General features: G+C 69.9%; 57 protein-coding genes and 1 tRNA gene (1 of these 58 cut by a window edge). 42 read left to right on the top strand and 16 right to left on the bottom strand.

Annotation, left to right across the window (positions count from 1 at the left end; all coding sequences use genetic code 11):
* The first annotated feature begins 483 nt into the window (after positions 1-483).
* The 10 genes from AAFO60_RS13560 (at position 484) to xerD (ending at position 11,955) form a co-directional block, all read left to right on the top strand.
* Positions 484-2,268 (top strand): HAD-IIA family hydrolase, encoded by a 1,785-nt coding sequence (locus AAFO60_RS13560; protein ID WP_347956743.1) that lies wholly within the window; start codon positions 484-486, stop codon positions 2,266-2,268.
* A 12-nt stretch (positions 2,269-2,280) separates the two neighbouring features.
* Positions 2,281-2,541: a hypothetical protein gene (locus tag AAFO60_RS13565; protein ID WP_347956744.1), complete on the top strand. Its 261-nt coding sequence runs from the start codon at positions 2,281-2,283 to the stop codon at positions 2,539-2,541.
* A 63-nt stretch (positions 2,542-2,604) separates the two neighbouring features.
* Complete coding sequence (locus AAFO60_RS13570; protein ID WP_347956745.1) at positions 2,605-3,504, top strand: TlyA family RNA methyltransferase; 900 nt, start codon at positions 2,605-2,607, stop codon at positions 3,502-3,504.
* Positions 3,505-3,519: 15 nt separating this feature from the next.
* A complete protein-coding gene (locus AAFO60_RS13575) occupies positions 3,520-4,488 on the top strand; it encodes an NAD kinase (protein ID WP_347956746.1) in 969 nt (322 codons plus the stop codon).
* 7 nt (positions 4,489-4,495) lie between these two features.
* Positions 4,496-6,238: a DNA repair protein RecN gene (gene recN / locus AAFO60_RS13580; protein ID WP_347956747.1), complete on the top strand. Its 1,743-nt coding sequence runs from the start codon at positions 4,496-4,498 to the stop codon at positions 6,236-6,238.
* A gap of 85 nt (positions 6,239-6,323) precedes the next feature.
* Positions 6,324-7,517, top strand: a complete 1,194-nt coding sequence (gene steA, locus AAFO60_RS13585) for a putative cytokinetic ring protein SteA (RefSeq protein ID WP_347956748.1) — start codon at positions 6,324-6,326, stop codon at positions 7,515-7,517.
* Entirely contained in the window at positions 7,514-8,443 is a 930-nt protein-coding gene (locus AAFO60_RS13590; protein WP_347956749.1) for a copper transporter, read from the top strand. Before steA ends, AAFO60_RS13590 begins: the two co-directional genes overlap by 4 nt.
* A gap of 152 nt (positions 8,444-8,595) precedes the next feature.
* Positions 8,596-10,347, top strand: coding sequence for a CTP synthase (locus AAFO60_RS13595; RefSeq protein ID WP_347956750.1), 1,752 nt, complete (start codon positions 8,596-8,598; stop codon positions 10,345-10,347).
* Between the two features lie 43 nt (positions 10,348-10,390).
* Positions 10,391-11,017, top strand: coding sequence for an NUDIX hydrolase (locus AAFO60_RS13600; protein WP_347956751.1), 627 nt, complete (start codon positions 10,391-10,393; stop codon positions 11,015-11,017).
* A gap of 11 nt (positions 11,018-11,028) precedes the next feature.
* A complete protein-coding gene (gene xerD / locus AAFO60_RS13605) occupies positions 11,029-11,955 on the top strand; it encodes a site-specific tyrosine recombinase XerD (protein WP_347956752.1) in 927 nt (308 codons plus the stop codon).
* Between the two features lie 146 nt (positions 11,956-12,101).
* Here xerD and AAFO60_RS13610 read toward each other — a convergent pair whose 3' ends face one another.
* Entirely contained in the window at positions 12,102-12,992 is an 891-nt protein-coding gene (locus tag AAFO60_RS13610) for an LLM class flavin-dependent oxidoreductase (RefSeq protein ID WP_347956753.1), read from the bottom strand.
* A 170-nt stretch (positions 12,993-13,162) separates the two neighbouring features.
* Here AAFO60_RS13610 and AAFO60_RS13615 point away from each other — a divergent pair, with 170 nt between their 5' ends.
* The 11 genes from AAFO60_RS13615 (at position 13,163) to AAFO60_RS13665 (ending at position 24,082) form a co-directional block, all read left to right on the top strand.
* Complete coding sequence (locus tag AAFO60_RS13615) at positions 13,163-14,065, top strand: ParA family protein (RefSeq protein WP_347956754.1); 903 nt, start codon at positions 13,163-13,165, stop codon at positions 14,063-14,065.
* The gene (locus AAFO60_RS13620) at positions 14,062-14,856 is read left to right on the top strand and encodes a segregation and condensation protein A (protein ID WP_347956755.1); all 795 of its coding nucleotides are present in this window, start codon (positions 14,062-14,064) and stop codon (positions 14,854-14,856) included. Before AAFO60_RS13615 ends, AAFO60_RS13620 begins: the two co-directional genes overlap by 4 nt.
* A 74-nt stretch (positions 14,857-14,930) precedes the next feature.
* On the top strand, positions 14,931-15,638 hold the full coding sequence (scpB, locus tag AAFO60_RS13625; RefSeq protein WP_347956867.1) for an SMC-Scp complex subunit ScpB: 708 nt from the start codon (positions 14,931-14,933) through the stop codon (positions 15,636-15,638).
* Between the two features lie 52 nt (positions 15,639-15,690).
* Positions 15,691-16,788: a pseudouridine synthase gene (locus tag AAFO60_RS13630; protein WP_347956756.1), complete on the top strand. Its 1,098-nt coding sequence runs from the start codon at positions 15,691-15,693 to the stop codon at positions 16,786-16,788.
* Positions 16,785-17,489 (top strand): (d)CMP kinase, encoded by a 705-nt coding sequence (gene cmk, locus AAFO60_RS13635; RefSeq protein WP_347956757.1) that lies wholly within the window; start codon positions 16,785-16,787, stop codon positions 17,487-17,489. Before AAFO60_RS13630 ends, cmk begins: the two co-directional genes overlap by 4 nt.
* Positions 17,486-18,925 carry a ribosome biogenesis GTPase Der gene (gene der / locus AAFO60_RS13640; RefSeq protein ID WP_347956758.1) on the top strand — a complete coding sequence of 480 codons (1,440 nt, stop codon included), beginning with the start codon at positions 17,486-17,488 and terminating at the stop codon, positions 18,923-18,925. The genes cmk and der overlap by 4 nt, the downstream gene beginning before the upstream one ends.
* A gap of 74 nt (positions 18,926-18,999) precedes the next feature.
* Positions 19,000-19,263 (top strand): GlsB/YeaQ/YmgE family stress response membrane protein, encoded by a 264-nt coding sequence (locus AAFO60_RS13645; protein WP_347956759.1) that lies wholly within the window; start codon positions 19,000-19,002, stop codon positions 19,261-19,263.
* Between the two features lie 70 nt (positions 19,264-19,333).
* Positions 19,334-19,407: transfer RNA gene (locus AAFO60_RS13650), tRNA-Pro, on the top strand.
* 362 nt (positions 19,408-19,769) lie between these two features.
* Positions 19,770-21,977: an FUSC family protein gene (locus tag AAFO60_RS13655; protein WP_347956760.1), complete on the top strand. Its 2,208-nt coding sequence runs from the start codon at positions 19,770-19,772 to the stop codon at positions 21,975-21,977.
* 216 nt (positions 21,978-22,193) lie between these two features.
* Positions 22,194-23,348, top strand: a complete 1,155-nt coding sequence (locus AAFO60_RS13660) for an acyl-CoA dehydrogenase family protein (protein WP_347956761.1) — start codon at positions 22,194-22,196, stop codon at positions 23,346-23,348.
* The gene (locus AAFO60_RS13665; protein ID WP_347956762.1) at positions 23,345-24,082 is read left to right on the top strand and encodes a GntR family transcriptional regulator; all 738 of its coding nucleotides are present in this window, start codon (positions 23,345-23,347) and stop codon (positions 24,080-24,082) included. The genes AAFO60_RS13660 and AAFO60_RS13665 overlap by 4 nt, the downstream gene beginning before the upstream one ends.
* A 69-nt stretch (positions 24,083-24,151) precedes the next feature.
* Here AAFO60_RS13665 and AAFO60_RS13670 read toward each other — a convergent pair whose 3' ends face one another.
* Positions 24,152-25,186, bottom strand: a complete 1,035-nt coding sequence (locus tag AAFO60_RS13670) for an NAD-dependent epimerase/dehydratase family protein (protein WP_347956763.1) — start codon at positions 25,184-25,186, stop codon at positions 24,152-24,154.
* Between the two features lie 291 nt (positions 25,187-25,477).
* Here AAFO60_RS13670 and AAFO60_RS13675 point away from each other — a divergent pair, with 291 nt between their 5' ends.
* The 7 genes from AAFO60_RS13675 (at position 25,478) to AAFO60_RS13705 (ending at position 31,037) form a co-directional block, all read left to right on the top strand.
* On the top strand, positions 25,478-25,780 hold the full coding sequence (locus AAFO60_RS13675; protein WP_347956764.1) for an urease subunit gamma: 303 nt from the start codon (positions 25,478-25,480) through the stop codon (positions 25,778-25,780).
* A gap of 305 nt (positions 25,781-26,085) precedes the next feature.
* On the top strand, positions 26,086-26,397 hold the full coding sequence (locus tag AAFO60_RS21015; protein ID WP_424308235.1) for an urease subunit beta: 312 nt from the start codon (positions 26,086-26,088) through the stop codon (positions 26,395-26,397).
* On the top strand, positions 26,390-28,099 hold the full coding sequence (locus AAFO60_RS13685) for an urease subunit alpha (protein WP_347956766.1): 1,710 nt from the start codon (positions 26,390-26,392) through the stop codon (positions 28,097-28,099). Before AAFO60_RS21015 ends, AAFO60_RS13685 begins: the two co-directional genes overlap by 8 nt.
* Entirely contained in the window at positions 28,099-28,815 is a 717-nt protein-coding gene (locus AAFO60_RS13690; RefSeq protein ID WP_347956767.1) for an urease accessory protein UreF, read from the top strand. The genes AAFO60_RS13685 and AAFO60_RS13690 overlap by 1 nt, the downstream gene beginning before the upstream one ends.
* Complete coding sequence (locus tag AAFO60_RS13695; protein WP_347956768.1) at positions 28,805-29,671, top strand: urease accessory protein UreD; 867 nt, start codon at positions 28,805-28,807, stop codon at positions 29,669-29,671. The genes AAFO60_RS13690 and AAFO60_RS13695 overlap by 11 nt, the downstream gene beginning before the upstream one ends.
* A gap of 127 nt (positions 29,672-29,798) precedes the next feature.
* Positions 29,799-30,545 carry an urease accessory protein UreG gene (gene ureG, locus AAFO60_RS13700; protein WP_347956769.1) on the top strand — a complete coding sequence of 249 codons (747 nt, stop codon included), beginning with the start codon at positions 29,799-29,801 and terminating at the stop codon, positions 30,543-30,545.
* Between the two features lie 12 nt (positions 30,546-30,557).
* The gene (locus tag AAFO60_RS13705; RefSeq protein WP_347956770.1) at positions 30,558-31,037 is read left to right on the top strand and encodes a Fur family transcriptional regulator; all 480 of its coding nucleotides are present in this window, start codon (positions 30,558-30,560) and stop codon (positions 31,035-31,037) included.
* 33 nt (positions 31,038-31,070) lie between these two features.
* Here the strand turns inward: AAFO60_RS13705 and AAFO60_RS13710 are convergent, their stop codons facing one another.
* From AAFO60_RS13710 to AAFO60_RS13720, 3 genes are read right to left on the bottom strand one after another with little or no spacing between them, the layout of a single operon-like run.
* Positions 31,071-31,880, bottom strand: coding sequence for an ABC transporter ATP-binding protein (locus tag AAFO60_RS13710; protein WP_347956771.1), 810 nt, complete (start codon positions 31,878-31,880; stop codon positions 31,071-31,073).
* A 14-nt stretch (positions 31,881-31,894) separates the two neighbouring features.
* The gene (locus AAFO60_RS13715) at positions 31,895-32,884 is read right to left on the bottom strand and encodes an ABC transporter substrate-binding protein (RefSeq protein WP_347956772.1); all 990 of its coding nucleotides are present in this window, start codon (positions 32,882-32,884) and stop codon (positions 31,895-31,897) included.
* Between the two features lie 55 nt (positions 32,885-32,939).
* Positions 32,940-34,025: a FecCD family ABC transporter permease gene (locus AAFO60_RS13720; protein WP_347956773.1), complete on the bottom strand. Its 1,086-nt coding sequence runs from the start codon at positions 34,023-34,025 to the stop codon at positions 32,940-32,942.
* Between the two features lie 114 nt (positions 34,026-34,139).
* Between AAFO60_RS13720 and AAFO60_RS13725 the strand changes: the two genes are divergently transcribed.
* Positions 34,140-36,050 carry a potassium transporter Kup gene (locus AAFO60_RS13725; protein ID WP_347956774.1) on the top strand — a complete coding sequence of 637 codons (1,911 nt, stop codon included), beginning with the start codon at positions 34,140-34,142 and terminating at the stop codon, positions 36,048-36,050.
* A gap of 15 nt (positions 36,051-36,065) precedes the next feature.
* Here AAFO60_RS13725 and AAFO60_RS13730 read toward each other — a convergent pair whose 3' ends face one another.
* Entirely contained in the window at positions 36,066-36,668 is a 603-nt protein-coding gene (locus tag AAFO60_RS13730; RefSeq protein WP_347956775.1) for a hypothetical protein, read from the bottom strand.
* Positions 36,669-36,846: 178 nt separating this feature from the next.
* On the opposite strand from AAFO60_RS13730, the gene AAFO60_RS13735 reads away from it, so the two are divergent.
* A complete protein-coding gene (locus AAFO60_RS13735) occupies positions 36,847-37,305 on the top strand; it encodes a hypothetical protein (protein ID WP_347956776.1) in 459 nt (152 codons plus the stop codon).
* A 2-nt stretch (positions 37,306-37,307) separates the two neighbouring features.
* Here the strand turns inward: AAFO60_RS13735 and AAFO60_RS13740 are convergent, their stop codons facing one another.
* Positions 37,308-38,168, bottom strand: coding sequence for an EamA family transporter (locus AAFO60_RS13740; protein ID WP_347956777.1), 861 nt, complete (start codon positions 38,166-38,168; stop codon positions 37,308-37,310).
* A gap of 44 nt (positions 38,169-38,212) precedes the next feature.
* On the opposite strand from AAFO60_RS13740, the gene fdhD reads away from it, so the two are divergent.
* The gene (gene fdhD / locus AAFO60_RS13745) at positions 38,213-39,055 is read left to right on the top strand and encodes a formate dehydrogenase accessory sulfurtransferase FdhD (protein WP_347956778.1); all 843 of its coding nucleotides are present in this window, start codon (positions 38,213-38,215) and stop codon (positions 39,053-39,055) included.
* On the opposite strand, the gene AAFO60_RS13750 is transcribed toward fdhD, so the two are convergent.
* The 4 genes from AAFO60_RS13750 to AAFO60_RS13765 all read right to left on the bottom strand — a co-directional run bounded on the left by AAFO60_RS13750 (position 39,039) and on the right by AAFO60_RS13765 (position 42,159).
* Positions 39,039-39,791, bottom strand: coding sequence for an amino acid ABC transporter ATP-binding protein (locus AAFO60_RS13750; protein WP_347956779.1), 753 nt, complete (start codon positions 39,789-39,791; stop codon positions 39,039-39,041). The genes fdhD and AAFO60_RS13750 overlap by 17 nt on opposite strands.
* On the bottom strand, positions 39,788-41,272 hold the full coding sequence (locus tag AAFO60_RS13755) for an ABC transporter permease subunit (RefSeq protein ID WP_347956780.1): 1,485 nt from the start codon (positions 41,270-41,272) through the stop codon (positions 39,788-39,790). Before AAFO60_RS13755 ends, AAFO60_RS13750 begins: the two co-directional genes overlap by 4 nt.
* A complete protein-coding gene (locus AAFO60_RS13760; RefSeq protein ID WP_347956781.1) occupies positions 41,269-41,694 on the bottom strand; it encodes an NUDIX hydrolase in 426 nt (141 codons plus the stop codon). Before AAFO60_RS13760 ends, AAFO60_RS13755 begins: the two co-directional genes overlap by 4 nt.
* Before the next feature lie 90 nt (positions 41,695-41,784).
* Complete coding sequence (locus AAFO60_RS13765; protein ID WP_347956782.1) at positions 41,785-42,159, bottom strand: hypothetical protein; 375 nt, start codon at positions 42,157-42,159, stop codon at positions 41,785-41,787.
* Between the two features lie 178 nt (positions 42,160-42,337).
* On the opposite strand from AAFO60_RS13765, the gene AAFO60_RS13770 reads away from it, so the two are divergent.
* Entirely contained in the window at positions 42,338-42,772 is a 435-nt protein-coding gene (locus AAFO60_RS13770) for a DMT family transporter (protein WP_347956783.1), read from the top strand.
* Complete coding sequence (locus AAFO60_RS13775; protein WP_347956784.1) at positions 42,769-43,083, top strand: DMT family transporter; 315 nt, start codon at positions 42,769-42,771, stop codon at positions 43,081-43,083. Before AAFO60_RS13770 ends, AAFO60_RS13775 begins: the two co-directional genes overlap by 4 nt.
* Before the next feature lie 17 nt (positions 43,084-43,100).
* On the opposite strand, the gene AAFO60_RS13780 is transcribed toward AAFO60_RS13775, so the two are convergent.
* Positions 43,101-43,835 (bottom strand): uracil-DNA glycosylase, encoded by a 735-nt coding sequence (locus AAFO60_RS13780; RefSeq protein WP_347956785.1) that lies wholly within the window; start codon positions 43,833-43,835, stop codon positions 43,101-43,103.
* 124 nt (positions 43,836-43,959) lie between these two features.
* On the opposite strand from AAFO60_RS13780, the gene AAFO60_RS13785 reads away from it, so the two are divergent.
* Together AAFO60_RS13785 and helR are read left to right on the top strand one after the other, a co-directional pair.
* Positions 43,960-45,096, top strand: a complete 1,137-nt coding sequence (locus AAFO60_RS13785; protein ID WP_347956786.1) for an alkaline phosphatase family protein — start codon at positions 43,960-43,962, stop codon at positions 45,094-45,096.
* A 151-nt stretch (positions 45,097-45,247) separates the two neighbouring features.
* The gene (gene helR, locus AAFO60_RS13790) at positions 45,248-47,374 is read left to right on the top strand and encodes an RNA polymerase recycling motor ATPase HelR (protein WP_347956787.1); all 2,127 of its coding nucleotides are present in this window, start codon (positions 45,248-45,250) and stop codon (positions 47,372-47,374) included.
* Between the two features lie 70 nt (positions 47,375-47,444).
* Here helR and AAFO60_RS13795 read toward each other — a convergent pair whose 3' ends face one another.
* Entirely contained in the window at positions 47,445-47,948 is a 504-nt protein-coding gene (locus AAFO60_RS13795; RefSeq protein WP_347956788.1) for a hypothetical protein, read from the bottom strand.
* A gap of 362 nt (positions 47,949-48,310) precedes the next feature.
* On the opposite strand from AAFO60_RS13795, the gene AAFO60_RS13800 reads away from it, so the two are divergent.
* Both AAFO60_RS13800 and AAFO60_RS13805 read left to right on the top strand, forming a co-directional pair.
* Positions 48,311-48,895: a hypothetical protein gene (locus AAFO60_RS13800; protein WP_347956868.1), complete on the top strand. Its 585-nt coding sequence runs from the start codon at positions 48,311-48,313 to the stop codon at positions 48,893-48,895.
* A 34-nt stretch (positions 48,896-48,929) separates the two neighbouring features.
* Positions 48,930-49,952, top strand: a complete 1,023-nt coding sequence (locus AAFO60_RS13805; RefSeq protein WP_347956789.1) for a glutathione S-transferase family protein — start codon at positions 48,930-48,932, stop codon at positions 49,950-49,952.
* A 15-nt stretch (positions 49,953-49,967) separates the two neighbouring features.
* On the opposite strand, the gene AAFO60_RS13810 is transcribed toward AAFO60_RS13805, so the two are convergent.
* Positions 49,968-51,443: an MFS transporter gene (locus tag AAFO60_RS13810; protein WP_347956790.1), complete on the bottom strand. Its 1,476-nt coding sequence runs from the start codon at positions 51,441-51,443 to the stop codon at positions 49,968-49,970.
* A 143-nt stretch (positions 51,444-51,586) separates the two neighbouring features.
* Here AAFO60_RS13810 and AAFO60_RS13815 point away from each other — a divergent pair, with 143 nt between their 5' ends.
* The 3 genes from AAFO60_RS13815 (at position 51,587) to AAFO60_RS13825 (ending at position 53,710) form a co-directional block, all read left to right on the top strand.
* On the top strand, positions 51,587-52,093 hold the full coding sequence (locus AAFO60_RS13815) for a MarR family winged helix-turn-helix transcriptional regulator (RefSeq protein ID WP_347956791.1): 507 nt from the start codon (positions 51,587-51,589) through the stop codon (positions 52,091-52,093).
* A gap of 151 nt (positions 52,094-52,244) precedes the next feature.
* On the top strand, positions 52,245-52,916 hold the full coding sequence (locus AAFO60_RS13820) for a FadR/GntR family transcriptional regulator (protein ID WP_347956792.1): 672 nt from the start codon (positions 52,245-52,247) through the stop codon (positions 52,914-52,916).
* A complete protein-coding gene (locus AAFO60_RS13825; RefSeq protein ID WP_347956793.1) occupies positions 52,913-53,710 on the top strand; it encodes an ABC transporter ATP-binding protein in 798 nt (265 codons plus the stop codon). The genes AAFO60_RS13820 and AAFO60_RS13825 overlap by 4 nt, the downstream gene beginning before the upstream one ends.
* A 16-nt stretch (positions 53,711-53,726) precedes the next feature.
* Here AAFO60_RS13825 and AAFO60_RS13830 read toward each other — a convergent pair whose 3' ends face one another.
* A complete protein-coding gene (locus tag AAFO60_RS13830) occupies positions 53,727-54,746 on the bottom strand; it encodes a zinc-dependent alcohol dehydrogenase family protein (RefSeq protein ID WP_347956794.1) in 1,020 nt (339 codons plus the stop codon).
* Between the two features lie 100 nt (positions 54,747-54,846).
* Between AAFO60_RS13830 and AAFO60_RS13835 the strand changes: the two genes are divergently transcribed.
* A complete protein-coding gene (locus AAFO60_RS13835; RefSeq protein ID WP_347956795.1) occupies positions 54,847-56,172 on the top strand; it encodes an MFS transporter in 1,326 nt (441 codons plus the stop codon).
* 21 nt (positions 56,173-56,193) lie between these two features.
* On the opposite strand, the gene AAFO60_RS13840 is transcribed toward AAFO60_RS13835, so the two are convergent.
* On the bottom strand, positions 56,194-56,535 hold the full coding sequence (locus AAFO60_RS13840; RefSeq protein ID WP_347956796.1) for a hypothetical protein: 342 nt from the start codon (positions 56,533-56,535) through the stop codon (positions 56,194-56,196).
* 64 nt (positions 56,536-56,599) lie between these two features.
* Here AAFO60_RS13840 and AAFO60_RS13845 point away from each other — a divergent pair, with 64 nt between their 5' ends.
* Positions 56,600-56,770, top strand: the 5' end (the start) of a protein-coding gene (locus AAFO60_RS13845; protein ID WP_347956797.1) for a Tex family protein. 2,307 nt of this gene lie beyond the right edge of the window; the window shows 171 of its 2,478 coding nt (coding positions 1-171); it begins with the start codon at positions 56,600-56,602; its stop codon lies beyond the right edge, outside the window.

Raw genomic sequence — 56,770 nt, forward strand, 5'->3', positions numbered from 1 at the left:
CACTGCCGAACACATTTTTGTTGAGCCCCCAACCGGGAACGGTTGGGGGCTCAACCCATTTCCGGGCCCGGGGGTCTCGATACGCGGCCTGCGCTTCGCTCGGTCGCTACTCGACCACCCTAAAGGGAGCCGGCTCTGTCACAGGGCCGTGCGTGACGCGGGGTCTCGATACGCGGCCTCGCTGCGCTCGGTCGCTACTCGACCACCCTAAAGGGAGCCGGCTCTGTCACAGGGCCGTGCGTGACGCGCGGTCTCGATACGCGGCCTCGCTGCGCTCGGTCGCTACTCGACCACCCTAAAAGGGAGCCAGGTCGCGGGGTCTCGATACGCGGCCTCGCTCCGCTCGGTCGCTACTCGACCAACCTAAAAGGAGCGCTGTCTTCCCAGGGTGGTCGAGTAGCCCGCGAACGCAGTGAGCGAGCGTATCGAGACCTCAGGGGCGGATTGGTCAAATGCGCAGGTCGGATAATAGATTAGAGGGCTATGAGCAACAACGGTGGTCGGGGTTCGGCCGGCAACAGGAATGGTCGCCGTCGGCCGGCGGAGAGCCGGGATTCTTCGGGGCCGCGGATCGCCGATGACGTGTCGGCGGCAGATCTCGACCCGGAGGTGCGACGCGACCTGCAAGCCCTCGACAAGCAGACCGCCGACCGCGTCGCCCGGCATCTGGTGATGGCCTCCATCCTTCTCGAAGAGGATCCCGAACAGGCGCTCGAACACGCCCGAGCCGCCCGCGCGCGCGCCGCACGCGTCGCCGTCGTCCGGGAGACCGCCGGAATCGTCGCCTACTCGGTGGGCGAATGGCAGGAGGCGATCTCCGAACTGCGGGCCGCGCGCCGGATGAGTGGGAACGACGCGCTGCTGCCGTTGATCGCCGACAGCGAGCGGGGCCTCGGCCAGCCGCAACGGGCAGTCGACATCGCCGACAGCGACGAGGGACGGGCGCTGACCGGCGAAGCCGGAACGGAACTGAGCATGGTCAAGGCCGGTGCACTCATCGACCTCGGTGACCCGGAAGCAGCCGTGCAGACCCTGGCGCGCGAAGATCTGCGTCCCGGACAGGTCGGGACCGAGGCGGCCCGATTGTTCTATGCGTACGCCTCCGCGCTGGAGGCGGCCGGTCGCGGCGCAGAATCTGTTACCTGGTTCCAGAACGCCGCAGCCGCCGATATCGACGACGAGACGGACGCCGAGTTCCGACTGATGGAACTGCTGGAAGGCGGGGAGGGTGTCGGCGGCCAGATGCCGACCGACTCGGATCCGGACGCTCGACTGTCCGACCTCTACGACGTCCTCCTGGTCGATCTCGACGGCACCCTCTACACCGGCGCGGAAGTCCTCGAGAACGCGCGCGAAGCCGTCGCTGCCGCCGACGGGCGCGTCCTGTACGTCACCAACAACGCCAGTCGCAGCCCAGCGCAGGTCTGCGAACATCTGGCCTCCCTCGGCTTCGAGGCATCGCCGGACCAGGTCGTCACCAGTGCACAGGCGGGCGCGGACCTGGCCGCGCAGGAACTCGAAGACGGTTCCGCGGTGCTCGTGATCGGGTCGCAGGCTCTGCGCGACGAGGTCGGCTCCCGGGGACTGCGCGTCGTCGAATCGGCAGACGACGGCCCGGCTGCCGTCATCCACGGTCATTCCCCCGATACCGGGTGGGCACAGCTTTCGGAGGGCGCACTGGCCATTCGGCACGGCGCCGCCTACTACGCGACCAATGTCGACACGACTCTGCCGACCGAACGCGGACTCCTGGTGGGCAACGGTTCGATGGTCGCCGCGGTCGTCTCAGCGACCGGGACCCAGCCTGTCGTGGCGGGCAAGCCGGGGGCGACCATCATGCGCGGCGCGCTCGCTCGCACCGCGGGCAAGCGCCCGCTCATGATCGGCGACCGCCTCGACACCGACATCGAAGGTGCGAACGCCGTCGGCATCGACAGCCTGCTGGTCTTGACCGGCGTCTCGGGCGGTCCGGAACTGCTGGCCGCGCCGCCCGCCCAGCGGCCCACCTACGTGTCCGCCGATCTCGGAGCGCTGGGCGGTCCTGCCTCGGCGGTGCGGATCGGGCCGCACCAGGCCTGGCGGATCGAGATCAATCGTGAGCATGTCGAAGTGTCGGCCCGCGGCGACGGGACGGCCGCATCGTTGGCCGCGGCACTCGCGCATGCGGTGTGGACCGCCGACGTCGGCGCGTTCGAGCTGCGCATCGCAGCCGAGGACGATGCTTCGGCACAGGCCTTGGCCGAGTTGGGGTTGAGCGCGCTGCGCTAGCCTGGACGGGCTATGAGTGAATCGACATCGCCACGTTCGGGGCCGTCGCCGGCGTCCCTGGCCGCGGAGGCGGCGGCACGGGCTGCGGGGCCCGGTGATCCGGCCCGGCATCCGGGTGTCGTCGCCGCCGCGGAACTTCTCGATGAGGCCGACATGGTTCGGTCGTCCGCGGACGACGACCTCGACCTCGGCGCGCTGTCGCGGCAGGCGGAACTGCTCACCAAGGCTCACGACCACCTGGCCGCGGCGCTGGAAGACGCCGGCCGCGGATGACGCGGTCCGCGTCACCGTCGCATCGGCCGGCTCGGAGGCGATCACACGACGAAGGAGACGCTGATGGCAGCGCGCGCACGACTTGACGCCGAACTGGTCCGACGGGGGCTCGCACGATCACGCGAACAGGCGCGGGAGATGGTCGATGCCGGCCACGTCAAGGTCAACGGCTCACCCGCGAGCAAAGCCGCGACCAACGTCGCCAAGGACACCCCGATCGTGGTCACCGAACCGGACACCGACCACTGGGCCTCGCGAGGGGCCCACAAGCTGCTCGGCGCCCTGGCCGCCTTCGAACCGCTCGGCGTCTCGGTCGACGGCAAACGCTGCCTGGACGCGGGAGCGTCGACCGGGGGATTCACCGACGTCCTGCTCCGCCGAGGCGCCCGTGAAGTCGAAGCGGTCGACGTCGGGTACGGCCAACTCGTGTGGAAACTGCAGACCGATGACCGCGTCCACGTGCACGATCGAACAAACGTGCGCAATCTCACCGCGGAGATGATCGGCGGCGAGGTCGAGCTGATCGTGGGCGACCTCTCGTTCATCTCACTCAAACTCGTCCTGCCCGCGTTGGCCGCCTGTCTGCGGCCCGGCGGCGACGCGCTGCCGATGGTGAAACCGCAGTTCGAGGTGGGAAAGTCCCGGGTGGGCGCGGGCGGTGTCGTCCGCGATCCACACCTGCGGGCCGAGGCAGTCGAAGAGGTCGCGGCGACCGCCGCAGCGCTCGGACTGACGACACGGGCGGTCGTCGCCAGTCCGCTGCCGGGGCCGTCGGGGAACGTCGAATTCTTCCTCTGGCTGCACAAGCGTGCCGATTCGCCGGTGCCCGACGAGCGACTGTCGGTGGGCGAGGATACCGTTGACGCGGACGCCGGGACAGCCCCGGCAGGATGGGCGGACGATGCCGAGCGCGCACGCGTCCGCGCCTTGATCGACCAGGCCGTCGCCGACGGACCGCAGTAGGGAAGGGGGACGACGATGGCCGCATCCGGGAACGGAGACGACAGCCGCCGGACATTCCTGGTGGTCGCGCACACGGGTCGCGACGAGGTGACCTCGACACTGCTGACGATCGCCCGCCGCTGCGGCGAAGCGGGCATCGCACTGCGCGTCGTCGACCACGACACCCGTCGGCCCGCGCCGCCCTTCGTTCAGACCCATCCGGTCGATCCGGCGATGCTGCGAGACGCCGGCGCCGATGTCGAGGTGACGCACGCCGACTCCGCGTCGGCCCAGGGCTGCGAACTGGTGCTCGTTCTCGGCGGCGACGGCACCTTCCTGCGGGCGGCCGAACTGGCCTACCCCGCGGGTGTTCCGTTGATGGGGATCAACCTCGGGCACATCGGTTTCCTCGCCGAAGCCGAAGCCCACCGGATCGACGAGGTCCTCGACCGACTGATCGGCGGCGAGTACCGGGTGGTCGACCGCATGGTGCTCGACGTGTCCGTCATCGACCCGGGAAGCGATCGGCCGCGGGCACGTGACTGGGTGCTCAACGAGGTGGTGATTCAGAACTCGTCGCACAACGGTGTGCTCGAGCTTGTGATGGAGGTGGACGGCCGTCCGGTCGCGGCCTTCGGCGCCGACGGACTGCTGGTCGCCACCCCGACCGGATCGACGGCCTACGCGTTCTCTGCCGGCGGGCCGGTCATGTGGCCCGACCTCGAAGCGATCCTGGTGGTGCCGAGCAATGCGCACGCGCTGTTCGCGCGCCCGATGGTCACCAGCCCGCGGTCGCGGGTCGCCGTCGAGGTGCATCGGGAGGGCCGCGACGGCGTCGCACTGTGCGACGGTCGCCGCATCATCGACGTCCCCGCCGGGTCCCGCGTCGAGGTGGTCCGTGCGCAGCGGTCGCTGCGCTGGGTCCGCATCGACTCCGAACCCTTTGCCGACCGGCTCGTCACCAAGTTCTCGCTGCCGGTCACCGGCTGGCGCGGAAGGAGCTGAGCCGACGGTGCTCGAGGAACTCTCCATCCGCAGCCTCGGCGTCCTGGAATCGGCCAGCGCCCAGTTCCACCCCGGGTTCACCGTGCTGACCGGTGAGACCGGTGCGGGCAAGACGATGATCGTCACCAGTCTCCGGCTGCTGTCGGGGGCCCGAGCCGACGCCGGGCGGGTGCGGACCGGCGACGCCAAGGCGGTCGTCGAAGGTCGGTTCCGGCTTCCCGCGGACCGGGCCGCGGTCGCCGAACTGCTGGAAGACAGCGGCGCCGACCTGGACGACGACGACACCCTGATCGCCGCCCGGACGGTGAACGCCGACGGGCGTTCTCGCGCCCACCTGGGCGGCCGGTCGGTTCCGGTCGGCACGCTCGCGCAACTCACCGGGGAACTGTTGGCCATCCACGGCCAGAACGACCAGCTCCGCCTGATCCGGCCCGACCAGCAGCGCAATGCCCTCGACCGGTTCGCGGGCTCCGCAGCCGCGACGACGCTGAAGAAGTACCGCGCCGCCCGAGCCGAATGGGTGGCCCTGCTCGACGAACTCGACCGACGCCGTGCCGACTCGCGCGAGATCGCCCAGGAGGCCGACCGACTCAGGTTCGGGATCGGCGAGATCGACGCGGTCGGACCGAACCCCGGCGAAGACGCCGATCTGATCGCGACGATTCGCCGCATGACCGACCTCGAGGAGATCCGCTCGACGGCGGCCACCGCGCACGACATCGTCGCCGGCATCGACGGGAGCTCGGTGGTCGACGGACTCGGCACCGTCCGCTCCCTGCTGGAGACGGCCTCCGACGAGGCGCTGCGCGAGCTGTATCCGCGCGTCGCGGAGGCGCTGACCGTCGTCACCGATCTCGGGGCCGAACTCACCGCCTACCTCGGCGGCCTCCCCGAGGACGCCGGCGACCTCGGCGCCCTGCTCACCCGTCAGGCCGAACTCAAGACGCTGACGCGAAAGTACGCCGCCGACATCGACGGCGTGCTCGCCTGGCGCGACGAGGCGGCCGCGCGGCTGGCCCAGATCGACGACCCCGAAGGGGCGATCGACGAACTGGAGGCGAAGGCCGACGGCGCCCGGGCCCGGGTCGCCGAACTGGCGGGCAAGCTCCATCAACAGCGTGCCCGCGCGGCGAAGAGCCTGGCGACCAAGGTGTCGGCAGAGCTGACGGGCCTGGCGATGGGCGGCAGCCAACTCGCTGTCGAGGTGTCGCTGCTGAACGCAGACGACGATCGCCTCGCCGTCGAGATCGGCGGCCGGTCGGCGCACGCCGGCGGCGACGGCGCCGACCGCGTCGAATTCGGTCTGGTGTCACACCGGGGCGCGGCACCCCTGCCGATCGCGAAGTCGGCGTCCGGCGGTGAGCTCTCTCGCGTCATGCTGGCACTGGAAGTGGTTCTGGCAGAGCCCGATTCGGGTGGCGTGATGGTCTTCGACGAGGTCGATGCGGGTGTCGGCGGTGCGGCCGCGGTGCAGATCGGGGCGCGGCTGGCGCGGCTGGCGCGGCGCCACCAGGTGATCGTCGTGACGCACCTGCCGCAGGTCGCGGCCTTCGCCGACAATCACCTGGTCATCGGGAAGTCCGGCGGCGGCAGCAAGGGGCGCCAGACCTCGACGCTGACCACGCTCGGCCGCGACGAGCGGATCGCCGAACTGGCCCGGATGCTCGCCGGCCTCGGCGACTCGGAGACCGGTAAGGCGCACGCGGAGGAACTGCTGACGACGGCCGAGAGCGCTCGCGCCGAGGACTGATCGACGCCGCCGACATCCGGAAAAGTCGGGCGTGGTACGGCGCGCCTCCGTGTGACTGGTGATTCTGAAGGTCACTATGGGACACATGAGGATGCCAGCTCTGCTCTCGCGGAAGACCGAAGAACTCCCCGGACTCACCGGCATCGCCCGGATCGACAAGAACGTCAAACGACTCGTCGGCCGGGTCGACCACGGTGCGATCGTGATCCTCGACCAGGTCGACCTCGACCGGGTGACCGCGGACGCGCTCGTCGAGGCGGAGGTCGCCGCGGTCGTCAACGTCGCCGAATCGATCACCGGCCGCTATCCCAACCTCGGTCCCGAGGTCCTCGCCGCCTCCGGCATTCCGCTGCTCGACAACGTCGGCGCGGAGGTCTTCTCGCGAGTCAAGGACGGCACCAGGGTCCGGCTGCACGAGGGCAAGCTGTACATCGGCGAGCGCGTCGTCGCGCGCGGACAGGAACTCGGCGAACGCGAGATCGCCGATCTGATGCTCGACGCCAAGACCGGTCTGGTCGATCATCTCGAGGCGTTCTCGGGGAACACGATCGAGTTCATTCGCAGTGAGTCGCCGTTGCTGATCGACGGCGTCGGTGTGCCGAAGGTCGACACCTCGTTCGAAGGACGACACGTTGTCATCGTCGCCGAGGGGTCCGATCGCGCCGCCGACCTGAAGTCGCTCAAGCCGTTCATCAAGGAGTATCAGCCGATTCTCGTCGGTGTCGGAGCGGGTGCCGACACCCTGATGAAGGCCGGTTACCGGCCTGCGCTCATCGTCGGCGATCCCGACGACATCAAGACCGAGACGCTCAAGTGCGGTGCCGCGGTGGTCCTGCCCGCCGATCCCGACGGGCACGCACCCGGGTTGGAGCGCATTCAGGACCTGGGCATCGGCGCCACCACGTTCCCGGCGGCCGGAACCGCAGGCGATCTGGCGCTGCTGCTGGCCGACTTCCACGGCGCCGCCCTCATCGTGACCGCGGGCTTCAGCGGCTCCCTCAACGACTTCTTCGACCGCGACCTGCGCGAACAGATCCCGTCGCGGTTCCTGACGCGGCTGAAGGTCGGCGCCAAGATGGTCGATGCGAAGGCCGTCGCGACCCTGTACCGCAGCCGGGTCAGCGGCACCATGATGGCGATGCTCATCGTCGCCGCGCTCATCGCCATCATCGCGGCCGTGGTGATCGCGCAGGGCGGGGGCACCGTGGCCGTCGACTGGGTCGTCGACCAGTGGCATGCCCTGACCGCCTGGGTCAGCAGTATGTGGAACACCAAATGATCTCTCTGCGTCAGCATGCCGTCTCGCTGATCGCAGTCTTCCTCGCTCTGACGCTGGGGCTGTTCCTGGGTTCGGGCTTCATCGGCGACCGGATGAACGCGCTGACCGGGACCGATCGCGACAAGATCGGCAACCTGCAGGACGAACGCGATGCGCTCAGCACGCGAGTCGGGAACGACGACGCCTTCATCAAGGCGGTGTCCGGGCGGCTGACCGATCGCGTTCTGGTCGGGCGAACCGTCCTGGTGATCACCACCCCCGACGCCGCCGACACCGACGTCGAAGCGCTCAAGGGGCTGATCAACGACGCGGGCGGGACGGTCTCCGGGCAGATGGCGATGACGACCGCGCTGGTCCGTGACGAACAGGCCGCCAAGCTGAGGACCGTCGTCGACCAGGCGATCCCGACCGGTGCCCAACTGCGCGCCGAGTACACCGACTCCGGATCGCGCCTCGGCGATCTGTTGGGCGTGACCCTGCTGATGCGACAGGGCGGGAAACCGGCCTCGGACGGGGACCGCAGCACCGCGCTGCAGGCCCTGCGGGAAGGCGGGTTCCTCGACTTCGCCGCCGGCTCGGTCAAGCCCGCAGACCTGGTGCTGGTGGTCACCGGGGGACAGATGGCCGCGGACTCGGGTGCCCAAGGCCAGTTCGTGGGCCGGTTCGCTGCCGCGATGTCCGCGCGCGGCACCGGCGGAGCGCTCGTGGGCCGCGCAGGCTCGGCCGACGGCGGCTCGCCGATCGGCGTGGTGCGCTCGGACCCGTCGTTGAACAATGCGGTCAGCACCGTCGACGACGTGGACCAGCAGATCGGCCGGCTCACCACCGTGCTGGCTCTCGGTGAGGAGAGCGCCGGCCGGACCGGCGCCTACGGCACCGGGCCGGGTGCCACGGTCATCACAGTCGGGGCCGTTCCCGAGAAGTGATCACTCGTCGGGCGTGCCGAACTGGCGGTTCCAGACACGCCGACGCGTGATGTTCGGTGCCGTGTGCCGCGACGGCGCCGATTGCTGTTAGGCTGAAGTCCCGTAGGTATTCAGGATTCGCATCAGGCTTGAGTCGCCCGACGGGAGAAAAATTGCGATCATTGCGTGACCAGCGCGCCGGAGCAAAGCACATCTTCGTGACCGGCGGTGTCGCCTCGTCACTAGGCAAGGGTCTGACGGCGTCCAGCCTCGGACAGCTCCTCACCGCCCGCGGCATGCGGGTGACCATGCAGAAGGTCGACCCGTACCTCAACGTCGACCCGGGCACCATGAACCCGTTCCAGCACGGCGAGGTCTTCGTGACCGAGGACGGCGCCGAGACGGACCTCGACATCGGGCACTATGAGCGTTTCCTGGACCGGAATCTGTCCGGTTCGGCCAACGTCACGACCGGCCAGGTGTATTCGACGGTGATCGCCAAGGAGCGTCGCGGCGAGTACCTGGGCGACACGGTCCAGGTGATCCCGCACATCACCGACGAACTCAAGTCGCGGATGATGGCGATGCACGACCCCGACGAGGACGGTGAAGAGCCCGACGTCGTCATCACCGAGATCGGCGGCACCGTCGGCGACATCGAGTCGCAGCCCTTCATCGAGGCCGCGCGCCAGATCCGCCACGACCTCGGGCGCGGCAACGTCTTCTTCCTCCACGTCTCGCTGGTGCCGTACCTGGCGCCGTCGGGCGAGCTCAAGACCAAGCCGACCCAGCATTCGGTCGCCGCGCTGCGAAGCATCGGCATCCAGCCCGACGCGCTGATCCTGCGCTGCGACCGTCCGGTGCCGGAGGCGCTCAAGAAGAAGATCGCGCTCATGTGCGACGTCGACATCGACGGTTGCATCTCGACTCCCGACGCGCCGTCGATCTACGACATCCCCAAGGTCCTGCACTCCGAGCAGCTCGACGCGTACGTCGTCCGCCAGCTCGGGCTGCCCTTCCGCGATGTCGACTGGACCGTCTGGGGCGATCTGCTCGACCGCGTGCACTCCCCGCGGGAGACCGTCCGCGTGGCGCTGGTCGGCAAGTACATCGACCTTCCCGACGCCTACCTGTCGGTGACCGAGGCCATCCGAGCCGGCGGCTTCGCCCACCGCACCCGCACCGAGATCTCGTGGGTGCCGTCCGACGACTGCGAGACGCACGAGGGCGCGCACGCGGCGCTGCGCGACGTCGACGCCGTCCTGGTCCCGGGAGGCTTCGGCATCCGCGGGATCGAGGGCAAGCTCGGCGCCATCAAGTACGCGCGAGAGAACGGCATCCCGCTGCTCGGGCTGTGTCTGGGACTGCAGTGCGTGGTGATCGAGGCCGCACGCCAGGCCGGACTCGCCGACGCGAGCTCCACCGAGTTCGATCCGGACACCCCGTCCCCGGTGATCGCGACGATGGCCGACCAGGAGGCCGCCGTCGCCGGCGACGCCGACCTGGGCGGCACCATGCGCCTGGGCGCGTACCCGGCGACGCTGCTCCCGGGCTCGCAGGTCGCGCGCTCATACGGGGCCACCGAGGTCAGCGAACGGCATCGCCACCGGTTCGAGGTCAACAACGCCTACCGCGACAAGATCGCCGAATCCGGGCTGGTCTTCTCGGGCACCTCGCCGGACGGGAAGCTCGTCGAGTTCGTCGAGTACCCGAAGGACGTGCACCCGTTCTTCGTCGCCACACAGGCGCATCCGGAGCTCAAGAGCCGGCCGACGCGACCGCATCCGCTGTTCAAGTCGTTCATCGAGGCCGCGCTCAAGTACAAGACCGCGGTGCGGTTGCCGGTCGAGCTGGAGGGCTACGACGCCACCGATCTGGACGCCACCGACCTGGACGGCGACGCACTGCTCGACGGCGCCCAGTAGCGCGATGGATGCATGAGGGGGCGGCGATGAGGGGATGGCGGCGATGACGGGACCGGGCTCGCACGAGTTCGCCACCGTCTCCTCGCGCACCGAGTATGCGGGCGCGATCCTGGCGCTGCGCGTCGACGAGGTGACGATGCCGGGCGGGCGCACCGCGCGGCGCGAGGTGGTGGAGCACCACGGCGCGGTCGCGGTCGTCGCCCGGGACGACGACGGACGCATCGCGATGGTCCGCCAGTATCGGCATCCGCTCGGCCGACGGCTGCTGGAGTTGCCGGCCGGACTGCTCGACGGCGGCCCCGACGAGGATCCGCTGACCGCGGCGCAGCGAGAGCTGGCCGAGGAGGCGGATCTGGCGGCCGACCGGTGGCAGACCCTCGTCGATCTCGCCGTGTCGCCGGGCTTCACCGACGAGGCCCTGCGGGTGTACCTCGCCGAAGGGCTCCACCACCTCGACGCGGCGCCGCGCCACGACGAGGAGGCCGACCTCGTCGTCGAATGGATTCCGCTGGCCGAGGCCGTCGCACTGGCGCTGTCGGGACAGATCGTGAACGCCACGGCAGCGGCCGGCGTGCTCGCGCTCGCGGCCGCGGACGCGACCGGCACCGCTCTGCGCGGGACCGACGCCGCGTGGCCCGATCAGCCGACCGCGTTCGCGGCCCGCAGGTAGGGCCCGCAGCGATGGCCGCCGCGACAGTCGACAGTGCGATCTCCCGGTATCTGGACCACCTCGTCGTCGAACGGGGCTCGGCTGTCAACACCGTCGCGTCGTATCGCCGCGATCTGGCGCGATACCGGACGTTTCTGGCCGAGCGTGGCATCGACGAGATGGCGGGCGTCCAGGAGAACGACGTCCGCGACTTCCTGGTGGCCCTGCGCCGGGGTGATCCCGACCGCGGGGTCCCCGGGCTGGCGGACTCGTCGGTCGCGCGGACCCTCGTCGCGGCCCGCGGCTTTCACAAGTTCTGTGCCGCGGAGGGCCTCACCCCGACCGACGTCGCGCATTCGGTGCGGCCGCCGAAAGCCGCACGCAGGCTGCCGAAGTCGCTGCCGGTGGCCGACGTGCTGGCCATCCTCGACGCCGCGGGTGCCGGAACGGGCCCGCGCAGCCTGCGCGACGCCGCACTGGTGGAGCTGCTCTACAGCTGCGGGGCCCGGATCTCCGAGGTCACCTCACTCGACATCGACGACCTCGACCTGGAGCACCGTGCGGTGATCCTGCGCGGCAAGGGCGGCAAGGAGCGGCTGGTCCCCGTCGGCGGCCCGGCGATCGCCGCGATCGAGGCCTATCTGGTCCGCGGCCGTCCCGCCCTCGTCAAGAAGGCGACGCCCGCGGTCTTTCTCAACGCGCGAGGCGGCCGATTGTCGCGCCAGAGCGCGTGGCAGGTCCTCGTCGACGCCGCCGAGCGTGCGGGCGTCGACAAGGAGGTTTCGCCGCACACGCTGCGGCACAGCTTCGCCACCCACCTGCTCGACGGCGGCGCCGACGTCCGCGTCGTCCAGGAACTGCTCGGGCACTCGTCGGTCACGACCACCCAGGTCTACACGCTGGTGACGGTCAACACCATGCGCGAGGTGTACGCGACCGCGCACCCGCGGGCCCGGTAACCGCACCACTTCCCGCGGTATCGCACCGTTTCCGTTCTGCGCACCCGGTCGCGACCGAGTGCGCAGAACGAAAGTGGTGCGACACGGACGAAAGTGGTGCGACACGGACGAAAGCGGTGCGACACGGACGAAAGCGGTGCGAGACGTCAGCCCCGAGCGACCAGGTCCCGCGTCGCCGGCGCCACCCGGGTCCCGATGGTCTCGATCTCGTCGGCGTCGTCGGTGGCGAAGATGAAGCCGTTGATCCGGTAGTCGCGGGCCAGCGTCGCCAGATCGTGCGCCCAGGACTCCGGCGGTCCGGCCAGCAGGCCGGAGCGTGCGTCGGCGAAGGTCCCGCCGAGGTTCAGATTCCGGCGGATGCGCGCGGGGTCGCGGCCGACGCGGCGGGCCGCCTCGTCGATCGTCGCGTTCATCGCGGTCAGGTCGGACGGACCGTTCTTCAGGTAGCTGAGCGAGGGGACCCAGCCGTCGCACAGGCGACCCACCAGCTCGAGCATCCGCGGTCCGTACGCGCCGACGGTGATGCCGATGGGATGGGCGGGAGCGGGGCCGCGCTTGGCGCCGTCGATCGGATAGAAGTCGCCCGGCAGATGCACGCCGCCGCGTTCGGAGGTATCCCACAGGGCTCGCATCACCGTGACGGCCTCCTCGAGCGCGCGCCTGCTTTCCCCAGGGGTGCGGCGGGGTCCGCCCATCGCCGCGATCGCATCGACGAAACCGCCTGCGCCGAGAGCGATCTCGCAACGACCCCCGGACAGGAGGTCCAGACTGGCCGCGGCGCGGGCCAACATCGCCGGAGGTCTCAAGGGCAGGTTGAGGACGTTGCCGGACAGGACGACGCGTTCGGTGCGCGCGGCGATGAAGCTCAACAGCGTCCACGTGTCGAGGAAGGCCGGCTGGTACGGATGATCCTGGATCGTCACCATGTCCAGACCCGCGTCCTCGGCGATCAAGGCCAGGTCGACTGCCTGTTGCGGTGACGAACTCGACGGTGTCAGAAAGACTCCGAACTGAAGATCTGAGGCTGACGTCGGCATGGAAACCCCCTCGAAACGATGCGCTGGACCGGTCTGCGCCCTCCGCAGTCTACGAGGAAAACCGACGTCCGGGGCCGTCTGCGGAGCGCCTGACGTGCCGGTGACGACCGACCCACTAGGATCGGGGAGACCGAACTTCAGGTGCACGACCGGGGAGGAGCATCAAACAGGTGAGTGCATCCCAACCCCGTCCCACAGCAGCGCAGGGCGAACTCGACGTGCCCGCCGAGAAGCTCGGACCGACCGGCCGACCGTATCGGGACATCCCGGACCCGGCCCCGCGCGACAAGCACGGACCGGCCGTCATCATCGCGATGTGCAATCAGAAGGGCGGGGTCGGAAAGACCACGTCGACGATCAACCTCGGTGCCGCCCTCGCCGAGAACGGCCGACGCGTGCTGCTGGTGGACCTCGACCCCCAGGGCGCCCTGTCGGCGGGGCTCGGCGTCGCCCATCACGAGCTGGATCAGACGGTGCACAACCTGCTGGTCCCGCCGTACGCGTCGACCGACGACGTCCTGATCCGCACCCGCGTCGACGGCCTCGACCTGCTGCCGTCGAACATCGACCTGTCGGCGGCCGAGATCCAACTCGTCACCGAGGTCGGCCGCGAACAGGCGCTGGCGCGCGCGCTGCACCCGGTCGCCGACCGCTACGACTACATCCTCATCGACTGCCAGCCGTCGCTGGGCCTGCTGACGGTGAACGCGCTCGCCTGCGCCGACAACGTGGTGATTCCGATGGAGTGCGAGTACTTCAGCCTGCGCGGCCTCGCGCTGCTGACCGACACCATCGAGAAGGTGCGCGACCGGTTGAACCCGCGGCTGGAACTCGGCGGGATCCTCGTCACGATGTTCGATCAGCGCACGCTGCACTCGCGCGAGGTGATGTCGCGGGTGGTCGAGGTCTTCGGCGACGCGGTCTACGACACGGTGATCAACCGGACGGTGCGGTTCCCCGAGACCTCGGTCGCCGGCGAGCCGATCACGTCGTGGGCCCCGAAGTCGACCGGCGCCCTCGCCTACCGGAATGTGGCGCGCGAGGTGATCGCGCGCAACGAGAGCGATGCGTGACTGCTCCCGGCAAGTTCGAAGTCAAGCTGACCAACTTCTCCGGTCCGTTCGACCTGCTGCTGAATCTGATCAGCCAGCATCGCCTCGATGTGACCGAGGTGGCGCTGCACGTGGTGACCGACGACTTCATCGCCTACACCAAGAGCCTCGGTCCGGACTCCGATCTGGAGCAGACCACTGAGTTCCTGGTGATCGCTGCGACGCTTCTGGACTTGAAGGCGGCTCGGTTGCTGCCGTCCGGTGAGGTCGAGGATCCCGAGGATCTGGCGTTGCTCGAGGCGCGCGACCTGCTGTTCGCCCGACTGCTGCAGTACCGCGCGTACAAGCAGGTCGCCGTCCTGTTCGGAGAACTGGAAGCGGCAGCGCTGCAACGCTATCCGCGCGCGGTCTCGTTGGAGGAGAGGTTCGCCGGTCTGCTGCCCGAGGTCGATCTCGGCGTCACCGTCGAACGGTTCGCGGAGGTCGCTGCCGCGGCCTTCCTCCCCAAGCCGAAGCCCGAGGTCGGGCTCGACCATCTGCATGCGTCCCCGGTCTCGGTGCCCGAGCAGGCCAAGCGTCTGACCGAACTGCTCACCGCGGCACCCGGGCAGTGGCTGACGTTCGGCCGTCTCGTCGCCGAATGCGAGAACGGGCTGGAGGTGGTGGCGCGGTTCCTGGCGTTGCTGGAGCTGTACCGCGAACGCGCCGTGCTGTTCGAGCAACCCGAGGCGCTCGGTGAGCTGAAGGTCAGGTGGACCGGAGACCGCGAGGCGGCGGAGATCGACATCGAGAAGTCGGAGGACTACGGATGACCGAGCAGACGACGCCGGACCCGGCGGAATCGGACCAGGCGGAATCGGACCAGGCTGCGATGGACCGGGCCGAGATGGACCAGGCCGCCCCCGACGACGGCGTCCTCCTCGACGGCGATTCTCCCGACGGCGACTTTCTCGACGACGACGAGCTCAAAGCCGCCCTGGAGGCGGTGCTGCTGGTCGTGGACACGCCCGCGACGGCGGCGGAGCTCGCGAACGCGGTCGGACAGGAACCCGCACGCGTGCGCCGGACGCTGCGCGGCATGAGCGCCGAACTGACGGCGGCCGGCAGCGGAATCGATCTGCGGTTCGCCGGCGACGGCTGGCGCTTCTACACCCGCTCCGACTACGCACCGTACGTCGAACGCCTGCTCCATGACGGGACGCGCAACAAGCTGACCCGCGCGGCCCTGGAGACCCTCGCCGTCGTCGCCTACCGGCAGCCCGTCACCCGCTCGCGAGTCAGCGCCATCCGCGGCGTCAACGTTGACGGCGTCGTCCGAACGCTGCTCGCGCGCGGCCTCATCAGCGAGGCCGGCGCCGATCCCGCCACCAACGGCACCCTGTACGTGACCACCGAACTCTTCCTCGAACGGCTGGGCCTGGCCTCGCTCGGGGAGCTGCCCGACATCGCGCCGCTCCTGCCCGGCGTCGACGTGATCGAGGACCTCGGCGAGGAGTTGCTCGACGATCCGCGATTCGCCAAACTGGGCGGTGGCCGGGCACAATCGAATGTCGACGTTTCGGCACAGGTGCTCGCGGAAGCCGACGAGGCCTGACGCCGAGCCGAGCGTCGAGTCTAAGAAACCAATACAGCGCAAGGAATTCTCCATGGCATCCGCTAGCCGAGACGGCACACCGGGACGACGGGAGAGCGGCAAGGGCCGCTCCTCGAACCATCAGCCCTCACGGGGGAACAATCAGCCCTCACGGGGCGACCAGCAGTCGCGCGGCGGCAAGTCCGCAGCAGGCAAGGGCTCAGCAGGCAAGAACGCCGCGGGCGGCCGCAAGGGCGCTCCGGCAGGCAAGCGCGCGACCGGCCGCGGCGCCCCCGGACAGCACGCCCCGACCCGCAAACCGCACCGCAAGGGCAGCTCGCGCGTCGACGTCGCGTCGGGCAAGATCCGCCTCAACAACTCCAAGCCGGCCCGCCACCAGATCGCCGAGGTCGACGGCGACGGCGCCACGTACGTCGCCGACGGAATGCGTCTGCAGAAGGTCCTCGCGGCCGCAGGCGTCGCCTCGCGGCGCGGCGCCGAAGAGCTCATCGCGGCCGGCCGCGTCGAGGTCGACGGCGCGGTGGTCCACGAGCAGGGCCTGCGCATCGATCCCGACACCGCGATCATCAAGGTCGACGGCGCCCGCGTGGTGATCGACGAGACGAAGCAGTACCTGGCGCTCAACAAGCCGCGCGGCTGGCACTCCACCATGAGCGACGATCAGGGCCGCCCGTGCATCGGCGACCTGGTCGCCGAGCGGGTGATGGCCGGGCAGCGTCTGTTCCACGTCGGACGCCTCGACGCCGACACCGAGGGACTGCTGCTGCTCACCAACGACGGCGAGCTGGCCCACCGCCTGATGCATCCGTCGTTCGAGGTCCCCAAGACCTACCTCGCGACCGTTCGCGGCGAGGTGAACCGCGGCCTGGGACGGGAACTGCGTCAGGGCGTCGAACTCGAGGACGGGCCCGTCGCCGTCGACTCGTTCGCGCTCCTCGAGGTCCACCAGGGCGAGTCCCTGCTGCGGCTGACCCTGCACGAGGGCCGCAAGCGCGTGGTCCGCCGACTGCTGGCCGAGGTCGGCTTCCCGGTGATCCGCCTGGTCCGCACCGACATCGGGCCGATCGCGCTCGGCAAGCAGCGTCCCGGCAGCATGCGGGTGCTCGACAACAAGGAGATCGGCGCGCTGTACAAGGCGGTGGGGATGTGACGGCGAATACCGGGGCCGGCCGCGAGCCGGTGAAGGTCGTTGCGATCGACGGACCCGCCGGGACCGGCAAGTCGACGGTCGCCGGCCGTCTGGCAGCCGACATCGGCGCGCACATGCTCGACACCGGCGCCATGTACCGCGCGGCGACGCTCGCCGTCCTGCGGGCCGGCGCCGCACCCGACGGCGAGTCGGTCGGCGACATCGTCGAGGCCGCCGACATCCGCCTCACCGAACGCGACGGCGACACCGCGGTGTTCCTCGACGGCGACGACGTGACCCGCGAGATCCGCACCGACGAGGTCACCGCGGCGGTGTCGGCGGTGTCGGCGAACCCGCAGGTGCGTGCCAAGCTGGTCGACCTGCAACGCAGGCACGCCGACGGTGCCTTCCTGGTGGTCGAGGGCCGCGACATCGGCACCGTCGTCTTCCCGGACGCGGCGCTGAAGGTCTTCCTCACCGCGACGCCGGAGGCGCGCGCCGAACGCCGCCACCGCCAGAATCTGGCGGCCGGGCGCGAGAGCATTCTCGCCGAGGTCCTCGACAGCGTGAACCGCCGCGACCACCTCGACTCAACCCGGACCGTCTCCCCGCTGCGCGCCGCCGACGACGCGGTGCTGGTGGACACCAGCGACATGACACTCGAGCAAGTGATCGACCGGCTCACCGAGCTGGTCGCCGAACGGATCGGAGTCCGACCGTGACCGAAGACATCTCAACCGAATTCGCCGACCCCAACCTCGCGGGCGACGGCACCTGGTCCGACGAGGGCGACTGGGACCTGTCCGACTTCGTCACCGCCGACGCCGACGGCGGCGCCGCAGCGCTGCCCGTCGTCGCGATCGTCGGCCGCCCCAACGTGGGCAAGTCGACCCTGGTGAACCGGATCCTCGGTCGGCGCGAGGCCGTCGTCGAAGACGTTCCCGGCGTCACCCGCGACCGCGTCTCGTACAAGGCCGAGTGGACCGGACGGCAGTTCATGGTCACCGACACCGGCGGCTGGGAACCGGACGCCAAGGGCATGGGACTGGCCATCGCGGCCCAGGCCGAGTACGCGATGCGCACGGCCGACGCGATCGTCGTCGTCGTCGATGCGACGGTCGGTGCGACCGCCACCGATGAGGCCGTCGCGCGCGTGCTGCGACGGTCCAAGACGCCGGTGCTGCTGGCCGCCAACAAGGTCGACTCCGAGCGGATGGAATCGGAGGCCGCCGCACTGTGGTCGCTGGGCCTGGGGGAGCCGCACGCGATCTCCGCCGCGCACGGTCGCAGCACCGGCGATCTGCTCGACCGCATCCTCGAAGTGCTGCCCGAGACGCCGCGGGAACGGTTCGCCGTCGGCGGGCCGCGCCGGGTCGCGCTCGTCGGCAAGCCCAACGTCGGCAAGAGCTCGCTGCTGAACAAGCTGGCGGGCGAGGAGCGCGCCGTCGTCGACAACGTCGCGGGCACCACCGTCGACCCCGTCGACGAGATGATCGAGCTGGGCGGCAAGCCGTGGCAGTTCGTCGACACCGCCGGTCTGCGCCGCAAGGTCCGCAACGCGACCGGGCACGAGTACTACGCCTCGCTGCGCACCCGGGCCGCGCTCGACTCCGCCGAGGTCGCACTGCTCCTGATCGACGCCAGCCAGCACATCACCGAGCAGGACCTGCGGGTGCTGTCGATGATCATCGACAGCGGTCGTGCGCTCGTCGTCGTGTTCAACAAGTGGGACCTCGTCGACGAGGACCGCCGCTACGAGCTCGACAACGAGATCGACCGCGAGCTGTCGCGGGTGCCGTGGGCGCGCCGGGTCAACATCTCGGCGATGACCGGCCGCAGCGTCCAGAAGTTGGTGCCCGCGCTCGAAGGCGCACTCGAGTCCTGGGACAAGCGCGTCTCCACCGGCCCGCTCAACACCTGGCTGAAGGAGATCATCGCGGCCACCCCGCCGCCGGTGCGCGGCGGTCGTCAGCCCAAGGTCATGTTCGCCACGCAGGCCGCCACCCGGCCGCCGACCTTCGTCTTGTTCACCACCGGGTTCCTGGAGGCGGGCTACCGCCGCTTCCTGGAGCGCAAGCTGCGTGAGCGCTTCGGTTTCGACGGCTCGCCGGTCCGGATCAACGTCCGGGTGCGGGACAAGCGCGAACGCAAGCACTGACATCCTCACGACACGGGCGAACCCGGCACCCCTGAGCGGGTGCCGGGTTCGTTCGTCATGTGATACTTCTCGACATGTTGATCATCGGAATCATCCTCTGGGGCATGCTCATCGGTGCCGCCGCGCAGCTCATCCTCGGAACCGGTCGCAAAGGCCTCAACTGGGGCATGGCGCTCGCCTCGGGCCTGCTCGGCTCGTTCGTGGGCGGACTGCTCATCAGTCTGATCGCCGGCGACGGCGTCGAGTTCCGCCCCAGCGGCATCATCGGCTCTCTCGTCGGTGCGCTCATCGTCTCGGCGATCTGGATCGCCGTCGACCGCAAGCGAGCCGAAAACTAGCCTTACGCAGGCGATTAGCAGTCTCGGCGTCGGGTGAGTTAAAGTAAACTCGCTCCGCACGACGGGGCAACGGGCTGTGGCGCAGCTTGGTAGCGCACTTGACTGGGGGTCAAGTGGTCGCAGGTTCAAATCCTGTCAGCCCGACAATCGATATGACGGTGTCTCTTCCTGACTCGGGAAGAGGCACCGTCATTTCTTCGTTCCAGATTCGCTGATGGCTATGGGGAGTAGCTCAGAGTCAGGGTGCACACGCGGCCGCCGGCTGAATCCCGATCGGGCCCGTCGGCAAGTGTGACGGTGAAGGTGTGCTTCTCGGTGAGGTCGATTGCTTCAGGCCGACTGATCTCACGGACTGAAGGCGAATCGTCCCTGACAGACGATTCGGCGATAGCGGACAGGAATCGGCCGGCGCGGTACGGTCATCGTGTCGTCTCCATGCCCGAAATGAGCCCATTCGGGTGTGTCGCCGGATCGAAGGGAACGCTGCGTTGGGAACTCGAAGACCGGTGGGGACGGCCACCCGCGCCGCGATTGTGGTGACCGCGGTCGCCGTCCTCATGAACACGGTCATCGACCTCGGTTCCAGCGGGTTCTATGCCACCTTCGGCGTGTTCATCCTGCTGGTGCTCTCCGATTTCGGCGGTCCGTTGACGACCCGGTTCTACGCCTACGCGGCGACCGGAGCGGTGGGACTGGTGCTGATCGTGGTGGGCGCCGTGGCAGCCATGAGCCTGGCGGCCACCATCGCGGTCACCGTCGCCGTCGTCTTCGCACTGAGTTATGCGGTGGTCCTGCGTGGACACGTCAGCGCCGCATACCTGTCACTGCTGCTGCCGTACATCGTCGCGGTGACGACACCGCAGACGATGAGCACGCTTCCGGCGAGCCTCGCCGCGTACGCCGGTGGCGCACTGACGGCGGCGATCACCGCGGTCGCACTGTGGCCGAGTCGTCCCGTCTCGCAGATCCGGCAGGCGGCCGGCCGCGCAGTGACGGCTGCGGCCCGCGTCCTCGACGCTCGGCGGGAGCGGAGCGGGGCGGTCGATGAGGCCGATGCCGATGACATGCAGGGGCTGATCGGCGCCTACCGGGACCTGCACGCGGTGTACGACGGCAAGCTCAAACGGCCGGGGCATGCGACCGCGCAGGACCGCAGCCTGGTCCGACTGGTCGACGATGTGGGGCGTCTGCGATACGCCTTGGATCGAGACGGCGGCGAGCACGAGCCGATGACGACCGCCGATGCGCACCTGCTGCAGGCGACGACAGCGGCACTGGACGCGTGCGGCACGGCGATCAGCGCGAACGAACCGCTCGCCGGATCGGTCGTCGATGAGCTGTACGACGCTCGCGAACGGCATATGGATGCGCTTCCGAGGACTGCGGACCGGCTGATGGCCGAAGGCCGAACCGGTGACCTCGTGAGCGCCGCACATGCCGGGTTCCATGTCCGGATCCTCTCCTCACTCGCCGCCATGGTCGTACGGCACACATCCTCGGTTCTGCCCGGGCACGGCTCGGCGGCGCACCGGCGAGGCACCGCGGATCCACTCGCCGATGAGATCGAGAGGATCGACTCCGCCTCGGCGCCGTTGGATCTCTTGCGGGCGAACGCCACCATCGACTCCCCGTGGTTTCGGCGCGCACTGCAGCTCGCGGTGGCCGCGACGATCGCGGTCACCGTGATCTACGCGCTGCACCTGTCGACGGGGTTCTGGGTGATCCTCGGTGTCGTCTCGGCGCTGCAGCTCAGCGCCATCCACTCCCGCAGGTCTGCCCTCCAGGTCGCTGTCGGAACGGTCAGCGGATTCCTCGTCTGCGCGATCCTCGTCCGCTTCGTCGGGAGCGATACGGCGTTGCTCATCAGTCTCCTGCCGGTGGTGGCGTTCGTGACGGTCTGGTATCCGAGCGGGCGATTCGAGGTTCCGCTCAAGCAGGCCGGGTTCACCGTCTGGTTCGTGATGCTGGTGTCCCTGTCCCAGCACGGGATGTCGATGCGCATCGACGACGTCCGCATCGTCGACGTCGGCGTCGGACTCGCCACCAGTCTGCTCATCACGACGTTCCTCTGGCCGCGCGGCGTCGCCGCACGAGTCCAGCAAGTCCTCGAATCGTCCGTCCGCTCCACCGCGCACTACGTCGCCGCTGCGTACACCTATGTGTCGTCGGCGATGACCGCCGACGACGCGGCCGAGATCGACAGAGCCGCCCGTGCCGCGGCCGAGGGTCGGACCCGAGCAGTCGAGGCCTACGATGTGGCCCTCAGCCAGGGCGGGGACATCGGCCGGGGTGCCGGCGACTGGGCGACCGTGAACAATGCGGTCGACCATGCGTTCATCGTCGGGACCATGGTGCGCGGCCTGCATTCGTACGGGCTGGCACCGTTGCCGAATGCGGATGTCGCGGCGGAGCTGACGCGGTCCGCGCGACAGTCCGCGGAAGCGTTCGCGGCGATGATCGCCGGCAGCGACGGCTCCCTCGGTGGCCCCGCACCGACCGGTAGGCGAGCAGAGCACTCGGAATCGATCCGACTCGCCGTCGACAGTTGGGCCGGACAGGCAGACGCGGTGACCTTCACCATTGCGCCGGAGGTCTTCAGCATGTCACCGGGCCGGGCCGGCGTGTCCCTGCTGTGGGCGCAGGACTGGCTGCGGTACTTCCAATGGATGGCGGCGCACTCGAGCCCGGAGGGGTCGGTGACCGTCTCGGAGTGACGGTCGTGATGGACGGGAGGGTGCGTGTCGGTATCGCACCATCTCTGTTCTTCGCACTCGGTCGCGACCAGGTGCGCAGAACGAAAGCGGTGCGAATGCAACGGAACTGGTGCGATGACGGGCGCGGTGACGGAAGTGCGCGGTCGTTGACAGGGGACCGGCGGCGCTGCAATATGGCCGTACAAATGTTCCTGTTGTACGACCAAAGGGCGGCCTGTGGGCAACTGTCTGACCGATGAAGAGAACCTGCTGGTGCAGACGATCCGGCGGTTCGTCGACCGGGAGGTCAAGCCGAGCGTGCGCGAGGTCGAGCACGCGAACGAGTACCCCGAACGCTGGATCGAGCAGATGAAGCAACTCGGCGTCTTCGGTCTCGCGGTGCCCGAGGAGTACGGTGGCGTGCCGGTCTCGATGCCCTGCTACGTGCAGGTGACCGAAGAGCTGGCCCGCGGCTGGATGAGCCTGGCCGGCGCGATGGGCGGGCACACGGTGGTGGCGAAGCTGCTGACCGCGTTCGGCACCGACGCGCAGAAGGCGCAGTACCTGCCGAGGATGGCGACCGGCGAGATCCGGGCGACGATGGCGCTCACCGAACCGGGCGGCGGGTCCGACCTGCAGGCGCTCACCACCACGGCCCGGCGCGACGGCGACGACCTGGTGATCACCGGAGCCAAGACGTGGATCACCAACGCCCGCCGATCCGGCCTCATCGCGCTGCTGTGCAAGACCGACCCCGCCGCCACGCCGCGGCACGCCGGCATCTCGATCGTCCTGGTGGAGCACGGCCCGGGTCTCACCGTCTCCCGAGACCTGCCGAAACTCGGCTACAAGGGCGTCGAGAGCTGTGAGCTGTCCTTCGACGGCTACCGGGCACCGGCCTCGGCCGTCCTCGGCGGCGATCCGGGCAAGGGCTTCGCCCAGATGATGAAGGGTCTCGAAGTCGGGCGCATCCAAGTGGCCTCCCGTGCCCTCGGGGTGGCGGCCGCGGCCCTGGAGGACGCCCTCGCCTACGCCCAGCAGCGCGAGTCGTTCGGCAAGCCGATCTGGAAGCACCAGGCGGTGGGCGGTCATCTCGCGGACATGGCGACGAAGCTGACCGCGGCGCGGCAGCTGACCCGACATGCGGCGCAGCGGTACGACAGCGGGGACCGCTGCGACATGGAGGCGGGCATGGCGAAGCTGTTCGCCTCGGAGGCCGCGATGGAGATCGCCCTCGACGCGGTCCGCATCCACGGCGGGTACGGCTACTCCACCGAGTACGACGTGGAGCGCTACTTCCGGGACGCGCCCCTGATGATCGTCGGCGAGGGAACCAACGAGATCCAGCGCAACGTCATCGCCGGGCAACTGGTGGCCCGGGGCGGGTTGTGACCGAGCCGACCCTTCCCGCCTACCGGGCGGTGGCCGGCAGCCTGCGCGAGGCGGTCATGGCCGGTCGGTACCGCGACGGACGGAGACTGCCGACCGAGGCCGAACTGGCCGCCGAGCACGCGGTGAGCAGGCAGACGGTGCGGCGCGCCTTCCACGATCTGGTGGCCGAGGGGATTGTCTACCGGGTTCCGGGCCGCGGCACCTTCGCGGTCGAGGAACCGAAACGCTATCTGCGCCAGCTGGGTTCGATCGATGATCTGATGAATCTGGCGGCCGACACCACGATGGAGGTCATCGAGCCGCTGCGACGTCGGATCGACATCGACGTGGCCGGCCGGCTGCGGCAGGAGAGCGACGTCGTCCACACCGTCGTGTTCCGCCGACTGCACGACGGGGTGCCCTTCGTCCACACCGTGGTGCATCTGCCCGAGCACATCGCCCGACTGCTGTCCGACGCGGCCGAGGTGAGAGCCGGTGCGACGAGCTCGGCCACGATCATCGGACTGCTGGAACCGAGATCGTCGAGCCCGATCGTGGAGGCGGCCCAGTCGATCACGGCGGTCTCCGCCGCCGCGGAGACCGCTGCGGCATTGGGCTGCGATGAAGGGCACGCGATGCTGCGGACCGACCGGCTGTACTCCGACGAGAGCGGGCGGGCGGTGGAACTGGCGGTCAGCCACTTCCGTCCCGAGCACTACACCTACCGGGTCACCCTGCGACGGGCGGGCCGATGACGCAGTCGTCGTGACCGGCCGAGGCGGCCGGTCACGACGACTGTGGGAGGGAGCGTGTGGAATCGGGGGTCAGACGGCGGTCGTGGCACCCACCGGCTCGTAGTGCCTGCCGGACGTCGGTGCGGCGGAGCCGCACTGCTTGGAGTCGGCGAGGAAGGCGACCAGATCGGCGAGGGTGTCGTCGGACGAGCGCGGGGCATAGCCGAGCTCTTCGCGGGCCTTGGTGATGTCGACGGTCGGCTGAGCGACCAGCGCGGCGATCGAGGCGCGCGAGACCAGATCCGAGCCGAGCATGTTGCTGATCGGCTCGGCGATCGGGACGACCAGCTTGATCACGCTCAACGGGACGGCGAACAGTGGACGGAAGCGCCCGCAGAGGCCGGCGACGGTGCGCATCGCGTCGATCAGACGCACCTGCGAACCGCCGAGCAGGTAGTTCTCGCCGGTACGACCGTGCTCACCGGCCAGGATCAGCCCGCGCGCGACGTCGCGGACGTCGACCAGGTCGAAGTTGCCCTCGACGAACAGCGGCACCTTGCCCTGGGCGGCGTCGCGCAGCATGCCGTTGATCCGGGACAGGCCGTGGTCGACAGGGCCGTAGACGCCGGTCGGATTGCAGATGACGGCGTCGAGGCCGTCGGCGATCACCTTGCGCAACTCCTGCTCGCCGGCCCACTTCGAGCGGTCGTAGACCGGGATCGCCGGGTCCTCCGAGCGACGTGAGGTCTCGTCGACGATCCCGTTGTCGGCGTACTGGTCGAAGGAGTGGATGGAGCTGCAGTGCACGAACCGGCGCACGCCGGCGTCCAGTGCGGCGCGCGCGACGCCGGCCACGCCCTCGGTGTTGACCCGCCAGGCCACCTCGTCCTGCTGCTTGAGGGTGATCATCGCGACCAGGTGGTAGACGGTGTCGACGTCGGCGAACGCGGCGACCATCGCGTCGTGGTCGAAGATGTCGGCGGCGGTCCACGTCACCTGCGGGCTCGTGCTGCCGTGCGCGGGGGAGACCCGGTCGATGGCGACGACGTCGTGACCGTCTGCGACGAGCTGATTGACGAGATTGGTACCGACGAAGCCGGCTGCCCCGGTGACCGCGACCTTCATGTGGATCCTCAAAGTTCGGTGACGCTCCGGCCCTGGTGGGCGGGAGGGAAACTAGAACACGTTCTAGCTGTGTGTGGAGGCTAACACGAGAGACCGATGCAGCGACAGCCCACTTCGTCGCGTTCGTCACGGATACGGCGGGCGAGGTCGTGCGCCGACTGCATGACGCGCCGGCGTCCTCGGTAGGCCTTAGGAGGCTGCATCACCCAATCGGCTCGTCGTCCGGAGAAGTCCAATTGTGAGCCACTTCGAGCGAGGAGCCGTCCAAATTTCGAGCCTTGAGGAGTGAGTGTGTTTCTCAATCTTCACGAACAAGAGCGACTGATGATCTACCTGGCGAGCAAACTGGCATGGGAGCGTCGCGACCGCGGTCTGAAACTCAACCTGCCGGAGGCCACCGCGATCATCTCCTCCGCTCTCTACGAGGGGGCTCGCGACGGTCGGTCGGTGGCCGACCTGATGGAGTACGGCAGAGGCATTCTGACTCGCGACGACGTGATGGACGGCATCCCCGAGATGCTCGCCCAAGTTCAAATCGAGGCCACCTTTCCCGACGGGACCAAACTCGTCACCGTGACCGGGCCGATCCAGTGAGCGACGAGACGCCCGTCGCGGGCGAACCCGACGAGACCACGCCCGAGGTCCCCCTGGAGGGGACGATCGAAGGCGCGCCCCGACCGCCCGTCGAGGAGCGCGATCCCGACGAGCCCGAGCATCCCAGCGACTACCCCGGTCGCGAGTACCCCGGCGAGGGCAGCCCGGACCGCGGCAAGTTCACGAGCGCGGCCGACCGATCGCACTCGTCGGGGCTGAGCAACCCGAGCGAGCCGCGGCGCCCCGGCACCGGCGAACGGCAGGCGCCCCTGCGGTCGGCGCCCACGATCCCCGACACGACGCCGATCGTGCCGGGCGAGATCTTCCTGGCCGGCGGTCCGGTGATCATCAACGACGGACTGCCGGTCACCACCCTGCGCGTGGCGAACACCGCGGACCGACCGATCCAGGTCGGCTCGCACTTCCACTTCTACGAGGTGAACGCGGCCCTCGACTTCGAACGGGGCAAGGCGTGGGGGCAACGGCTGAACGTGCTGTCCGGCGGCGCGGTGCGCTTCGAGCCGGGCGCCGTCGTCGAAGTGGAGCTGGTACCCATCCGCGGTCGTCGGATCGTCCGCGGCCTGCGTGGACTGTGCAAAGGAGAGTTGGATGGCTGAGATCCCACGGGTCGAGTACGTCGCCTCGTACGGTCCCACCGTCGGCGACCGGATCCGGCTCGCCGACACCGACCTGGTGATCCAGATCGAGGAGGACCGCTCCGGCGGCGGCGACGAGTCGGTCTTCGGCGGCGGGAAGTCGATCCGCGAATCGATGGGGCAGTCGTGCGCCACCCGCGCCGAGGGAACCCCCGACCTGGTGATCACCGGAGCGGTGATCATCGATCACTGGGGCATCATCAAGGCCGACGTCGGCGTCCGCGACGGGCGGATCTGCGGGATCGGCAAATCCGGGAACCCCGACACCATGGACGGGGTCGACCCGGCGCTGGTGATCGGACCGTCGACCGAGGTGATGGCGGGCAACGGCCTGCTGCTGACCGCAGGCGCCGTCGACACGCACGTGCACTTCGTCGGCACCCAGATGTTCGAGCTGGCGCTGGCGACCGGAACCACGACGATGGTCGGCGGCGGCACCGGACCGTTCGAGGGCTCCAAGGCGACGCTGGCCACGCCGGGCTCCTGGTGGCTGGCCCGGATGTTCGAGAGCATGGAACCGCTGCCGGTCAACTACCTCATGCTCGGTCGCGGCAACACCATGTCCGAAGAGGCGATGTGGGAGCAGTTGCGCGCAGGCGCCGGCGGTTTCAAGGTCCATGAGGACTGGGGTGCCACACCGGCGGTGATCGACGCCGCCCTGCGGGTGGCCGACGAATCGGGGGTGCAGGTGGCGATCCACTCCGACACCCTCAACGAGGCCGGCTTCGTCGAAGACCTGCTGCGCGCGGTCGACGGCCGGACCTTCCACTCGTATCACACCGAGGGGGCGGGCGGCGGGCACGCGCCGGACATCATCCGAATCGCCGCGGAGTCGAATGTCCTTCCGGCGTCCACCAATCCGACCCGGCCCTACACGGTCAACACGGTCGACGAGCACCTCGACATGGTGATGGTGGCCCACCACCTGAACCCGCAGGTGCCCAACGACCTCGCCTTCGCCGAGAGTCGAGTCCGCCCCGGCACCATCGCCGCCGAGGACGTCCTGCAGGACATGGGCGCACTGTCGATCATGTCCTCGGACGCCCAGGCGATGGGGCGCATCGGCGAGGTCATCCTGCGCACCTGGCAGACGGCGCATCAGATGAAGCGGCTGCGCGGCTCACTGCCGGGCGACGGTCGCGCCGACAACAATCGGGTGCGACGCTACGTGGCCAAGTACACGATCTGCCCGGCGGTCGCGCACGGCATCGACCGGCACGTCGGTTCGGTCGAGATCGGCAAGATGGCCGACCTCGTGCTGTGGCAGCCCGCGATGTTCGGCGTCCGCCCGCACACCGTCATCAAGGGCGGAATGGCCGCGACGGCGGCGCTCGGCGACCCGAACGCGTCCATCCCCACCCCGCGACCGGTGCTCCTGCGTCCCGGTTTCAGCAGCTACAGCCCGTCCGCGTCGTCGACCAGCGTCGCCTTCGTGTCGCAGGCGGCCGTCGACGACGGGCTCGCGAGCCGGCTGCGAGTGGAGCGCGACCTGGTCGCGATCGACAGCGTCCGCAACCTCACCAAGGCCGACATGCCGCTCAACACGGCGATGCCGTCGATCCAGGTCGACCCCGACACGTACGGGGTGACCGTCGACGGCGAGCTCATCGAGCACCGGCCGACCTCGGAGGTCCCGATGGGGCAGAGGTACTTCCTGTTCTGATGACAGACACCGAGATCACCGCCCGCCCGAGTGCGCCGCCCGCGGGTGCGGGCATGCAGGCGCTGCTGCTGTTGGCCGACGGACGGTTGCCCGCCGGCGGCTACGCGCACTCGGGCGGCCTGGAGTCGGCGGTGAGGTTGGGCAAGGTGACCGACCTGACCGACCTCGCCCGCTTCCTGACCGGCCGGGCCTTCACCGGCGGCGCGGTCTCGGCGGCGTTCGCCGCGGCCGCGTGCCGGGCCTGTCTCGACGACGACGTCGCCCGCGTCGCACGACTGGACGCGGAGTATCGCGCCCGCACCCCGTCGCCCGCCCTGCGCGCGGTGTCGCAGTCCCTCGGGCGCCAGCTGATGCGTGCGCTCACCGCGATCGCGCCGCATCCGCTGCAGGCGCGGCTTCCGCAACGACTCGATCATCCGATCGCGTTCGGGGCGGCGGCGGCGATGCTCGGCATGCAACCGCTCGAGGCCGCCCGCGGCATCCTGCACGAGACGGTGACCGGACCGGCGATGGCGGTGGTGAAGCTGATGAGCGTGGACCCGTTCCACGCCCATCGCGTCCTGGCCGACCTGCTCGGACCGCTCGACGAGATCGCCGTCGCCGCCGCAGCCGAGGCCACCGCCGATCCCGCCGACCTGCCCGCCTACTCGGCGCCGCTGTCGGACGTCGTCGCCGAGCACCACGCGGCCCAGGGGGTGCGACTCTTTGCCTCGTGACCTCGCACCCGACCTCGCCCGTGCCTCCGATCTCGCCCGCGAGACGACGCCGGGACCGTCGTCGGCCTCGATGACCGCCCGTGCCGTCCTGCACTGCGAACGCCGCGACGGAGTGGACCGGCTGACCCGACTGCGGTCGGAGGGGCCGTACGTGCTCCGGCCCACGCACCCGAAAGCGCCCGAACCGTGGACGCGGGGCACCTCGGCGGCGGCCCGAGTCTCCGTCTCGGCCGGCACCGCCGGACCCTTGGGCGGCGATCGGCTGTCGCTGGAGGTCCGGGTGGGACCCGGCGCCGTCCTGGTCCTCAACGAGATCTCGGCGACGCTGGCCCTGCCCGGCACCGGCGGGCACGCCTCCGAAGCGGTCTTCAGCGTCCGCGTCGACGACGGCGCCACCCTCATCTGGATGCCCGAACCGGTGATCGCCGCGCGGGGATGCGATCACCGCCAGTCCATCACCGTCGCGCTGGCCGGGACGGCCCGCTTCTACCTGCGGGAGGAGCTGATCGTGGGCCGCCACCGGGAGGCTCCCGGCAACATCGCCCAGCGGGTCCGGGTGACGCGCGACGGCGTCCCGGTCTACGACCAGGATCTGCGGTCGGGGCCGCGCCACCCCGGCTGGGACAGCCCGTCGGTCAGCGCCGGAGCCAAGGCGGTGGGCACCATGGTGGTGGTCGATCCCGGCTCCGGCCTCGGCCGCGACCGCAGCGACCTCATCGACGCGAACACCGTCAGCGTCGGCGTCGACGACGACGTGGTGGTCGCCAGCGCCGTCGCCGCCGACAACCTGGCGCTTGCCGCCGCCCTCGACGAGGCGCTGCACCGACTGGGCCCCGCCTGGCGGCCGGGCCGCTGACCGCCACACACCCCGACCGACACGCCTCTGCCCGACACACCCCCGACCGCCGGCGCCCCGAACCGACGAGCCAACCCAACGATCAGGTGCACCCGATCGGGCGCACCAGAACAGACAGGAGTCGACCATGACCGACACGCAGCCCTCGACCCGCTCCACCGAACACGCGCCGACCCGGTCGCTCCGCATCGGCGTCGCCGGACCGGTCGGCACCGGCAAGAGCTCGACGATCGCGACCCTGTGCCGGGCGCTGTCGGACGAGTTCCGGATCGGTGTCATCACCAACGACATCTACACCGACGAGGACGCCCGCTTCCTGCGCTCGGAGGGCGTGCTGCCGCACGAGCGCATCCGCGCCGTCGAGACCGGCGCCTGCCCGCACACCGCGATCCGCGACGATGTGACGATGAACCTCCTGGCGGTGGAAGACCTCGAACGCGACTTCGCGCCCCTCGACATCGTCTTCGTCGAGAGCGGCGGCGACAACCTGACCGCCACCTTCTCGCCGTCGCTGATCGATGCGCAGCTGTTCGTGCTCGACGTCGCCGGCGGCGGGGATGTGGCCCGCAAGGGCGGTCCGGGCATCGGCCGAGCCGATCTGCTGGTCGTCAACAAGGTCGACCTCGGCCCCTACGTCGACGTCGACGTCGATCAGATGCTCGCCGATGCCCGCGCCGGTCGGGAGGGACGGCCGGTGCTCGGGCTCTCGCGCAAGCAGCCGGAGACGGTGGCGCTGCTGTGCGACTGGGTCCGTGATCTGCGGTCCCGCTTCCACGCAGGCGAGCACGTGCCGACCGACCCGGGGCCCATGGCGCCGCACTTCCACGCCGACGCCGACGCCGAGGGCGGCGGCTACTTCCACACCCACGAGTAGGGCGCGCCCCCGATGACTGCGCGTCACCACGAACACCACGCCGCGGATCGGGCGTCGGTGGTCGCGCAGGCGATCGCCGAACTGTCCCGGCGCGGTGAGCGCGTGACGCGGGCCCGGCGCGAGATGCTCGAGGTGCTCTCGCGGCAGCACGAGCATCTCACCGCCGATGAGGTCGCCGAACTCGTGCGTGAGGACGGCGTGCATCGAGCGACGGTGTACCGGGCGTTGGAGGCCTTCGCGGCCGCGGGGATCGTCTCGCACCGCCAGGACCCCGGCGGCGCGACCGCCTATCACCTGGTGACGCCCAGCCACCTGCACGTCCACTGCGGCCGATGCGGAACCGTCGGCGCACTGGCGGTCGACACGTTCGACGGCGCCTCGGCCGCGATCCTCGCGGCCACCGGGTTCGTCTTCGACCCGAACCGCAGCACGCTCGTCGGAGTCTGCGGCGCCTGCACGAGCGGTCGGGAGCAGCCGGGCGCACCGCGATGAGCCTGCGGCTCATCGGAAGGCGGTGACCGGCGGCTACACCGTGGTGTCGGCCGGCGCCACCCGCGCGGAGTCGAACAGGAGCTGCCCGGTGCCGTCGCCCGCGATGACGAACTCGGCGCCCACGCCGTAGACCGCCGACACGCGTTCGGGGGTCAACACGGCCGCCGGGGCACCGTGCGCGAGCACGCGCCCGTTCGCCAGCAGCACGATCCGGTCGCAGTAGCGGGCGGCCAGATTCAGATCGTGCAGCACCACGATCGTCGGCAGCCCGAGATCGCGGACGAGGGCCAACAGCTGGTGGGCGAAACCGACGTCGAGGTGATTGGTCGGCTCGTCCAGCAGCAGGCAGCGGGCCTGCTGAACCAGCGCGCGGGCCATCAGAACTCGCTGTCGCTCACCGCCGGACAGCTCCGTGAGGCCGCGGTCGGCCAGATGCAGCGCACCCACCCGGTCCAGCGCCTCGACCGCCAAGGCCTCGTCGGCGGCCGCCCCGCGGTCGAACAGACGGCGATGGGGCAGTCGGCCCATCAGCACGGTCTCGGCGACGGACAGCTCCAGGTCGCCGGGCGGCTCCTGGACCACCACCGCCACGTTGCGGGCCATCTCCCGCCGGGGCACGGCGGCCACCTCGCGCCCGGCGAACCGGACGCTGCCCGCGTCGGGCCGCAAGGCACCGTGCAGCAGGCGCAGGAGGGTCGTCTTGCCGCTTCCATTCGGTCCGACGAGTCCGAGCACCTCGTCGGGCCGGGTGGAGAAGGAGACGTCGTCGAGGACGGGCGTGCGGCCGTAGCGGAGGCTGACCGACTCGACCTCGAACAGGGCGGCAGCCGGTCTCGGATCCATCTGCGCCCGATCCATCAGCGCCCGTCCAGTTCGTCGGCCAGCATCTCCAGGCCGCGCACGGTGAGCGGCGACGCGGGTTCGGTGAAGTTGAACAGCTGAGTGATGACTCGCCCGCCGGTGATCGCCGCCATCGACTCCGCTCCCGGAAGCGAGGTCAGCGCCTGCCTCACCCCGCGGGGGGATCCCTGGTACAGCAGGATCACCACGTCCGGGTCGGCGTCGATCAACTCTTCCGGCTGGACTTCGAAGACCCGCTCGGGCACGTCGCCGAAGACATTGGTCAGTCCCAACGCGGTGAGCTGCGGCTGCGCCATGCTGCCCCGACCGTAGGCGTAGGTGGTGCCGCCGCCGACCGTGGGATACAGGACCGCGGCCGTGCGCTGGGGTGCGCCGGCCGAGCGTCGTTCGACGTCGGCGACGCGGGCACGCAGGTCGGCGACCAACCCCTCGGCCTGTGTCCGACGGTCGAACACCCGACCGTAACGGCCGATCTCGTCGTACAGGGTCTGAAACGATGCGGGGGCTGGGGCTCCGGGGCAGAACACCTGCTGGATCAGCGCGTTGGCGCCCGCATCGTGCAGGGCCTGGCGCGACACGCCCTCCGGGAGGGCGAGGACCAGATCGGGGCTCTGGGAGAGGACCTCCTCCTGCGAGATCATCAGGTGGCCCGACGAGTTCATCTTGTCGGTCAGCGCGGGCACCGCGTTCACCTTCGCGGCGACCTCGGCCGGGTAGTACTCGGCCGGAAACGACCCGGCGCGTGCGACGACGCGGTCGAAGACGCCGATTCCATCGAGGATCGTCACCGGCGCGCTCTCCAGCAGCAGCACGCGCTCGGGTGGCGTCTGGAAGGTGACGTCGACTCCGCAGTTCTCGACGCTGATCGGGAAGCCGGCCGGCGCCCGACCGGAGTCGACGGCCGTCGACGAGGCGCACCCGGCGACGCCGATCACGGCGCCGACGGCGAGGGCGAGCAGTTGAAGGGTTCTGGCGGCACTGTGCACGATGGCCTTTCTCTCGTGGGGACTCGCGGCGGCCGAAGCGCCGCGCGGGCGGCTCTCAGCGGGCGTGCGAGACGGTCATCCGGCGGATCAGGATGACCAGGAAGGGGGCGCCGACCATGGCGGTGATGATGCCGATGGGCAGTTCGCGCGGCTGCATCACGACGCGTCCGAGTGCGTCGGCCCAGATCAGCAGGACGGCTCCGAGCAGGGCGCACACGGGCACCAGGCGGGCGTGCGCGGCACCGACGATGCGGCGACCCAGGTGGGGGACGACCAGCCCGACGAAGCCGATCGCTCCTGCCGCCGCCACCGAGACGCCGGTGCACAGGGACACCACCAGCAGCAGTTGCAGTCGGACGGTGTCCGGTCGCACCCCGAGCGCGAACGCGGTCTCGTCGCCTGCGGTCAGCGCATCGAGCCGGGGTGCCCAGATCCTCGCCAGGAGCGTCGTCAGCGCGACCACGACGAGCACGGTCACCAGGATCGCGTCCCAGTGCGCGAGGGTGAGTGAGCCGAGCATCCAGAACATCACCGACCGGGAGCCCTCGGGATCGTCGGAGGCGAAGATCAGGAAGCTGGTAGCGGCAGACAGGGCGTAGCCGACGGCGATCCCCGACAGCAGCAGCCGGATCGACGTCACGCGGCCGTTGGCGCGGGCCAGCGCGAAGACCAGCAGTGACGCCGCCAGCGCGCCGACGAAGGCGCCGAACGGCAGTGCGTACTGGCCGGCGCCGGCCGCGTACCCGAACAGGATCGCGCCGGCGGCGCCGGTCGAGGCTCCCGAGGAGATGCCGAGCACGTAGGGGTCGGCGAGCACGTTCCGGACCATCGCCTGCAACGCGGCCCCGCACACCGCCAGGCCCGCGCCGACACCGACGGCCAGCAGCACCCGTGGCACCCGGAGCCGCCACACGATGGATTCTTGGGCGGGGGTCCAGTCGGGGTCCACCGACAGCCCGAGGTGATGGGCCAGGATCCGCAGCACGGTGGCGGGACTGATGTCGGCCGGGCCGATGCCGATGCTCATCACGACGCTGACGACGGCGACCGCGGTCAGGCCGACGATCCACAGTCGGCCGCGGCGCCGGGAGTGTGCAGTGAGCCGAGGGTTCGGCCGGGTGTCGGATCGGTCTGCGGTCACGATCCCGGCTGCCAAGGCACATCCCGTGTTTGCTGCGACATTGTTGCAGGAAGCCTAGCATCGGAATTCGAACGCTCAGCACATCCCAAGCCCGAACCGCGTAGCGTCGCAAGAATGTCTCAAGAGACCTCACGGGTCGTGTCGCCGCTGAAGGCGGCGATGGTGGTCGGTGCGCTGGGGGTGGTCTTCGGCGACCTGGGAACCAGCCCGATCTACACCGTCCAGACGGTGTTCGACCCCCACGATCCGCATCCGATCGCGCCGACGGTCAACAACGTGTACGGCGTCATCTCACTGATCTTCTGGTCGATCATGATCATCGTCACCGTCACCTACGTGTTGCTCGCGATGCGCGCCGACAACGACGGGGAGGGCGGCATCCTGGCGCTGATGACGCTGCTGAAGCGGTGGGCGGGGTCGATCCGACCGCACCTGTTCGTGTGGCTGTCCGCGCTCGGGATCCTCGGCGCGGCGCTGTTCCTCGGCGACAGCATCATCACGCCCGCGATCTCCGTGCTGTCCGCCGTCGAAGGCCTCAAGGTCGTCGATCCGCGTCTGCACTCCTGGGTCGTCCCGCTGACCGCGGTCATCGTCTTCGTGCTCTTTCTGCTCCAGCGGTTCGGCAGCGGCCGAGTCGGCAGGCTCTTCGGTCCGGTGATGGCGGTCTGGTTCGTCGTCATCGGCGTCCTCGGCGTCCGCGGCATCCTGGTGGAGCCCGGCATCCTGCGGGCCTTGTCGCCGACGTACGCGCTGGGCTTCGTCACCGGGCACTTCCACATCGCCTTCTTCGCCCTCGCAGCCGTGGTCCTGGCGGTGACGGGTGCCGAAGCGCTGTACGCCGACATGGGGCACTTCGGCCGCAAGCCGATCTCCACGGCGTGGATCGCGATCGTCGCTCCCGCCCTGACCCTCTGCTACCTCGGGCAGGGCGCCCTGATCCTTCACGACGTCCGGAACGTGAGTGCGCCGTTCTTCCTGCTCAGTCCGGGCTGGGGCCAGATCCCCCTGGTGATCTTGACGACGATGGCCACCGTGATCGCCGCGCAGGCGGTGATCTCCGGGGCCTTCTCCGTCGCCTCGCAGGCCGCACAGCTGGGGTACATGCCCCGACTGCGGCTGCTGCACACCTCCGACCGCGAGTACGGGCAGGTGTACGTGCCGTGGCTCAACTGGTTCCTGATGGTCTCGGTCATCACGCTGGTCTTCGCGTTCCGCAGCTCGTCGGCCCTCGCCTACGCCTACGGCATGGCGGTGACCGGGACGATCGCGATCACCACGATCCTGTTCTTCGTGGTGGCACGCCATCGCTGGCGGATCCCGTGGTGGGCGCTGCTGCCTGCGGCGGCATTCCTGCTGACCGTCGACGTCCTGTTCTTCGCCGCGAACATCACCAAGTTCGTCCACGGTGCGTGGCTGCCGCTGGTGATCGCGATCGCCGCATTCGTCATCATGACCACCTGGCGTCGAGGCCGGCTGCTGGTGGCGGCGCGGCGCAGCGCGCTGGAGGGCCCGGTCGACGAGTTCCTCGCCTCCCTTCGCGAAGGCCGTCGCGAAGCCACGGTGGTCGAGGGGACGGCGGTCTTCCTCAACCGCGACCCGGCGAGCGCCCCGCTCGCCTTCCGCGCCAACGTCGACCACAACCGGGTCCGGCACGAGCACGTGCTGATCGTGTCGGTGGAGGTGGCGACGACTCCCCGGGTCGACCCCGCCGAGCGGGTCCGGCGGATCGACCTCGGCATGGGGGCCGACGGTGTGCGCGGCATGATCATCCGCTTCGGATACGCCGATCCGCCGGACGTGCCCGCGACGCTGGCCGCACTCGACGACACCCCCGCCGACGTCGACCTGGCGAACGCGACGTACTTCCTGTCGACGGTGGAGATGCGCCTGAGCGACGAGCCCGGGCTCGCGAGCTGGCGCAAACGAGTCTTCCTCGCCAGCTCCCACGTCTCGTCCGACGCGAGCGATCACTTCCGGTTGCCGCGCCAGCAGGTGGTGGTGCTGGGGGCGCAGATTCCGGTGTGATCAGCACGCGGGGTGTCAGTGCAGGGCGATCACACCCCCGGTGGGCGTGTCGGTGCGGCCGGAGCCGCCGCCGATGTCGCGCGCGATCCAGACGCCCGGAGTCAGCTGTCGGTATTCGTGCAGGCTGATCTGCAGGCCGTTGAAGTCGCGGGAGAAGTCGGCCGCGTACACGGGGCCGCCGTCGACACGCGAGGTGCCTTCGACGACGGGGGCGCCCGCGTCGCGTCCCCACGCGTAGTTCTTGTACACCCACGGCTCGCCCTGCCGGGTGGTGAAGGTGAGGGCGTCGCCGAGCGTGCTCTGCGCCCGGGTAAAGGCCTTGGCGGCGTCGTAGGGGAGGTGGTCGCCGCGGAGCTGGAAGACCGGCAGCAACGACAACGTCTTCCGGCCCACCGGGCGGGTGCCGACCGGAGCCTTCGCGAACAGCGCGAGGATCTCCTCGGTGCTGCAGCCGTTCATCAGGGAGGCGACGGTTCTGGCATCGTTCGAGGCGTCGATGAGGCAGGAGGTCGGGGGAGTCGGCCTCGCCGAGGCCGGTGCCGCGCCGAGAGCCATCGAGGCGATCGATGCCGCCATGATCCCGGCGACCATGCGCCGTGTCGTCTGAACGAAGTACATCGCGACAGTAAACTGTACCGTTTGCGTAGATGCAACCGGCGGTGGCACGAGATTCACATCACCTCGGTACTTTGGGCCCTTGTCACGCGGCTTCGTCATGTCATTATCTGGGACGGATGCGGGGGGACTTCGATCTGCAGCAGTGTGCTCGAGACGACGTCCCGCGACGGGAGGACGGATGCTCACAGTGGCGGTGCGCTCGAATGAGGTCGACGGTGACGCGTCGGTCCGCGGCGCAGTGCGGACTCGCCAGGACGTCGTGGTGATCGCGCTGGTGCTCGTCTCGGCGGCCTCGGTCGTCGGGCACAGTTTCGTCGAACTGTCGATGAGTCCGGCCTCCGACTACGTGAAGTTCATCCCCGCCGTGGTCTATCTAGCTCTCGGCGTGTTCGGGTCCATGGTCCGGACCCGGACACCGACGGCCTGGGTGATGATCGTGTGGGCCTGGGTGATGATGGTGATCGCCCTGGTCACGATGCTACCGACGGTCGGCGCGCCCGAGCAGTCGGCGCCGGTCTACCACTATCTGTTCCACGTCTTCTTCGCCGTCGTCCAGGTCGTGTTGGTGGCGGTGTTGATCCGCCGGTTGAGCCGTGACGGAGCGGCGTCGGCCGGCCGGCGCGTCGGTCGACGCTGAGCTCACCGGCGTCGTGAGGTCATCACCACCCCCGCGCTGGCGACGACGACCAGGGCGATCGCCCCGATCTGCAAGGCGGTGAGGGACTGTCCGAGCACCGCGAGCCCGGCCACCGCGGCGACCGCGGGGCCTAGACTCGACAGGACGCCGAAGACGCGGGTCGGCATCCGCTTGAGCGCGGTGAACTCCAGGGCGTACGGAATCACCGAGGTGAGAACGGCGACGCCGGCGAAGGCGGCCACCAGGACCGGGTCGGCGGTCACCGCGGGCAGCGCCTGAAAGGCGCCGAGCGGAGCGATGACCATCGCCGCGACGACCATGGCCGCAGCCAGCCCGTCGACTCCCGACACGCGCGCGCCGAGCCGCGACGAGGCGACGATGTACAGCGCCCAACAGCTCGCGGCGACCGCGGCGAAGACGGCTCCGGCGGCGTCGAGCGCTCCGCCGCCCTGCACGCCGAGCATGACGATGCCCAGCACCGCGAGCAGCACCCAGCCGGCGTCGAGGAGACGGCGGCTGCCGACGGCGGCGACCGCGAGCGGACCCATCAGTTCGATGGTGACGGCCACGCCCAGCGGAATGCGGTCGATGGCCAGATAGATGAACAGGTTCATCCCGCCCAGGCCAAGGCCGAGCAGCAGCACGCCCAGCCACGTGTGCCGTGGCCATCCGCGCACCGCCGGGCGCACCAGGGCCAGGAGGATCAGGGCGCCGCAGCCGAGCCGGAGCGACGCCGCACCGAACGGACCGACACGGTCGAACAGCGAGCCGACGATCGCATTGCCGAACTGCACGCTGAAGACCGCGGCGACCACCAGGGCACCGGCCGGGATTCTGTCGACGGGAGTCTCTGGGGTGCGCACCATGGCGACTCTATCGGTCGTGCACTGCGGCTACCCTGGGGCCTGTGGGACGGATTACGGCCAGGTGGCCGGTGACGAAGCTGATTGTCGGGAGACCGCCGACCCAGCGTCCGGACCTGCTGGCGGTCGAGGAACCGCTCGAGATCCGGCTCGGGGGACGCGAGTACGTCGTCACCATGCGCACCCCGGGCAACGACGTGGAACTCGCCGCCGGATTCCTCGTCGCCGAAGGCGTCATCGCGACGCCCGCCCAGTTCGTGGCCGCGATCCACTGCGGCGGTCCGGGCAGCGGGGGCTCCGGCACCAACACCTACAACGTCCTCGACATCGCGCTGGGGGAGGGCGCCGTGGTGCCCGCACCCGACGACTCGCGCAACTTTTACGCCAGCAGTGCGTGCGGCATCTGCGGCACCACCAGCATCGACGCCGTGGAGAAGACGTCGACCTTCGACGTCGCCGCCGACCCCGCCTCGGTCGATGCGAGCGTGCTAGCCGAACTGCCCGAGCACCTGAGAGACGGGCAGCGGGCATTCGACAGCACCGGCGGACTGCACGCCGCGGCCCTGTTCGACCTGCGGACCGGGCACGTGCTCGTGGTGCGCGAGGACGTCGGCCGCCACAACGCCGTCGACAAGGTGATCGGTTGGGCGCTGCTCCAGGATCGGCTGCCGCTGGCGAACACCGTCCTGCAGGTGTCGGGTCGGGCGAGTTTCGAACTGGTGCAGAAGGCGGTGATGGCGGGCATCCCGATCCTGGCCGCGGTGTCGGCGCCCTCGTCGCTGGCCGCAGATCTGGCGCGGCGGGCGGGGCTGACCCTGGTCGGCTTCCTGCGCGGCGACTCGATGAACGTCTACACGCGCGCCGACCGGGTCAGAGCGGATCGGTGAGTCTGCGCAGGAACGCCGCGGTCCGCTCGTGCCCGGGACGGTCGATGACCGCCTCCGGCGCGCCGTGCTCGACGATCACGCCGCCGTCGATGAACAGGACCTGATCGGACACCTGACGGGCGAAGGCGATCTCGTGCGTCACCACGACCATCGTCCAGTCCTGCGCGGCCAGATCTCGGATCACCCGAAGCACCTCGCCGACCAGCTCCGGGTCGAGCGCCGAGGTCGGCTCGTCCAGGAGCAGCACCCGCGGGTTCAGCGCGACGGCGCGGACGATGCCGACCCGCTGCTGCTGACCGCCCGACAACTGGCTCGGATAGTCGTCGGCGCGGTCGGCGAGGCCGACGCTCTCGAGCAGGCGTCGCGCATCGGCGGTGGCCTCGGCGACCGGGCGCCGCTGCACGATGACCGGTCCCTCGATGATGTTCTGCAGCACCGTCTTGTGCGGGAACAGGTTGTGGTTCTGAAAGACGAACCCGCTCTGGCTGCGGTACCGGACCAGGTCGGCCCTGGTGTACGCGCCGCCGAAGTCGATCGTCGCGTCCGCGACTCGGAGCACGCCCGCGTCGGGGATGTCGAGGGCGTTGAGCGAACGCAGCAGCGTCGTCTTCCCCGATCCCGACGGGCCGATCACCGCGGTCACCGACCCCGGTTCGACGCCGAAGTCGATGCCGCGCAGGACGGTGTTGGCGCCGAACGACTTGGTCAGTCCGTCGACGCGGATCAGCTCGGTCATGGGGTGATGAACCTCCCGAGTCGGGTCTCCAGCCGGCCCTGCAGCATGGACAGGACCAGGCACACGAGCCAGTAGTAGACGGCCGCAGTCAGATAGAGGGCGAAGAACTCGAAGGTCGGCGCCGCGGCGATCTGGGCCACCCGCAGCAGTTCGGTGACCAGGATGGTCGAGGCCAACGAGGTGTCTTTGACGAGCGAGATCAGCGTGTTCGACAGTCCCGGCACGGCGATGCGGGCGGCCTGCGGCAGGATGATCCGGCGCATGGTCGTCGCATAGTTCATTCCGATCGTCTGTGCGGCCTCGCGCTGTCCGTCCGGGACCGAGATGATCGCGCTGCGGATGATCTCGGCCGCGTAGCCGCCGACGTTGAGTGAGAAGGCGATGGCCGCAGCGGGAAGCGGCGGCACTTTGAAGCCGAGCTCGGGCAGCGCGTAGAAGATGATGAACAACTGCACCAGCAGCGGGGTGCCGCGGATGATGGAGATGTAAGCGCGGGCCAGCCGCGACACGATCGGCTGGTCCGACAAGCGAGCCAACGCGACGACGAGTGCGATGACCAGGCCGATCGCGAAGCTCACCGCCGCCAGCGGGATGGTGGTGGTGATCGTCGCCTTGGCCATCGGCCACAGGTTGTGGCCGATCAGGGACCACGAACTGCGCTGCGGCGGGGTCGTCGGTGCGCTGCCGCTCGCGTCGGCCTTCAGATAGCGCTGCGAGATGGCCGCCAGCGTGCCGTCGGTGCGCAGCTTCTCGAGCGCGCCGTCGATCCGCGGGATCAGCGGGCTGCCCTTGACCGCCGCGAAGCCCTGCTCGCTCTTCTGCCCGGTGGTCGCGGCGATCTTGACCGACTTGTCGCCGGTCTCGGCGAGATAGGCGTACACGGCGATGCTGTCGTTGACGGTGGCGTCGACCCGCCCCTGCTGCAGCAGGGTGATGGCCTGGGTGAAGCCTTCGACCGTCTCGACCTTCGCGCCTGCGTCGCGAGCGACGCCCGTCCAGTTGCTGGTCGCGGTCTGCGCCGAGGTGCGCCCGCGCAGATCGGCGAGGGAGGTGATCGACGAGTCGTCGGCGCGCGTGACGATGACACCCTCGCCGACCGCGTACGGCGTCGACATCGCGTACAGTGCCTGCCGTTCGGGGGTGATCGTCACCTGGTTGGCGACCACGTCGAACCGGTCGGCGCTCAGCGCCGCGAACAGCGAATCCCACGGGGCCTCGACGAACTCGGCACGCATCCCCAACTCGGCGGCCACGGCCTTCGCCACGTCGACGTCGTAGCCGGTCAAGCGACCGGTCGCCGGGTCGTGGTAGCTGAACGGCGCGTACGTTCCCTCGGTGCCGATCCGGAGGACGCCGCCGTCACCGCCCTCGTCGCCCGACCCGCAGCCCGCCAGCAGTGCGGCGACGGCACACAGCAGCAGCACCGGCAACAGCATCAGGGTGCGCCGCCGGGTGCGGGCACCGCCGATCACGCGGCTCATCGTCGGACCTGCGCGACCGTCGGCTCCGCCGGCAGGATGCCCGCCGAGCGCAGACAGTCGGCCAGCGTCGCGACCAGCGGCACGGCCGCCAGTTGCGAGGCCGTCATCCACCGCGCTTCGTCGGCGTCGTCGCCGGGCATCAGCTCGCCGCCGATCACGGTCGCCGCGAAATCGTGGATCTCGAAGGTCTCGCCGTCGCCGTACGGGACGGTCACGCACCAGAGTTCGGCACCGACGCGCACCTGAAGTCCGGTCTCCTCGAAGACCTCGCGGACGGCGGCCTCGGCGATGGTCTCACCGGGCTCGACGTGTCCGCCCGGCACCGACCAGCGGCCCTTCTCCGGCGCGTGTCCGCGTTTGATCATCAAGACTCGGCCGTCGTCGTCGACGATGACCGCCCCTGCCGCGAGCACTGGTTCCACCCCTACACGGTAGGTGGTCACCGCGCAGCGCGGTGACCGACCTCCCGCGCCGGGGCCGACGAGACCTCGGCCGCAACGTCCGGCAGGCGGTCACGACTCCTGCGGGGGCACCGCGAACCGGATCGGATAGAGCACGGTCCGGCGGGTGACGCGGTCGCGTTCGGCCGCGAGCGAGCGTCGGCGCGGATCGCCGAGGAAGGCGTCGAGCGCCGCGCTGTCGGGCAGTCGGATGAACTGGGTCTCATGGGGTGTGTCGTCGGTTCCGGGACCCAGGGCCCGAGACAGCAACTCGCCGCCGTGGTCGGCGAGCAGCGCCAGGACGCGGTCCTCGTAGGCCGCCAGCGCCGCCTCCCGATCGGGACGCGCCCACAGCAGGCAGCACAGCTCGATCGGCGCCCGATCGTCTGCGTCGGGGGCGATGGGCGGGAGCGGTCGGTCGGGAACTCCGCGCGGAGTCACTTCCATAGGGCGCCTGTTCTCACGATCTCTGGGAATAGTGCAAGGTACTTGAAGCGTAGAACAATGCGGGCGGCCGCCGAACGGATTCGCCCCGTCCCAGCGGGGCGCCGGTGGGGCTGCCGAAAAGCCCTAGCGTGGAATGCGATTCATCATCGAAACGAGCAGAGGGTGTGGGAGGTCAGCGGTGCGGAAGTGGCTGTTCCTGACGGGCGCGATCGTCGCGGAGGTCACCGGCACCATGCTGCTCCGCGCGATGGTCGACCGGCCGATCTGGGTGATCGGCGTCGTCGTCGGGTACGCGGCCGCCTTCGTGTTGCTGGGGTTGACCCTGCGGACGGGGATGCCGGTCGGCATGGCGTACGGCGTGTGGGGCGCCGTCGGAGTCGCAGCGACAGCACTGCTCGGAGCGGTGATCTTCGGTGAGACGCTCAGTGCGACGGCCGTGATCGGCATCGCCGTCATCGTCGTCGGCGTCGCGGTGGTCCACAGCGGTGACGCGGACTCCCGAGTCGGCGGAGAGAGCGCAGTCGCGACGGGCGCAGATCACGCGGGCGCAGAGGAGACGGGCGCAGGGCAGACGGGCGAGATGGAGGCGGGCGAGATGGAGGCGGGGAAGTGAGATATCTGTGGTTGACGCTGGCCATCGCGACCGAACTGGCCGCCACCCTGAGCCTGCGCGCCAGCGACGGTTTCCGGAAGCGGATCTGGGGGATTCCGATCGTCATCGGCTATCTGGCGTCGTTCGGGTGTCTGGCGATGGCGCTCGCCGCCGGAATGCCGATCGGGGCCGCCTATGCGATCTGGTCGGCGGTCGGGATCGCGATGGTCGCCCTGCTCGCACGCGCCATCTGGCGCGACCCGCTGACCGCGCGCATGGTCGTCGGCATCGCGATCATCAGTCTCGGCGTGGTGCTGGTCGAACTCGGCTGAGCCCGGCCGCCCGGCGCTCACCCCGCGGACTTCGCCTCGACGAGGATCTCCTGCAGCATCTGCGGGGTCAGCCGCCCGGTGAACGTGTTCTGCTGACTGACGTGGAAGCAACCGAGGACGGTGAGGCTGCGGCCGTCCGGATGATCGACGACGACGCGGGCCCCGTGCGCGAACTTCGGGCGCGGGCGGGGCACCGCCCAGCCGCCTTCGTCGAGGGCGGACATCAGCGCCTGCCAGCCGAAGCCCCCCAGCACGACGGCGACGCGCAGGGTCGGTGCGAGCAACTCCAGTTCGCGATGGAGAAAGGGCGCGCAGCGGCGGCGCTCGTCGGGGGTCGGCTTGTTGGCCGGCGGCGCACAGTGCACCGGCGAGGTGATCCGGGTGTCGATCAGCCTCAGCCCGTCGTCGGCGGAGACGGCGTGCGACTGCGAGGCGAGGCCGACGGCGTGCATGGCGGCGAAGAGGAAGTCGCCGCTGCGGTCGCCGGTGAACATGCGTCCGGTGCGGTTGGCGCCGTGGGCGGCGGGTGCGAGCCCGACGATCAGGATGCGGGCGTCGTCGGGCCCGAATCCGGGGACGGCCCGACCCCAGTACGTCTCGTCGCGGAAGGAGGCGCGTTTGACGCGCGCGACCTCCTCTCGCCACGCCACCAGGCGCGGACACGCACGGCACTGGGTGACCAACTCGTCGAGTTCGGCGATCGAAGCGGTGCGGTGCGCGCGAGCGGGGGCTGATTCGGCGCGCGAGGTCATGGCCCCACGGTAGTCCAGCGATCGCGAAGCCTGCGTTTGCGAAGCCGGCGATCGGGAATCGGGCGATCGGGCCGGTGCCCGCGAGGTGCCGCGGGCGAGGTGGCGGCGGGGCATAGTGGACGCCATGCGCCACACTCTCGCCGACGTCCTGCCGTCCGTCGCCGTCGCCCTCGATCAGCCCGCGGGGGACCGGACCGACCTTCTGGACGTGACACCTGCGCGCGATGTTGTCGTGCTCCTGATCGACGGGCTCGGCGCCGAACTGCTGCGCCGGAACGCCGACGTCGCGCCCACGCTGGCGGCGCACCTGCGGCAAACGATCGACGCGGGCTTTCCGGCGACCACCGCGACGAGCCTGTCGAGTCTGGCGATCGGCGCGCCCTGCGCCACCCACGGAATCATCGGCTACAGCTTCGCCGTCCCGGGTGCGGACGGTCCGGAGAACTTCAACGCGCTGCGCTGGCGGACCGGCGACGCCGAGGGAGCCGACGCCCGCAGGAGCCACCCGCCCGAGGAGTTTCAGCAGGTCCCCAGCGCCGTCGAGCGCCTCGCCGCGGCGGGGATCGACGTCCACTACGTGGTTCCCGGGTACCAGATCAGATCAGGTCTGACGAGGGCGTCGTTCCGGGCCGCAGGCGAACTGCATGCGGCGGACTCCCTGGACACCGTCCGCGACGGGATCCTGGCCGTCGCCCGGCACGACGGTCCCACCCGCCGTTTCGCGTACGCCTACTTCCCCGATCTGGACATGAACGGGCATCTGTTCGGACCGGAGTCCGCCGAATGGCTCGCCGTGCTGGCCGCGGTGGACGGCGTGGTCGCCGACCTGTTCACCGACCTGCCCGAGACCTGCACGCTGGTGATCACCGGCGACCACGGCATGATCCGGGCCGGCACCGCGGTGGACCTGGACGCCGACCCGGAACTGCGCCGCGGCGTGCGGCTGATCGCGGGCGAAGCACGGGTGCGGCACGTGTACGCCGCGCCGGAGGCGGCCGCCGACGTCGCGGCCCGATGGTCGGCCCGGCTCGGCGCCCACGCACAGGTGGTGACCCGCGAGCAGGCGCTCGACGAACACTGGTTCGGCCGGACGCCGCCGACCCCGGTCATCAGACAGCGGATCGGCGACGTGATCGCCGTCGCGCAGGGCACGAGCGTACTGACCTGCCCGGCCCGGGAACCGATGGAGTCGAAACTGGTCGGGCACCACGGGGCATGGACCGACGACGAGCAGTCGGTGCCGCTGATCGCGAACCGCTGACGCCGCCGAACTCGAACCGCTGACGCCGCCGAACCCGCCGTCTCGTCGGCCGGGAGTTCCTGTTCCCCTTTCATCGTAACGCCGACGCCGGGCCTTGCGGCAAGGCCCGGGCACGGGTGCACAATGGTCGCCTCGTCGACCGGAGGCACCTGTGACCACTGACTTCTTCGCCCTGCCCCAACACTTGACCGACAAGGCCGACCCCGCCCTGATCGGGTTCGATCAACGACATCTCGCGCGGATCGCCGCACGTTTGAGCTCTCAGCTCGCGAACCTCACCGCGCGGCTCGACGTCGCCCGCCGGTCCACCGACGTCCGAGTCGGCTACGGTGTCGAGCGTGACCAGGAGATCCGCACCCTGAGCGCACAGATCCGCAGACTCTCGCGATTCGGGGCCGACCTCTGCCTGGGACGAACGGTGGCCGACGACGGCACCGTCACCTACATCGGGCGGATCGGACTGGCGGAGGCCGACGGCACCGCACTGCTCGTCGACTGGCGCGCCCCGGACGCCGGCCCGTTCTTCGCCGCGACCCTCGCCGACCCGATGGGACTGACCAGCCGCCGCCGATACCGATGGTCGCGCGAGATGATCATCGACTACTGGGACGAGTCGTTGACGATGGACCCCGACTCGGCGGCGACAGCGGCACTCGACAGTCAGTCGTCGTTCATCGCGGCCCTCGGCGCCCGCCGTTCGCCCACGATGACGTCGGTGCTCGGCACCATCGCGGCCGACCAGGACGCCGCGATCCGCGCCTCGTCGCGAGGACCGCTGGTGGTGGACGGCGGACCCGGCACCGGCAAGACGGTCGTCGCGCTGCATCGGGCCGCGTACCTGCTCTACGCCGATCCGCGGCTGCAGGGCAACCGCGGCCGGATCCTCGTCGTCGGACCGAACCGGACGTATCTGCGGTACATCGGTGACGTCCTGCCCGGGCTCGGGGAGGAAGGGGTGTCGACGTGCACGCTCGCCGATCTGGTGCCCGGCGGTGCGGCCGCCGCGCCGGAGACCGACTCGGCGGCCGCCCGCTTGAAGGAGACCGCGGCGATGGTCGCGGCCGTCGAACCGGCCGTCACCTTCTACGAGGAGCCACCGACCGAGACCGTTCTCGTCGAGACCGCGTGGTTCGACCTCGAGGTCGGGCCGGCGGACTGGGCGGAGGCCTTCGCCTGCATCGAACGCGGGTCGGCGCACAACGAGGTGCGCGACGAACTCTGGGAGGCATTGCTCGATGTCGTCGTCGCGAAGACCGAAGGCGCCGACGAGCGGGTGCGGGTCGCGCTCGAGCAGGCCCCGGAACTGCGGGCGGCACTTCGGCGCGCCTGGCCGATCCTCGATCCCGAGGACCTGATCTCCGACCTGTGGTCGGTCCCGGCCTACCTGCACCGGTGCGCCCCGTGGCTCACCGCCGCGCAGCGGCGCCGCCTCCGGCGCCCCGAGGGGTCGCCCGTCACCGCCGCCGACCTGCCGCTTCTCGATGCGGCCCGCCGGCGCCTCGGCGATCCGGAACGCGCGCGCCTGCGGCAGCGTTGTCACGCCGAGCTGCGTGCACAGCAGCGGGTGCGCGACGAGGTCGTCGACGAGCTGATGGCCGCCGACGACCGGGAGGGGCTGGTCTCGATGCTGCGCGCGGAGGACATCCAGTCGGTGATCGTCGACGAGGCGGGACTGCCGACACCGGAGGACGACCCGCTGGCAGGCCCGTTCGCGCACATCGTGGTCGACGAGGCGCAGGATCTGACCGACGCCCAGTGGCAGATGCTGCTGGCGCGGTGCCCGTCGCGGAGCTTCACGATCGTCGGCGACCGCGCCCAGGCGCGGGCGGGTTTCACCCAGACCTGGCAGGAGCGGATGCGACAGGTGGGGCTCGGCACCGTCCGGCGCACCACGCTGTCGGTGAACTACCGGACCCCGCAGGAGGTGATGGACGTGGCCGCACCGGCGATTCGCGCGGCGATCCCCGACGTCGACATCCCGACATCCATCCGAACCGGCGGGCTGCCGGTGATCCGGGACCGCCTGGCCGCCCGGGACGAGATCCTGCACCGGTGGCGGATCGAGCACGACGGCGGGACGGCGTGCGTCATCGGTGACCCCGGCTACTCCGGCGGCGACCGCACCCTCTCCCTGCAGCCGGTCGAGGCCAAGGGACTCGAGTTCGACCTGGTCGTCCTGATCGAACCGGCACGGTTCGGCGACGACGTCACCGGCGCGGTCGACCGGTACGTGTCGATGACGCGCACCACCGGCAGGCTGGTGATCCTGGCGGGATGATGCAGGCGGGATGAGGCTGGGGGGATGAGGCCGGCGGCCGCGTGCGAGGCCGCGGAGCGGCGACGGCGCGTCAGCCTAGGTAACGGTGCGACCAGGCGATCGCGCGGATCTCGCCGACCGGACCGGAGATGGTCGTGACGGACTGGTACCGCGGCGTCGGTGGTCGGCCCCGGGACTTGCGAGTCAACGGGACCACCAGGCCCTGGGGCGTCCCGTTGCGGCTCCAGTCTTCGCTGACCAGGAACGACTCGGGCAGTCGATCGCCGAGGAAGACGTACCGCGCGCTCCCGCGCTTGCCGTCGGTGGGGCGGTGCAGCCGGCGCATGATCATGGTCCGACTGTGGGCGTCGGGCTCCTTGATGAACATGACCCGCTCGTAGACCGGTGCGCCGAGGGCGAACAGGGCGCCGTAGGGGGCGCTCGCCACCTGATGCGGCGCGGGGGGACGCGCCGGAGCGGCCTCGGCGGTGCCCGCGAGCGCGGTGCACACGGCGACGGCGAGCGTCGTCGCCGCGAGGGATCGGCGCACTCCGGCGATGCGCTTGGCCCGGACGGTCTGCAGTGCGCCAGTCATCGCTCAACCGTGTCATCTGAGAACCCGCTGAGCAAGCACCGCCGCGCCCCGGATGCGAGGATGTCGGTGACGTCGAAATCCGGGCGGGACGGGGCGGGGAGTGGGGCCGCGGCGGTTCCGGGCTACGAACTTCACGCCCGATAGGGAAGGATGAGTGCGTGTCGGACAACAGCACCCCCGCCGATCAGACGGCCGAACCTGACCGCGAAGCCGAGACCGATCGGCCCGCATCCGAGTTGGAACTGGGCGATGACCAGGTGGCCGAGCTCGTCGAAGCGGTGGAGTCGATGGAGGCGGCGATCGACGGCGCCGCGTACGACGGCCGAGCGACCGACACCGGCGGCGACGTCCCCGATGCCGCTATCGATGCCGGTGCAGCGGACGGAGTCGAGCCGACTTATCTCTCGTACGAGGAGTTCGGGCGCCGCTTCTTCGAGATCGCCGTGACTGCCGAGCGGATCGGCAGCGCTTTCGCCTCCATCGCGGGCGAGGAGTTCGAGGTCGGACCGATCGGCTCCGGCCCGGCCGGCGTGGTCAAGGTCAAGGCGAAGGTGCGGGTCGCCGATCCGGAGATCACGCGCGAGGTCGGGCAGCTGATCACGTTCGTCGTCAAACTGCCCCTCCACATCGCGTTGACCATCGACCTGAAGGTCGATCGGATCCGGTACGACGTCGACGGACTGGTCACGTTGCCGTTGACCGTGCGGTGCGCGACCCCGCTGCAGCTGCGGATCGAGGTGGACCCCCCGCGTCCGCGCGACGTCTTCGTCGATGTGAACTCGCGCAACATGCGAGGCGAGATCATCCGCAATCTGGCGCAGGTCGACGACGAGATCCGCCGGGTGATCGCCAAGTTCGTCGAGACCGAGATCGACAAGCCGGAGATCCGCAAGGCGCGGATCATCGACGTCGACACCGAACTGGGCCGGGCATTCGAAGGGATGTAGTGCCGTGGCGCGCCGCCGGTGACATGGTGGAGTCATGACCGCGAACGAGCCGGAAGCCACCAGCCCCGAAGAGAACACGCCCGAAGAGAACACTTACGTCACGCCCGACCAGCCGTACGAACGCGACACCCGCTACATCGAGACGCGGATCACCCGCGACGGGGCCGACGGATATCCGGTCGAGGCCGGACGCTACCGACTGGTCGTCTCGTACGCCTGCCCGTGGGCCAACCGGACGATCATCGTGCGGCGTCTGCTGGGGCTGGAGGACGCGATCTCGATGGGCGTGTGCGGGCCGACGCACGACAAGCGTTCGTGGACCTTCGATCTGGACCCGGGCGGGGTCGACCCGGTCCTCGGCATCCCGCGACTGCAGGAGGCGTACTTCCGGCGGATCCCCGGGTACGAGAAGGGCATCACCGTGCCCGCGATCGTCGATGTGCCGACAGGCGCGGTCGTCACGAACGACTTCCCGCAGATCACCATCGATTTCGAACTCGAGTGGACCGACTTCCACCGGGAGGGCGCGCCGGAGCTGTACCCGGCCGACCTGCGCGCGGACATCGACGAGGTGAACGCCCTCGTCTACCGTGACGTCAACAACGGGGTGTACCGCTGCGGCTTCGCGGGCTCGCAGGAGTCGTACGACGCCGCCTACGACCAGCTCTTCGGGCGGTTGGACTGGTTGTCGGAGCGACTCGAGAACCAGCGTTACCTGGTCGGCGACACGATCACCGAAGCCGACGTCCGACTGTTCACCACCCTCGCCCGATTCGACCCGGTGTACCACGGCCACTTCAAGTGCAACCGCGAGAAGCTCTCGGAGATGCCGGTGCTGTGGGCGTACGCCCGCGACCTGTACCAGACGCCGGGGTTCGGCGACTGCACGAACTTCGATCACATCAAGCGGCACTACTACCAGGTGCACCGGGACATCAACCCGTCCGGCATCGTGCCGAAGGGGCCGGACCTCGCGAACTGGAACACCCCGCACGGGCGAGAAGCGCTGGGCGGCAGTCCCTTCGGTAACGGCACCCCGCCCGCCCCGCTGGGGTGAGCGGGGCGGGACCGATCAGGCGACGGGCTGCTCGGCCGGCCGCGACGCGCCGCGCGGGATCAGCAGGGTCAGGGCCACGCCGACGAAGGCCGCGAGCGCACCGATCAGGAAGCACCACCGGAACGCGGTGTGGGAGGGCACCTCGTGCCCGCCGAGGTTCAGGGTCGACGCGGCCAGGACCACGGCCATCACCGCCGATGACAGCGTGGTGCCCACCGAGCGCATCAAACCGTTGAATCCGACGGCCGCACCGGCCTCGGTGATCGGCACCGCGGCCATGATCAGGGTCGGCATGGCCGCATAGCCGATGCCCACGCCGGCGGAGGCGATGACCGAGGCGACGGCGAGCTGCCACGGCGCGCTCATCAGGAAGAACGCGCCCAGGTAGCCGACGCCGAGCACCGAGGCGCCGATCGCCAGTGTGGTCTTGGCGCCGAGGGAGTTGATGAGCATCCCGGAGATCGGCGCGAACAGCATCATCATCACCCCTCCCGGTGCCATCCACAGTCCCGCCTGCAGGATGCTCTGGCCGAAGCCGCCGGCGGCTTCGGGGACCTCGAGCATCATCGGAACGACGATCGCCTGAGCCATCATGCCGAAGCCGACGGCGACGGCGGCCAGGTTCGTCAGCAGCACCGCGGGCCGGGCCGAGGTGCGCAGGTCGACCAGCGGGTCGTCGTGGCGGAGTTCGTAGAAGCCCCACGCGACCAGGACCGCGGCGCCGACGGCGAAGCAGGCCAGCGTCGTCGCCGAGCCCCATCCCCAGTCCTTGCCCTTCGAGATCGCGATCAAGGTGGCGCACAGGCCGACCGCCAGGGTGAGCGCGCCGACGACGTCGAGCCGACCGCCCGCGGTGCCCGGGAGGTTCGGCACCATGACGAGCACCAGGACGGTGACGATCAGGGCCAGCCCGGCCGAAGCCCAGAACAGGGCGCGCCAATCCCAGGTCTGCGCGACCCATGCCGACAGCGGCAGGCCGATGGCTCCGCCGACGCCCAGCGTGGCGCTCATGGCCGAGACCGCCATCGAGGTCAGCCGCGGGGGAGTCACATCGCGCATCAGGCTGATGCCGACCGGGATGAATCCCATCGCCAGGCCCTGGACCGTGCGGCCGATCAGCATCGGGACCAGGCTGCCGCCGATCGCACAGATCAGCGAGCCGACGACCAGCAGGATCGCGCTGACCAGGAGCACCCGCTGTTTGCCGTACATGTCGCCGAGGCGACCGGCGATCGGCATGGCGACCGCACCGCCGAGCAGCGTCGCAGTGATGATCCACGAGGCGTTCGAGATCGACGTCCCCAACAGTCGCGGAAGCTCCGGCTGGACCGGGATGATCAACGTCTGCATCAACGAGGCGACGAGCCCGCCCAGGCACAGGACGCTGACGATGCCGAGTGCGCCCGGATGGCGGGAGTCGACGTCCGGTTCGGGGGCGAGCGTCTGCGGATCGACGGAGGCCTGCTCCGTGAGGTCGGGGGAGCGTGTCATACGGGGTCCTTCGGTTACGGACGAGAATCAATGAGAACAACCAGGTCGTGTACCCTACATATGTACGCTGCATATCCAAAATTCGGTAGTGGCGACACCGCATTCAGTAATGTTGATCCGTTGATGGGGCGAAAGGGGCCGGGGTGGTCGACGACGAATCGGTCTGGCCGTCGGACGTGCATCGCGACGTGGTGGAAGAGCTGCTGCGGATGCGGCGGCGCCGACGCGAGGTCGACCCGGACGCGGTCCTGGACATCTCGGCGTTCCACATCCTGTGGCTGCTGTCCGACGGTCGGGCCCGCACGCTGCGTGAGATGAGCTGCGATCTCGACTTGGAGCAGTCCACCGTCAACCGCCAGGTCAATGCCGCGTTGAAGCGCGGCTATCTGGAACGATTCCAGGTGCCCGGGCAGGTGAGCTGGATGCACCGCCCGACCGCCGAGGGGGAGGCCGCCTTCGACCACGACGGCCGCCGTCAGGCCGACCGGCTCAACCGAGTCTTCGCCGACCTCGCCCCCGGTGATCCAGAGATCCTGCTTGCCCAGCTGCGCGCCTTCAACGACGCCTTCGACCGGCAGCTCGACGTACCCGGACCGGATGGCGGATCGCAGTCCCCGGTGGCCGAGCGCCGGGAACCGCCGGCCCGCTGAGTGCCGACGCGCCGGTCGGCTTCAGGCTCCGAGGCCCCGGTTCCCGCACTTCAGTCGTGTGACCGCGCCGTGGGCCATTCGACGATGCTCGGGACGGGGTCGTATGGTTGGAATCTAACGCAATTCATCAGACAAGTTGAGGAGTCGACCGATGGCTGAGCAGGTGAGGCGGCGTCCGCTAGCAGATCAGGCGGCGGAACTGCTGCTGAACAGGATTCGCGGAGGGGAGTGGACGCTCGGCGAGAAGCTTCCCGGCGAGAACGTCTTGGCGCCGCAGCTGGGCATCGGCCGCTCGACCCTGCGCGAAGCGGTCGGGCAACTGGCCGGACGGGGAGTGCTCGTCTCCCGGCAGGGCTCGGGCGTGTACGTCGCCGCGCTCGACGCACCGGAGAACTGGGACGCCGTGCTCCGCCGCGCCGACATCACCACCGTCCTGGAAGCGCGGACCGCCATCGAGGTGGAGGCGGCGTCGCTGGCCGCGCGGAGGCGCACCCCCGCCCAGCTGCGAGCCATCCGCGGTGCACTCGCCGAGCGCGCCGAACAGACCGCAGACGCGCAGGCGCACGTCGACGCCGACATCGCCTTCCACCGCAGCATCGTCCTCGGATCCGGGAACCGGGTGCTGGTCGAGATCTTCGACGCCATGACCCCGCAGGTGCGGATCGCGATGGTCGACCTGCTCGGCATGGCCCGCGAGTTCGGCGACGACGCCGACCAGCGAGCCCATGCCGACATCGTCGAAGCGATCGCCGAGCGCCGACGCGAACAGGCGGCACACCACGCCCGCACCCATCTGGACGGACTGAAGGAGGCCCTCGCATGACACCGGACACCGAGGTCCTGCGACTGGCGGCGGTCACCTTCCGCCGCAACGGCAGACAGATCCTGCACGGCATCGACCTCACCGTGCGGGCCGGCGAGCACTGGGCGCTGCTGGGCCCGAACGGCGCGGGCAAGACGACGATCGTCGGCTTCTGCGCGGCGCAGACGCACCCGACCTCGGGCACCGTCGACGTGCTCGGCAAACGCCTGGGCCGGGTCGACACCGCGCAGCTGCGCAAGCACATCGGGCACGTCAATCCGCGGCACCGACTGCAGGCCCCGCTGACCGTCACCGAGGTGGTCCTCACCGGCATCACCGGCACCATCGACCTTCCCCTGCGCTGGAGTCCGTCCGAGGAGCAGCGGGACAGAGCGGCCGCACTGGTCGGCGACGTCGGCATGACGCGACGCGCCGACTCCGACTGGCACACCCTCTCGCAAGGTGAACGGGGTCGCGCGCTCATCGCCCGCGCCCTGATCGGCGACCCGGAACTGCTCCTGCTGGACGAGCCGACCACCGGCCTGGACGTCGCCGCCCGCGAACAGCTGCTGGAGACCGTCGACGCGCTGGCCCGGACCGCGCCCGAGGTGGCCTCGGTGCTGGTGACCCATCACCTCGAGGAACTGCCCGAATCGACCAGCCACGCCCTCGTCATCCGCGACGGCGCGGTGGTCGCCGCCGGGCCGGCGCCGACCACGGTCACCACGGAGGTGATCACCCGGGCCTTCGACCATCCGATCGCCGTCGACCATACCGAGGGTCGGTGGAGCGCCCGCGCCATCCGCGGTCGCTGAACACGACCGCGGGGCATCACACGGTGAGCATCACCTTGATCGCCTCGCGCCGGTCCATCGCTCCGTAACCGAGGGCCGCGTGCTCCAGCGGCAGCGTCAGGTCGAAGACGCGGCCCGGATCGAGCTTCCGCTCGGTGATCCGCTGCAACAGGTCGGGCAGGTAGCGGCGGACCGGGGCCGGGCCGCCGTGCAGGTGCACCGCCGAGTAGAAGAGCTTGTCGCCGGGCAGCTCCACCCCGTGCGAGACCCCGACGAAGCCCACGTGGCCGCCCGGACGGGTGGCCCGGATGGCCTGCATCATCGACTCCTGCGTGCCGACCGCCTCGATGACCGAGTGGGCGCCGAGGCCGCGGGTGAGCTCCTTGACCGCGGCCACCCCTTCGGAGCCGCGCTCGGCGACGATGTCGGTGGCACCGAACTCGCGGGCGAGAGCCTGCCGGTCGGCGTGCCTGCTCATCGCGATGATCCGCTCGGCGCCCATCTCGCGGGCGGCGAGGACGCCGAGCAGCCCGACGGCGCCGTCGCCGACGACCGCGACGGTCTTGCCGGGCTGCACCTGGGCGGCGTCGGCGGCGAACCATCCGGTGCCGAGGACGTCGGAGGCGGCCAGGTACGAGCGGAGCATCGCGTCGTCGGCCGGCGCCGGAGTGGTCACCAGCGTGCCGTCGGCCATCGGGATGCGCGCGTACTCCGCCTGCGTCCCGATGCCGCCCATGCCCTGCACGTTGACGCAGCGCGACTGGTAGCCGGCCGCGCAGATCTCGCAGGTGTTGTCCGACGCCATGAACGAGCCGACGACGAAGTCGCCCACCTTCACCTTCCGGACCGCCGGACCCACCTGCTCCACGTAGCCGACGTACTCGTGACCCATCGGGGCCTCGTTCACGTCGTTGGCTCCGCGGTAGGGCCACAGGTCCGAGCCGCAGATGCAGGTGGCGGCGATCCGAATGATCGCATCGGTGGGCTTCTCGATCCGCGGGTCGGGCCGGTCGACGACGCTGACCTTGCCCGGCGAATGCATGATGACTGCGCGCATGAGGTCCAGAGTAGTGACCCGCATGGTCCCGGGGGTCCAGGAATACCCGGGACGGTCGCCACGTTGTTCCTCCCAGACAGTGATCCAGGAGAGTGGTGCGGTGGCGGTCCGAGTCCCGACGACGTTCGCCTCCCTCTCCGTACCCAACTTCCGCATCTACGTCAGCGGCGCCCTCCTGTCGAACATCGGCACCTGGGTGCAGCGCGTCGCGCAGGACTGGCTGGTGCTGCAGCTGTCGGGCGGGTCCGCGATGGCGGTCGGCATCACCACCGCGCTCCAGTTCGCGCCCGCGCTGGTCCTGTCGCCGTGGGGCGGCCTGCTGGCCGACCGGTTCGACAAGCGCAAGATGCTGATGTTCACCCAGAGCTGGATGGCGATCAGCGCCATGATCCTCGGCGTCCTGGCCATCACCGGTGCCGCGACCACCGGGCACGTCTACGTGTTCGCGGTGCTCTTCGGAATCGGCTCGGCGCTCGACGCTCCCGCGAGGCAGGCCTTCGTCTCGGAGATGGTCGGCACCGAACGGCTCACCAATGCGATCGGGCTCAACAGTTCGGCGTTCAACGCCGCCCGGCTCATCGGACCGGGGGTCGCCGGACTGATCATCGCGGCCTTCGGCAGCGGCTGGGCGATCTTCACCAACGGCGTCAGCTACGGTGCCTTCCTGATCGCCCTGCTGATGCTGCGCGAGGCCGACCTGGTCCGCACCGAACCGCTGCCCCGCGCCAAAGGCCAGGTCCGCGAGGGAATCCGGTACGTGGTGCGGCGAGCCGACCTGCTGATCGCGCTCGGCATCGGATTCGCGGTCGGCACCTTCGGCCTCAACTTTCAGATGACGAATGCGCTGATGGTGCGCAACCTGTTCCACCTGGACGCGCAGATGTACGGTCTGCTCGGCACCGCGTCGGGCGTCGGCTCGCTGCTCGGCGCATTGCTCGCGGCACGACGCAAGAACGCCCCGGGACTGCAGTTCGTCGTGACGGCCGCGCTGATCTTCGCCGTCTTCAACGTCCTCTCGGGCATCGCCCCCACGCCGCTGCTGTACGGACTGACCCTGCCGCTGGTGGGACTGTCGGCGCTGATGTCGCTGACCGCGACCAACATGTACGTGCAGATGCACGTGGACCCGCAGGTCCGCGGGCGCGTGATGGCCCTCTACATGACCGTGCTGATGGGCGGCACCCCGATCGGCGCACCGCTGCTCGGCACGCTCGCCGAATGGTGGGGGCCGCGCGCAGCCCTCGTCGGCGGCGGCGTCATCCAGGTCGCGGTGATGGCCGCGGTGCTGGCGCTGGTGGTCGCGCGCGTGCAGCGCGGCCGTTCGGAGGGGATCGGTGGGATCGCGCCCGACAGCCGGTTCAGCATGTTCGCCGCCACCGCGTCGTCGACGACTCGTCCGACGAAGGCCGAACCGTCCGCTCCCTAGTGTCCTGCACCGGCGTCCTGCTCAGTCGGCTGCGCCGGGATCGTCCAGCGAGTGCGACTCGGCGCGCAACCGCTCGAACTCGGCGAGCTTGTCGGCGCCCGCGCGAGTGGTCCGATATCGCGACAACGCGCTCATCGCCGTCTGCGTGTTGCCCATCACCCACATCATCGTGTCGAAGTCGGCTTCCAGGTCCTCGCCTGCGGCGTGGCGCCGGCGCAGGTCGTCGAGTTGCGGCCGCATCCGTTCCATCCACGCCACGTCGCCGTCCTCGGCGCCGCGCGGTGAGGCCTCCGCCGCGCTGATCGCGGTGAACGCCGCCTCCCAGGTGAAGACGAGCTTGTCGAACGGGGTGGGTTCGGTCATGCCAGCCACGATAGGCGACGGTCGGTGCACCCCCGCGCCGTCGGTCTTCGGTAGCCTGCATCCGGTGACCAACTTCGTGCCCCTCGAGTCCGTCAACGCCCGCATCGCCAAGGAGCTCTCGGTCGGCGAAGGCCAGGTGGCCGCGACCGTGAAGCTGCTCGACGAAGGGTCGAGCGTGCCGTTCATCGCGCGCTACCGCAAGGAGGTCACCGGCAGCCTCGACGACGCTCAACTG

The organism is Gordonia aichiensis (assembly GCF_039946255.1).
GTDB lineage: Bacteria > Actinomycetota > Actinomycetes > Mycobacteriales > Mycobacteriaceae > Gordonia > Gordonia aichiensis_A.

What these genes read in the sequence shown, in the direction of transcription:
- AAFO60_RS13560 (WP_347956743.1), top strand. Translation starts at nt 484, where the DNA reads ATGAGCAACAACGGTGGTCGGGGTTCGGCCGGCAACAGGAATGGTCGC.
- AAFO60_RS13565 (WP_347956744.1), top strand. Translation starts at nt 2,281, where the DNA reads ATGAGTGAATCGACATCGCCACGTTCGGGGCCGTCGCCGGCGTCCCTG.
- AAFO60_RS13570 (WP_347956745.1), top strand. Translation starts at nt 2,605, where the DNA reads ATGGCAGCGCGCGCACGACTTGACGCCGAACTGGTCCGACGGGGGCTC.
- AAFO60_RS13575 (WP_347956746.1), top strand. Translation starts at nt 3,520, where the DNA reads ATGGCCGCATCCGGGAACGGAGACGACAGCCGCCGGACATTCCTGGTG.
- steA (WP_347956748.1), top strand. Translation starts at nt 6,324, where the DNA reads ATGAGGATGCCAGCTCTGCTCTCGCGGAAGACCGAAGAACTCCCCGGA.
- AAFO60_RS13590 (WP_347956749.1), top strand. Translation starts at nt 7,514, where the DNA reads ATGATCTCTCTGCGTCAGCATGCCGTCTCGCTGATCGCAGTCTTCCTC.
- AAFO60_RS13600 (WP_347956751.1), top strand. Translation starts at nt 10,391, where the DNA reads ATGACGGGACCGGGCTCGCACGAGTTCGCCACCGTCTCCTCGCGCACC.
- xerD (WP_347956752.1), top strand. Translation starts at nt 11,029, where the DNA reads ATGGCCGCCGCGACAGTCGACAGTGCGATCTCCCGGTATCTGGACCAC.
- AAFO60_RS13610 (WP_347956753.1), bottom strand. Translation starts at nt 12,992, where the DNA reads ATGCCGACGTCAGCCTCAGATCTTCAGTTCGGAGTCTTTCTGACACCG.
- scpB (WP_347956867.1), top strand. Translation starts at nt 14,931, where the DNA reads ATGGACCAGGCCGCCCCCGACGACGGCGTCCTCCTCGACGGCGATTCT.
- AAFO60_RS13630 (WP_347956756.1), top strand. Translation starts at nt 15,691, where the DNA reads ATGGCATCCGCTAGCCGAGACGGCACACCGGGACGACGGGAGAGCGGC.
- AAFO60_RS13645 (WP_347956759.1), top strand. Translation starts at nt 19,000, where the DNA reads ATGTTGATCATCGGAATCATCCTCTGGGGCATGCTCATCGGTGCCGCC.
- AAFO60_RS13670 (WP_347956763.1), bottom strand. Translation starts at nt 25,186, where the DNA reads ATGAAGGTCGCGGTCACCGGGGCAGCCGGCTTCGTCGGTACCAATCTC.
- AAFO60_RS13685 (WP_347956766.1), top strand. Translation starts at nt 26,390, where the DNA reads ATGGCTGAGATCCCACGGGTCGAGTACGTCGCCTCGTACGGTCCCACC.
- AAFO60_RS13690 (WP_347956767.1), top strand. Translation starts at nt 28,099, where the DNA reads ATGACAGACACCGAGATCACCGCCCGCCCGAGTGCGCCGCCCGCGGGT.
- ureG (WP_347956769.1), top strand. Translation starts at nt 29,799, where the DNA reads ATGACCGACACGCAGCCCTCGACCCGCTCCACCGAACACGCGCCGACC.
- AAFO60_RS13705 (WP_347956770.1), top strand. Translation starts at nt 30,558, where the DNA reads ATGACTGCGCGTCACCACGAACACCACGCCGCGGATCGGGCGTCGGTG.
- AAFO60_RS13710 (WP_347956771.1), bottom strand. Translation starts at nt 31,880, where the DNA reads ATGGATCCGAGACCGGCTGCCGCCCTGTTCGAGGTCGAGTCGGTCAGC.
- AAFO60_RS13725 (WP_347956774.1), top strand. Translation starts at nt 34,140, where the DNA reads ATGTCTCAAGAGACCTCACGGGTCGTGTCGCCGCTGAAGGCGGCGATG.
- AAFO60_RS13730 (WP_347956775.1), bottom strand. Translation starts at nt 36,668, where the DNA reads ATGTACTTCGTTCAGACGACACGGCGCATGGTCGCCGGGATCATGGCG.
- AAFO60_RS13735 (WP_347956776.1), top strand. Translation starts at nt 36,847, where the DNA reads ATGCTCACAGTGGCGGTGCGCTCGAATGAGGTCGACGGTGACGCGTCG.
- AAFO60_RS13750 (WP_347956779.1), bottom strand. Translation starts at nt 39,791, where the DNA reads ATGACCGAGCTGATCCGCGTCGACGGACTGACCAAGTCGTTCGGCGCC.
- AAFO60_RS13755 (WP_347956780.1), bottom strand. Translation starts at nt 41,272, where the DNA reads ATGAGCCGCGTGATCGGCGGTGCCCGCACCCGGCGGCGCACCCTGATG.
- AAFO60_RS13765 (WP_347956782.1), bottom strand. Translation starts at nt 42,159, where the DNA reads ATGGAAGTGACTCCGCGCGGAGTTCCCGACCGACCGCTCCCGCCCATC.
- AAFO60_RS13780 (WP_347956785.1), bottom strand. Translation starts at nt 43,835, where the DNA reads ATGACCTCGCGCGCCGAATCAGCCCCCGCTCGCGCGCACCGCACCGCT.
- AAFO60_RS13785 (WP_347956786.1), top strand. Translation starts at nt 43,960, where the DNA reads ATGCGCCACACTCTCGCCGACGTCCTGCCGTCCGTCGCCGTCGCCCTC.
- AAFO60_RS13795 (WP_347956788.1), bottom strand. Translation starts at nt 47,948, where the DNA reads ATGACTGGCGCACTGCAGACCGTCCGGGCCAAGCGCATCGCCGGAGTG.
- AAFO60_RS13805 (WP_347956789.1), top strand. Translation starts at nt 48,930, where the DNA reads ATGACCGCGAACGAGCCGGAAGCCACCAGCCCCGAAGAGAACACGCCC.
- AAFO60_RS13810 (WP_347956790.1), bottom strand. Translation starts at nt 51,443, where the DNA reads ATGACACGCTCCCCCGACCTCACGGAGCAGGCCTCCGTCGATCCGCAG.
- AAFO60_RS13820 (WP_347956792.1), top strand. Translation starts at nt 52,245, where the DNA reads ATGGCTGAGCAGGTGAGGCGGCGTCCGCTAGCAGATCAGGCGGCGGAA.
- AAFO60_RS13825 (WP_347956793.1), top strand. Translation starts at nt 52,913, where the DNA reads ATGACACCGGACACCGAGGTCCTGCGACTGGCGGCGGTCACCTTCCGC.
- AAFO60_RS13830 (WP_347956794.1), bottom strand. Translation starts at nt 54,746, where the DNA reads ATGCGCGCAGTCATCATGCATTCGCCGGGCAAGGTCAGCGTCGTCGAC.
- AAFO60_RS13840 (WP_347956796.1), bottom strand. Translation starts at nt 56,535, where the DNA reads ATGACCGAACCCACCCCGTTCGACAAGCTCGTCTTCACCTGGGAGGCG.